The 54,436-nt window shown below is 67.2% G+C and carries 58 protein-coding genes and 1 tRNA gene (2 of these 59 cut by a window edge); 25 read left to right on the plus strand and 34 right to left on the minus strand.

Annotated elements, in window-relative coordinates; genetic code table 11:
* Both M2390_RS08145 and M2390_RS08150 read left to right on the plus strand, forming a co-directional pair.
* Window positions 1-526, plus strand: partial view of a TetR/AcrR family transcriptional regulator gene (locus M2390_RS08145; protein WP_259177950.1) — the 3' portion only. 38 nt of this gene lie to the left of the window's left edge; 526 of the gene's 564 nt are visible here — the last part of the coding sequence; the start codon falls outside the window, past its left edge; it ends in the stop codon at window positions 524-526.
* A gap of 56 nt (window positions 527-582) precedes the next feature.
* Window positions 583-1,269 carry an RNase H family protein gene (locus tag M2390_RS08150; protein WP_396822770.1) on the plus strand — a complete coding sequence of 229 codons (687 nt, stop codon included), beginning with the start codon at window positions 583-585 and terminating at the stop codon, window positions 1,267-1,269.
* Between the two features lie 68 nt (window positions 1,270-1,337).
* Here the strand turns inward: M2390_RS08150 and M2390_RS08155 are convergent, their stop codons facing one another.
* The 3 genes from M2390_RS08155 to galT are packed head-to-tail and all read right to left on the minus strand — an operon-like array spanning window position 1,338 to window position 4,515.
* The gene (locus M2390_RS08155) at window positions 1,338-2,153 is read right to left on the minus strand and encodes a dienelactone hydrolase family protein (RefSeq protein ID WP_259177951.1); all 816 of its coding nucleotides are present in this window, start codon (window positions 2,151-2,153) and stop codon (window positions 1,338-1,340) included.
* A gap of 56 nt (window positions 2,154-2,209) precedes the next feature.
* Complete coding sequence (galK, locus tag M2390_RS08160) at window positions 2,210-3,379, minus strand: galactokinase (protein ID WP_259177952.1); 1,170 nt, start codon at window positions 3,377-3,379, stop codon at window positions 2,210-2,212.
* Window positions 3,376-4,515 (minus strand): galactose-1-phosphate uridylyltransferase, encoded by a 1,140-nt coding sequence (galT, locus tag M2390_RS08165; protein WP_259177953.1) that lies wholly within the window; start codon window positions 4,513-4,515, stop codon window positions 3,376-3,378. Before galT ends, galK begins: the two co-directional genes overlap by 4 nt.
* A 121-nt stretch (window positions 4,516-4,636) precedes the next feature.
* Between galT and M2390_RS08170 the strand changes: the two genes are divergently transcribed.
* The 3 genes from M2390_RS08170 (at window position 4,637) to M2390_RS08180 (ending at window position 8,932) form a co-directional block, all read left to right on the plus strand.
* Window positions 4,637-5,455, plus strand: a complete 819-nt coding sequence (locus tag M2390_RS08170) for a DeoR/GlpR family DNA-binding transcription regulator (RefSeq protein WP_310503971.1) — start codon at window positions 4,637-4,639, stop codon at window positions 5,453-5,455.
* Window positions 5,452-6,411 (plus strand): UDP-glucose 4-epimerase GalE, encoded by a 960-nt coding sequence (gene galE / locus M2390_RS08175; RefSeq protein ID WP_259177954.1) that lies wholly within the window; start codon window positions 5,452-5,454, stop codon window positions 6,409-6,411. Before M2390_RS08170 ends, galE begins: the two co-directional genes overlap by 4 nt.
* Window positions 6,412-6,616: 205 nt before the next feature.
* Window positions 6,617-8,932, plus strand: a complete 2,316-nt coding sequence (locus M2390_RS08180; RefSeq protein WP_259177955.1) for a DUF11 domain-containing protein — start codon at window positions 6,617-6,619, stop codon at window positions 8,930-8,932.
* 143 nt (window positions 8,933-9,075) lie between these two features.
* Here the strand turns inward: M2390_RS08180 and M2390_RS08185 are convergent, their stop codons facing one another.
* Both M2390_RS08185 and M2390_RS08190 read right to left on the minus strand, forming a co-directional pair.
* Complete coding sequence (locus M2390_RS08185) at window positions 9,076-9,846, minus strand: HNH endonuclease family protein (RefSeq protein ID WP_259177956.1); 771 nt, start codon at window positions 9,844-9,846, stop codon at window positions 9,076-9,078.
* A 91-nt stretch (window positions 9,847-9,937) separates the two neighbouring features.
* Window positions 9,938-11,338, minus strand: a complete 1,401-nt coding sequence (locus M2390_RS08190) for a PLP-dependent aminotransferase family protein (RefSeq protein ID WP_259177957.1) — start codon at window positions 11,336-11,338, stop codon at window positions 9,938-9,940.
* A gap of 74 nt (window positions 11,339-11,412) precedes the next feature.
* On the opposite strand from M2390_RS08190, the gene M2390_RS08195 reads away from it, so the two are divergent.
* The gene (locus tag M2390_RS08195; protein ID WP_259177958.1) at window positions 11,413-12,027 is read left to right on the plus strand and encodes an SDR family oxidoreductase; all 615 of its coding nucleotides are present in this window, start codon (window positions 11,413-11,415) and stop codon (window positions 12,025-12,027) included.
* Window positions 12,028-12,090: 63 nt separating this feature from the next.
* The gene (locus tag M2390_RS08200; RefSeq protein ID WP_259177959.1) at window positions 12,091-12,582 is read left to right on the plus strand and encodes a carboxymuconolactone decarboxylase family protein; all 492 of its coding nucleotides are present in this window, start codon (window positions 12,091-12,093) and stop codon (window positions 12,580-12,582) included.
* Window positions 12,583-12,682: 100 nt separating this feature from the next.
* On the opposite strand, the gene M2390_RS08205 is transcribed toward M2390_RS08200, so the two are convergent.
* The 3 genes from M2390_RS08205 to M2390_RS08215 all read right to left on the minus strand — a co-directional run bounded on the left by M2390_RS08205 (window position 12,683) and on the right by M2390_RS08215 (window position 18,426).
* Entirely contained in the window at window positions 12,683-13,915 is a 1,233-nt protein-coding gene (locus M2390_RS08205; RefSeq protein ID WP_259177960.1) for a DUF1524 domain-containing protein, read from the minus strand.
* Between the two features lie 254 nt (window positions 13,916-14,169).
* Window positions 14,170-15,699, minus strand: coding sequence for a deoxyguanosinetriphosphate triphosphohydrolase family protein (locus tag M2390_RS08210; RefSeq protein ID WP_259177961.1), 1,530 nt, complete (start codon window positions 15,697-15,699; stop codon window positions 14,170-14,172).
* A gap of 234 nt (window positions 15,700-15,933) precedes the next feature.
* Entirely contained in the window at window positions 15,934-18,426 is a 2,493-nt protein-coding gene (locus M2390_RS08215) for a LuxR C-terminal-related transcriptional regulator (RefSeq protein WP_259178072.1), read from the minus strand.
* A 295-nt stretch (window positions 18,427-18,721) separates the two neighbouring features.
* Between M2390_RS08215 and M2390_RS08220 the strand changes: the two genes are divergently transcribed.
* Window positions 18,722-19,576 carry a 3-hydroxyacyl-CoA dehydrogenase gene (locus tag M2390_RS08220; protein WP_259177962.1) on the plus strand — a complete coding sequence of 285 codons (855 nt, stop codon included), beginning with the start codon at window positions 18,722-18,724 and terminating at the stop codon, window positions 19,574-19,576.
* On the opposite strand, the gene M2390_RS08225 is transcribed toward M2390_RS08220, so the two are convergent.
* Entirely contained in the window at window positions 19,573-19,941 is a 369-nt protein-coding gene (locus tag M2390_RS08225; RefSeq protein ID WP_259177963.1) for a hypothetical protein, read from the minus strand. The genes M2390_RS08220 and M2390_RS08225 overlap by 4 nt on opposite strands.
* 85 nt (window positions 19,942-20,026) lie before the next feature.
* Here M2390_RS08225 and M2390_RS08230 point away from each other — a divergent pair, with 85 nt between their 5' ends.
* Window positions 20,027-20,542, plus strand: a complete 516-nt coding sequence (locus tag M2390_RS08230) for a hypothetical protein (RefSeq protein ID WP_259177964.1) — start codon at window positions 20,027-20,029, stop codon at window positions 20,540-20,542.
* Between the two features lie 65 nt (window positions 20,543-20,607).
* Here M2390_RS08230 and M2390_RS08235 read toward each other — a convergent pair whose 3' ends face one another.
* The 5 genes from M2390_RS08235 to M2390_RS08255 all read right to left on the minus strand — a co-directional run bounded on the left by M2390_RS08235 (window position 20,608) and on the right by M2390_RS08255 (window position 24,012).
* Window positions 20,608-20,847 (minus strand): thioesterase family protein, encoded by a 240-nt coding sequence (locus tag M2390_RS08235; RefSeq protein ID WP_259177965.1) that lies wholly within the window; start codon window positions 20,845-20,847, stop codon window positions 20,608-20,610.
* Window positions 20,844-21,542, minus strand: coding sequence for a TetR/AcrR family transcriptional regulator (locus M2390_RS08240; RefSeq protein ID WP_259177966.1), 699 nt, complete (start codon window positions 21,540-21,542; stop codon window positions 20,844-20,846). The genes M2390_RS08235 and M2390_RS08240 overlap by 4 nt, the downstream gene beginning before the upstream one ends.
* Before the next feature lie 42 nt (window positions 21,543-21,584).
* Window positions 21,585-22,250, minus strand: a complete 666-nt coding sequence (locus M2390_RS08245) for an HAD-IA family hydrolase (protein WP_259177967.1) — start codon at window positions 22,248-22,250, stop codon at window positions 21,585-21,587.
* Window positions 22,251-22,253: 3 nt separating this feature from the next.
* Window positions 22,254-23,108, minus strand: coding sequence for an SMP-30/gluconolactonase/LRE family protein (locus tag M2390_RS08250; protein WP_259177968.1), 855 nt, complete (start codon window positions 23,106-23,108; stop codon window positions 22,254-22,256).
* A 115-nt stretch (window positions 23,109-23,223) separates the two neighbouring features.
* Window positions 23,224-24,012 (minus strand): NAD(P)H-dependent oxidoreductase, encoded by a 789-nt coding sequence (locus M2390_RS08255; protein WP_259177969.1) that lies wholly within the window; start codon window positions 24,010-24,012, stop codon window positions 23,224-23,226.
* 78 nt (window positions 24,013-24,090) lie between these two features.
* On the opposite strand from M2390_RS08255, the gene M2390_RS08260 reads away from it, so the two are divergent.
* Entirely contained in the window at window positions 24,091-24,444 is a 354-nt protein-coding gene (locus M2390_RS08260) for a helix-turn-helix domain-containing protein (RefSeq protein WP_259177970.1), read from the plus strand.
* A 45-nt stretch (window positions 24,445-24,489) separates the two neighbouring features.
* On the opposite strand, the gene M2390_RS08265 is transcribed toward M2390_RS08260, so the two are convergent.
* The 6 genes from M2390_RS08265 to M2390_RS08290 all read right to left on the minus strand — a co-directional run bounded on the left by M2390_RS08265 (window position 24,490) and on the right by M2390_RS08290 (window position 31,484).
* Window positions 24,490-25,395, minus strand: a complete 906-nt coding sequence (locus M2390_RS08265; protein ID WP_259177971.1) for a carbohydrate kinase — start codon at window positions 25,393-25,395, stop codon at window positions 24,490-24,492.
* A gap of 46 nt (window positions 25,396-25,441) precedes the next feature.
* A complete protein-coding gene (locus M2390_RS08270) occupies window positions 25,442-26,923 on the minus strand; it encodes a mannitol dehydrogenase family protein (RefSeq protein WP_259177972.1) in 1,482 nt (493 codons plus the stop codon).
* Window positions 26,924-27,175: 252 nt separating this feature from the next.
* Complete coding sequence (locus M2390_RS08275; RefSeq protein ID WP_030149127.1) at window positions 27,176-27,961, minus strand: DeoR/GlpR family DNA-binding transcription regulator; 786 nt, start codon at window positions 27,959-27,961, stop codon at window positions 27,176-27,178.
* A 117-nt stretch (window positions 27,962-28,078) separates the two neighbouring features.
* Window positions 28,079-30,253, minus strand: a complete 2,175-nt coding sequence (locus tag M2390_RS08280) for an FtsX-like permease family protein (protein ID WP_259177973.1) — start codon at window positions 30,251-30,253, stop codon at window positions 28,079-28,081.
* Window positions 30,250-30,957, minus strand: a complete 708-nt coding sequence (locus M2390_RS08285; protein ID WP_259177974.1) for an ABC transporter ATP-binding protein — start codon at window positions 30,955-30,957, stop codon at window positions 30,250-30,252. The genes M2390_RS08280 and M2390_RS08285 overlap by 4 nt, the downstream gene beginning before the upstream one ends.
* Window positions 30,954-31,484 carry a PadR family transcriptional regulator gene (locus tag M2390_RS08290; protein ID WP_121689597.1) on the minus strand — a complete coding sequence of 177 codons (531 nt, stop codon included), beginning with the start codon at window positions 31,482-31,484 and terminating at the stop codon, window positions 30,954-30,956. Before M2390_RS08290 ends, M2390_RS08285 begins: the two co-directional genes overlap by 4 nt.
* Before the next feature lie 72 nt (window positions 31,485-31,556).
* Here M2390_RS08290 and M2390_RS08295 point away from each other — a divergent pair, with 72 nt between their 5' ends.
* On the plus strand, window positions 31,557-32,012 hold the full coding sequence (locus M2390_RS08295; protein WP_259177975.1) for a GNAT family N-acetyltransferase: 456 nt from the start codon (window positions 31,557-31,559) through the stop codon (window positions 32,010-32,012).
* 61 nt (window positions 32,013-32,073) lie between these two features.
* Complete coding sequence (locus tag M2390_RS08300; RefSeq protein WP_259177976.1) at window positions 32,074-32,796, plus strand: Type 1 glutamine amidotransferase-like domain-containing protein; 723 nt, start codon at window positions 32,074-32,076, stop codon at window positions 32,794-32,796.
* Window positions 32,797-33,044: 248 nt separating this feature from the next.
* On the opposite strand, the gene M2390_RS08305 is transcribed toward M2390_RS08300, so the two are convergent.
* The 4 genes from M2390_RS08305 to M2390_RS08320 all read right to left on the minus strand — a co-directional run bounded on the left by M2390_RS08305 (window position 33,045) and on the right by M2390_RS08320 (window position 36,416).
* Window positions 33,045-33,416, minus strand: a complete 372-nt coding sequence (locus tag M2390_RS08305; protein ID WP_259177977.1) for a hypothetical protein — start codon at window positions 33,414-33,416, stop codon at window positions 33,045-33,047.
* A gap of 79 nt (window positions 33,417-33,495) precedes the next feature.
* On the minus strand, window positions 33,496-35,082 hold the full coding sequence (locus M2390_RS08310; RefSeq protein WP_259177978.1) for an AlkA N-terminal domain-containing protein: 1,587 nt from the start codon (window positions 35,080-35,082) through the stop codon (window positions 33,496-33,498).
* Between the two features lie 9 nt (window positions 35,083-35,091).
* Window positions 35,092-35,874: an isocitrate lyase/phosphoenolpyruvate mutase family protein gene (locus M2390_RS08315; RefSeq protein ID WP_259177979.1), complete on the minus strand. Its 783-nt coding sequence runs from the start codon at window positions 35,872-35,874 to the stop codon at window positions 35,092-35,094.
* Window positions 35,875-35,933: 59 nt separating this feature from the next.
* Window positions 35,934-36,416 carry a GNAT family N-acetyltransferase gene (locus M2390_RS08320; RefSeq protein WP_259177980.1) on the minus strand — a complete coding sequence of 161 codons (483 nt, stop codon included), beginning with the start codon at window positions 36,414-36,416 and terminating at the stop codon, window positions 35,934-35,936.
* A 51-nt stretch (window positions 36,417-36,467) separates the two neighbouring features.
* On the opposite strand from M2390_RS08320, the gene M2390_RS08325 reads away from it, so the two are divergent.
* A complete protein-coding gene (locus M2390_RS08325; RefSeq protein ID WP_259177981.1) occupies window positions 36,468-37,139 on the plus strand; it encodes a TetR/AcrR family transcriptional regulator in 672 nt (223 codons plus the stop codon).
* Here M2390_RS08325 and M2390_RS08330 read toward each other — a convergent pair.
* Window positions 37,085-37,723, minus strand: coding sequence for an HD domain-containing protein (locus M2390_RS08330; protein WP_259177982.1), 639 nt, complete (start codon window positions 37,721-37,723; stop codon window positions 37,085-37,087). The genes M2390_RS08325 and M2390_RS08330 overlap by 55 nt on opposite strands.
* Window positions 37,724-37,848: 125 nt before the next feature.
* Between M2390_RS08330 and M2390_RS08335 the strand changes: the two genes are divergently transcribed.
* On the plus strand, window positions 37,849-38,811 hold the full coding sequence (locus tag M2390_RS08335; protein WP_259177983.1) for a GlxA family transcriptional regulator: 963 nt from the start codon (window positions 37,849-37,851) through the stop codon (window positions 38,809-38,811).
* 48 nt (window positions 38,812-38,859) lie between these two features.
* Here M2390_RS08335 and M2390_RS08340 read toward each other — a convergent pair whose 3' ends face one another.
* Window positions 38,860-39,726 carry a helix-turn-helix domain-containing protein gene (locus tag M2390_RS08340; RefSeq protein WP_259177984.1) on the minus strand — a complete coding sequence of 289 codons (867 nt, stop codon included), beginning with the start codon at window positions 39,724-39,726 and terminating at the stop codon, window positions 38,860-38,862.
* Between the two features lie 185 nt (window positions 39,727-39,911).
* On the opposite strand from M2390_RS08340, the gene M2390_RS08345 reads away from it, so the two are divergent.
* Together M2390_RS08345 and M2390_RS08350 are read left to right on the plus strand one after the other, a co-directional pair.
* Complete coding sequence (locus M2390_RS08345) at window positions 39,912-41,138, plus strand: MFS transporter (protein WP_259177985.1); 1,227 nt, start codon at window positions 39,912-39,914, stop codon at window positions 41,136-41,138.
* Window positions 41,135-41,677 (plus strand): YbhB/YbcL family Raf kinase inhibitor-like protein, encoded by a 543-nt coding sequence (locus tag M2390_RS08350; RefSeq protein ID WP_259177986.1) that lies wholly within the window; start codon window positions 41,135-41,137, stop codon window positions 41,675-41,677. The genes M2390_RS08345 and M2390_RS08350 overlap by 4 nt, the downstream gene beginning before the upstream one ends.
* Before the next feature lie 120 nt (window positions 41,678-41,797).
* On the opposite strand, the gene M2390_RS08355 is transcribed toward M2390_RS08350, so the two are convergent.
* On the minus strand, window positions 41,798-42,085 hold the full coding sequence (locus M2390_RS08355) for a helix-turn-helix domain-containing protein (RefSeq protein WP_259177987.1): 288 nt from the start codon (window positions 42,083-42,085) through the stop codon (window positions 41,798-41,800).
* Between the two features lie 63 nt (window positions 42,086-42,148).
* Here M2390_RS08355 and map point away from each other — a divergent pair, with 63 nt between their 5' ends.
* The 6 genes from map to M2390_RS08385 all read left to right on the plus strand — a co-directional run bounded on the left by map (window position 42,149) and on the right by M2390_RS08385 (window position 47,828).
* The gene (map, locus tag M2390_RS08360; RefSeq protein WP_259177988.1) at window positions 42,149-42,925 is read left to right on the plus strand and encodes a type I methionyl aminopeptidase; all 777 of its coding nucleotides are present in this window, start codon (window positions 42,149-42,151) and stop codon (window positions 42,923-42,925) included.
* A gap of 409 nt (window positions 42,926-43,334) precedes the next feature.
* Window positions 43,335-43,838: an RNA polymerase sigma factor gene (locus M2390_RS08365; protein WP_259177989.1), complete on the plus strand. Its 504-nt coding sequence runs from the start codon at window positions 43,335-43,337 to the stop codon at window positions 43,836-43,838.
* Entirely contained in the window at window positions 43,831-44,895 is a 1,065-nt protein-coding gene (locus M2390_RS08370; protein WP_259177990.1) for a hypothetical protein, read from the plus strand. Before M2390_RS08365 ends, M2390_RS08370 begins: the two co-directional genes overlap by 8 nt.
* A gap of 61 nt (window positions 44,896-44,956) precedes the next feature.
* Window positions 44,957-45,448: a peptidase inhibitor family I36 protein gene (locus M2390_RS08375; protein WP_259177991.1), complete on the plus strand. Its 492-nt coding sequence runs from the start codon at window positions 44,957-44,959 to the stop codon at window positions 45,446-45,448.
* Between the two features lie 199 nt (window positions 45,449-45,647).
* Window positions 45,648-46,580, plus strand: coding sequence for a class A beta-lactamase (bla, locus tag M2390_RS08380; RefSeq protein WP_259177992.1), 933 nt, complete (start codon window positions 45,648-45,650; stop codon window positions 46,578-46,580).
* Between the two features lie 183 nt (window positions 46,581-46,763).
* The gene (locus tag M2390_RS08385) at window positions 46,764-47,828 is read left to right on the plus strand and encodes an LPXTG cell wall anchor domain-containing protein (protein ID WP_259177993.1); all 1,065 of its coding nucleotides are present in this window, start codon (window positions 46,764-46,766) and stop codon (window positions 47,826-47,828) included.
* A gap of 24 nt (window positions 47,829-47,852) precedes the next feature.
* Here M2390_RS08385 and M2390_RS08390 read toward each other — a convergent pair whose 3' ends face one another.
* On the minus strand, window positions 47,853-48,374 hold the full coding sequence (locus tag M2390_RS08390) for a hypothetical protein (protein WP_259177994.1): 522 nt from the start codon (window positions 48,372-48,374) through the stop codon (window positions 47,853-47,855).
* Window positions 48,375-48,490: 116 nt separating this feature from the next.
* On the opposite strand from M2390_RS08390, the gene M2390_RS08395 reads away from it, so the two are divergent.
* Window positions 48,491-49,393 carry an AraC family transcriptional regulator gene (locus tag M2390_RS08395; protein ID WP_259177995.1) on the plus strand — a complete coding sequence of 301 codons (903 nt, stop codon included), beginning with the start codon at window positions 48,491-48,493 and terminating at the stop codon, window positions 49,391-49,393.
* A 156-nt stretch (window positions 49,394-49,549) separates the two neighbouring features.
* On the opposite strand, the gene M2390_RS08400 is transcribed toward M2390_RS08395, so the two are convergent.
* Window positions 49,550-50,761 carry an MFS transporter gene (locus M2390_RS08400; protein ID WP_259177996.1) on the minus strand — a complete coding sequence of 404 codons (1,212 nt, stop codon included), beginning with the start codon at window positions 50,759-50,761 and terminating at the stop codon, window positions 49,550-49,552.
* A gap of 87 nt (window positions 50,762-50,848) precedes the next feature.
* On the minus strand, window positions 50,849-51,484 hold the full coding sequence (locus M2390_RS08405) for a mismatch-specific DNA-glycosylase (protein WP_259177997.1): 636 nt from the start codon (window positions 51,482-51,484) through the stop codon (window positions 50,849-50,851).
* Window positions 51,485-51,569: 85 nt separating this feature from the next.
* Here M2390_RS08405 and M2390_RS16190 point away from each other — a divergent pair, with 85 nt between their 5' ends.
* Together M2390_RS16190 and M2390_RS08415 are read left to right on the plus strand one after the other, a co-directional pair.
* Window positions 51,570-51,992, plus strand: a complete 423-nt coding sequence (locus M2390_RS16190) for a MarR family winged helix-turn-helix transcriptional regulator (RefSeq protein ID WP_396822783.1) — start codon at window positions 51,570-51,572, stop codon at window positions 51,990-51,992.
* A gap of 58 nt (window positions 51,993-52,050) precedes the next feature.
* Complete coding sequence (locus M2390_RS08415) at window positions 52,051-53,244, plus strand: IMP dehydrogenase (protein ID WP_259177999.1); 1,194 nt, start codon at window positions 52,051-52,053, stop codon at window positions 53,242-53,244.
* Between the two features lie 43 nt (window positions 53,245-53,287).
* Here M2390_RS08415 and M2390_RS08420 read toward each other — a convergent pair whose 3' ends face one another.
* From M2390_RS08420 to M2390_RS08435, 4 genes are all read right to left on the minus strand, one after another.
* Window positions 53,288-53,554: a hypothetical protein gene (locus M2390_RS08420; RefSeq protein WP_259178000.1), complete on the minus strand. Its 267-nt coding sequence runs from the start codon at window positions 53,552-53,554 to the stop codon at window positions 53,288-53,290.
* 135 nt (window positions 53,555-53,689) lie between these two features.
* A tRNA-Arg gene (locus tag M2390_RS08425) sits at window positions 53,690-53,762 on the minus strand.
* Between the two features lie 123 nt (window positions 53,763-53,885).
* Window positions 53,886-54,359 (minus strand): hypothetical protein, encoded by a 474-nt coding sequence (locus M2390_RS08430; RefSeq protein ID WP_259178001.1) that lies wholly within the window; start codon window positions 54,357-54,359, stop codon window positions 53,886-53,888.
* On the minus strand, window positions 54,356-54,436 hold the final stretch of the coding sequence (locus M2390_RS08435) for a hypothetical protein (RefSeq protein WP_259178002.1). 363 nt of this gene lie beyond the right edge of the window; 81 of the gene's 444 nt are visible here — the last part of the coding sequence; its start codon lies beyond the right edge, outside the window — the gene reads right to left on this strand; it ends in the stop codon at window positions 54,356-54,358. Before M2390_RS08435 ends, M2390_RS08430 begins: the two co-directional genes overlap by 4 nt.

Below are 54,436 nucleotides of genomic sequence, written 5' to 3' on the forward strand. Positions count from 1 at the left end.
GGACACAGCGCTACGTGTTTTCGCAAAAACCGGCTACTACGGCACCTCACTCCGCGATATTGCGGCCGAGTGCAACCTGACCCATCCGGCCCTCCTGTACCACTTCGGCAATAAGGCCGATCTCCTGGCCGCCGTGCTCGAACGCCGGGACACGCTGGATCTTGAACGGATGCAGTTTGCCGACATCACCGCGGACAATGCGGACCAGATGCTCGTTGATCTCGTTCTGCATAACGTCAGCGTTCCCGGCCTGGCACAGCTGCACACTCAGCTCGCCGCCGAGGCAACCGATCCCGAACATCCGGCACATGCCTGGGTGGTCAACCGCTACCGGGCCCTACACGAACGGTCCAAGCAGGCATTCATCGGGCGCGGGATGTCCGAGGAACAGGTGGATGCGGAGGTCACCCTGATGATCGCGATGATCGACGGGCTCCAGGTGCAGTGGCTGCTGGATCCCGAGCGGGTGGACATGGCCGCGCTGATTACCCACTACCTGGCCCGGCTCGCCGACCGCGCACACTAAACCTGCGAAACTGGAAGCCGACGGATGCCAACATCCATCAGCAGGGAGCACTTCGCATGACCATCACCGCCGCAGCCGACGGATCCGCACTGGGTAACCCCGGACCAGCCGGATGGGCCTGGTTTGTGAACGAGAACTGCTGGGCCGCCGGCGGGTGGCCGCATGCCACCAACAATCAGGGTGAGCTTCAGGCGGTGCTGGAACTCTTCCGCGCCACCGCGCACCTGGATGAGGACCTGCTGATTCTCTGCGACAGCCAGTACGTCATCAACTCGGTGACCAAGTGGATGCCGGGCTGGAAGCGCAAGGGCTGGCGCAAGGCCGACGGTAAGCCGGTGCTGAACGTGGAGATTCTCCAGCAGATCGACGAGGCGTTGCAGGGGCGACGCTACCGTTTCGAGTGGGTCAAGGGTCACGCCAACCACCCGCTGAACGAGGCCGCCGATGAGCGTGCCCGGGCGGTGTCCACCGCGTATCAAAACCGGACGGCGATCCCCAGCGGTCCGGGCTGGACCGGGGCCGGCAGCGCCGACGGTGCCACCGAAGCACCGCGCAAGGCCGAGGCTCCCCGGGTACCCGCCTTCACCGAGGAGCCCGCCCAGCCGGGGCTGTTTGACTGGGCGGAGGAACCGGCCACGGTTTCGCTCACCCTGAACCTGGATGCCGACACCCACGCGCGCCTTCTGTCGCGCGCCCGCGCCGAGCGCCTGAGCCCCGAGGCGCTGATTCGTTCGCTGCTCTAACCGTTCCCCGCGGGAAACGCGGGGTGCTCGCACGGGAAGGTGAGTCTGGGCCCTGCCGCGCGTCTGGGCTAGGCCGCAGGGATCCCGAGGCGCTCGCGCAGGAACGCCACCGTGCGCGCCCGCGCCTCGGCGGCGGGATGCCCGGGCCGCTCGCGAACCTCGCCGGTCAGGACCGAGTGGGCACCGCGGGAAAAGCCGCCGGGGTTTCCGGGCGAGGAATCCAGTTCGATGACCTCAAAGGCATCGCCCAGGGCCGCCGCAATCGTGGCGAAACGTTCGCGTGGGACCGTCTGGTCCTCGCTGAAGCGAAGTCCCAGGGCACACACGGACCCGGCCGCGGCCCGGGCGGCCACCCGGTCCAGCTCATCCGGGGACATCACCGGGTCGAGTTTTCTGGCGCGACCCAGCGGGAACGGTGCCGCGGGCTGGCTGACTACCGAGGCCAGCACGCTCTCCGAGGCCGCGGCGGCGAGCGCGAACCCGCCAGTGAAGCACATCCCGATCACCCCGACGCCCGGACCCGGCGTGCGCGCGGCCAGATCCGCGGCGAGGGCCCGCACGTAGTCGGCCACGGGCCGGTGCGCGCCGGTGGCAAACGCCCGAAACTCGGTCGAGACGCACACCTTGGCCACCGACTGCGCCAGGTAGCCGGGAGAAGCCGGACGGCCGGGATCCCCAAACAGTGAGGGGATGACCACGGTGAATCCGTTCTCCACCAGGTGGTCGGCAAACCCCATCACCTCGGGGGTCATGCCCGGGATCTCGGGCAGCAGGACGATTCCCGGCCCCGATCCCCGCTCGAAGACCTCATGGGTAATCTCGCCCGCGACGAAGGGGGCGCGGGTCCAGCCGGTCAGCCCGGCGATGGGGGCATGCTCGCTCATGAGGTCAGTGTATCCAGATCATCCACGAACACGCCCCGAATCCCGAGCGTCGTCCTCTAGCCCTCGCGGCCCGCACCGGGCCCCGGAACCACCGCGTAAATGTGCGGCGATGCCCATCCCGAACGTTCGAAGGCCGCGCTCACCGCGGTACTCACGGTCTCGGCCAGCGCGGTGGGTACCAGGGCGATGGCCGAGCCTCCGAATCCGCCCCCTGTCATCCGCGCGCCCAGTGCGCCGTGTGCCAGCGCGGTGTCCACGGCCTCGTCCAGCTCGGGGCTGGAGATCTCATAGTCGTCCCGCATCGAGACGTGGCTTGCGGTGAGCAGCGGGCCGATGTCCTCGAGTCTGCCCGCATCCAGCAGGGCCACCACGTCCTGAACCCGGGCGTTCTCGGTGACAACGTGCCGGACCCGACGCCGGGTTTCGGGATCAAGCAGGTGCGCGCGCTCGGCGAAGTCCTGGGCCGAGACCTCACGCAGCGAGGAAACCTCAAGCACCCGCTCGCCGAGGCGGCAGGAGGCCACCCGATCGCGATATCCCCCGCTCTCATGGGCGTGGGTCCCGCGGGTATCGATGACCAGCAGGACCAGGTCCCGGGCGGCCAGATCCAGGGGGACCTGTCGGGTGCTGCGGTCCAGGCAGTCAAGGAACAGTCCCGAACCCTCCGTGGCCAGCAGCGAGGCCGACTGGTCCAGGATCCCGGTGGGTGCGCCCACAAAATCGTTCTCGGCCTCGTGGCAGATCTGCACCAGTTCCGGGCGATCCAGCCCGGCACCGGCCAGATCGTTCACCGCAACGGCGATCGCGCACTCCACCGCCGCGGAGGAGGAGAGTCCGGCCCCGACCGGCACATCCGAGTGCAGCAGCACGTCGAGCCCGGGCACGGTAATTCCCCGCCGGGCGAACGCCCAGACGACCCCGGCCAGATAGCGCGCCCAGCCTCCGTCCCCGCTAAAGCCCGAGTCCTCCGCGGCCAGCTCATCCAGCCGCACGCGTACCGGGGCGGCACCCGCGAAGGTGCTCTCCAGCACGGCCTCGCCACTGTGGGTCACGCGCACCGCCACCCGGGCTCGGGCGGTGATCGCAAAGGGTAGGGCGAATCCGGCGTTGTAATCGGTGTGCTCACCGATTAGGTTTACCCGGCCCGGGGCACTCCAGATGCCGTCGGCATCGGCACCGAAGCGGTTCTGGAACTCGGCGTCCAGGGTGGTCGCGGCGGCACTCATGCGCGGGCTCCTTCGACATACGGGGTGGTGGCGCGCAGGCGGGCGGCGGTCTCCTCGGGAATCACATCACCGATGAACGCACCCATTGCGGCCTCCGATCCGGCCAGATACTTGAGCTTATCGGTGGCACGGCGCGGGGAGGTGATCTGCAGGTGCAGGCGCGCCTCGGCGCGGTCGGGATGGGTGGCCGGAGCCTGGAACCAGGCCGAAATATAGGGGGTGCGATCGCCGTACAGGGCGTCGATACCGCGCACCAGTCGCAGGTACATGTCGGCGAGCTCATCGCGTTCGCTGACGGTGAGCTCATCGAGGGTGCCCACATGACGGTTGGGATAGAGGTGAACCTCGATCGGCATCCGGGCCGAGAACGGCACAAACGCGGTGAAGTATTCACCCCGCTCAAGGACCCGCTCCCCGGAGGAAAGCTCAAAGTCCAGGATGTCCGCAAACAGGTTTCCGCCGGTACGTGCCCGATGTTCGGCCGCCTGGGCAAGCAGGATCCGGGTGGTCGGGGTCACAAACGGGTACGCATAGATCTGCCCGTGCGGGTGGTGCAGGGTCACGCCGATTTCGGCCCCGCGATTCTCGAACGCGAAGACCTGCTCGATCCCCTCCATCGCCCGGAGGTCGGCGGTGCGCTGAGCCCAGGCGGCCACGATGGTGCGCATCCGCTCGATGGACATATCACTCAGGGAGGCCTCGTGATTGGACCCAAACACGATCACCTCGCAGCGCCCGGTGGCCGGACGAACCGCCCCGAGTCCCGGGGTCAGGTCCACCGGTGCGGGTTCGGGCCCGAAGGAGGGGAACCGGTTTTCAAACACCGCGACGTCGTAGTCGGCGGCGGGAATCTCGGTGGCGTGGCCGGGACGGGTGGGACAGATCGGGCACAGGTCGGTCGGGGGCAGGTAGATCCGGGTCTGCCGATGGGCGGCGAAAGCAACCCAGTCTCCGCGCAGCGGGTCGTAGCGCATGGCCGAGCCCACGCTCTCGGTGTCCCCCGCGGGCGAGCCGGGACGCGGCGGAAGGTCCCGGGTGTCGGCGGGCGGGTCACTCAGCGTGTGTCCGGCATCGGCGAAGTAGATCAGCTCGCGCTCATCGGCGAGGGTTGTGCGGAGCAGGGCGACATCGGTCATGCGAAACACACCTTTCAGAATCGAACAAAACCGATCATATACACACATTCACACTTGGCTCAAGGGGATAATTCGGGCATAATGAACACGTTCGCACACATTCGCACGTTTGATGAGGCCCATGACCGAGATGCTTCCGCCCCAGCGGCACACGCTGATCCTTGAGCGCCTGCGCCGAGATGGCCAGGTTCGCGTCACCACCCTCGCGAGCGATCTGGCGGTCTCGGAAATGACCGTCCGGCGCGACCTGGGGATCCTCGCCGAACGCGGAGACCTGGTCAAAACGCACGGCGGCGCGACCCTCCCCGGCGGCACCACCAGCAGCGAACCCGGCTTTGCCCATAATCTCGGTGTGGCCGCCACCGAGAAGGAACAGATCGCGCGCCTGGCGGCCGAACGGGTACACCCGGGGATGTCGATCGCACTCAATGCTGGCACCACCACGCACACACTCGCCCGGCGCATCGCCCACGTTCCGGGCCTCACGGTGGTCACCAACTCCCCGCGCATCGCCGCGGTATTCGATGAGGGCGGCACCGGCCAGACGGTGATCCTCACCGGTGGTATCCGCACCCCCTCCGACGCCCTGGTTGGCCCCTACGCCGTCCACACGCTGCGCGCGCTGCGCGTGGACGTCTGCTTCCTCGGTGTCCACGGGGTTAGCCCCGAGGGAGGGCTCACCACCCCCAACCTGCTTGAGGCCGAAACCAACCGCGCGTTCATCGATGCCGGTGCCAGCGTGGTGGTGATCGCCGACCATCACAAGTGGGGAGTCACCGGGCTCTGCCAGATTGCCGAGCTGGGGGCCGCGGACGTGTTCCTCAGCGACGCGGGCCTGGCCGATGCCGCACGCGTTCGGCTGGCCGAATCCATTGACAGCGTAATCCGGGCGGGCGAGCACCCCGATGCCGCCGCCACTCAGACAGGAGAAAACGAATGACCTGGTTAGTCACCGGCGGCGCCGGCTACATCGGTGCCCACGTGGTGCGGGCCCTCCGCTCGGCGGGCCTCACCCCCGTCATCTACGACAACCTGGTGACCGGGCTGCCCGAGTTCATCCCCGCCGGGGTCGCCTTCGAGCGCGGCGACATCCTGGATCGCGATGCCCTGCGCGCCGCGATGGTCACCCATCGGGTCACCGGGGTGATCCATGTGGCCGGCTATAAGTTTGCCGGGGTCTCGGTTGAGCGTCCGCTTCACACCTACGCCCAGAACGTCACCGGGACCGCGACGGTCCTGGAGGTCATGGCCGAACTGGGGATCTCCCGGATCGTGTTCTCCTCCAGCGCCGCGGTCTACGGCACCCCTCACACGGATCTGGTCACCGAGGCCACCGCCACCGCCCCCGAGTCACCGTACGGGGAGTCCAAGTTGATCGGCGAGTGGCTGCTGCGCGATCAGGGCGTGGCCGCGGACCTGCGCCATGTGAGCCTGCGCTACTTCAACGTGGTGGGATCCGGGGAGCCCGGGCTCTGGGACGCCAGCCCGCACAACCTGTTCCCGCTGGTGATCGCCGCCCTGCGAGCGGGCAAGACGCCGCGCATCAACGGCATCGACTACAACACCCCCGACGGCACCTGCGTGCGCGACTACGTGCACGTAGCCGACCTGGCCCACTCCCATGTGGCCGCCGCGCGAGCCCTGGATGCGGGCACACCGCTGGCCCCGGTCTACAACCTGGGCAGCGGCGACGGTGCCTCGGTCCGGCAGATCATGGACGAAATGGCCCGGGTCACCGGTATTGCCTTTGACCCGATCATTGGACCGCGACGGGCGGGAGATCCCGACCGCATCGTGGCCGACGGATCGGCCGCCGCCCGAGATCTGGAGTGGGAGATGCGCCACTCACTCGCCGACATGGTGTCCAGCGCCTGGCAGGCCGGGACACCTAGCTAACAGGTGCACTGAATCCGTGTGTGGGGCCCACACACGGATTTTTTGCGCCCATCGGACATCGCCTCACCGGTTGCGCGACAGCTTCCCCCAAACCCGATCCAACCCGACCAGGCTGGATCGGTTAGTACACATAAAGGGGATGATCGTGGAACATACATCGGAAAGGCGGGCCGACAAACACCCGCAACGCACAGCATCGCACCGGGTGCGACGCACACTCGCTGCCGCCGCTACACTCGCACTCGGTGCGGGCGTCCTGGTCCTGGGGGCCAGCCCCGCACAGGCAGAACAAAACGAACAGTACGCGTATGCCGCGACACCCGGTTCGACAACCAACAGGCCGCACGAGTGGTACGTCTACGTCAAGGCCGGTGAGCAGCTGCGGGTACAGGCCGGCATGCACAAGCCCGACTCCACCGAGAGCTGGGACCGTGATGGTCAGCGCGCGTTCTACACGATCACCGATCCCTCGGGAAACCTTGTGGATACCAACGACAACGGCTACCCGGAAAACACCCCGGCCGCCGGTGGGCGCGAGGCCGGCATTTCGATGCTGGACCCCGATGACAAGCAGCCCGCGATCATCACCGCCACCGCCGCCACCGAGGGCGTCTACCGGGTGGCCATTCGAAACTTCTGGAAGGACGCTCGAGTGGGCTCCTTCCCCTGGAAAATCGCGGTCTCCCAGAACGGTGTGGAACACAGCGGACGAGTGTGGACCAGCCGCTACCAGCTGATCGAAAACTGGCCTCCCGGCCCGCCGATCCTCAACCACCCGGCCCGTCACGGTCTGGACCTCGACTACTGGTTCGTCTCGGACCTGGGCTATAAGTACAAGCTCGCCCTGAACGGATACGTCGGCTGGACCTCCTCGATCGAGGCAAGCCTGCTGGGTAACACCGACGATCAGTGCGTCTCGCTCTACCGCTCGGTGGTGGACACCGAAGCCAGCAAGACCACCTGTGATGACCTGTACAAGCTGTTCTTCGAGGCCCCCGCAGCGGATCTGCCCGCAACCGCGAAGATCGCCACGGCCAACGCCAGCAACGCGGCACCCACCGGAACCAGCAAAACCATTCCGCTGGCACCCACCCCGGTTGAGCCGAAGCTGACCATCGACGGCTTCACCTCCGCCGGAAACGCCGCAGCTCCCAAGGCGGGCACGTTCACCTACACCCTCAAGGACTTCGCCGGAAACTACACCATCAAGGTGGATACCGACGGCGATGGCAACTACGACGGTCCCGCGGACATTCTGGTCAACCGTTCGGCCCTGAGTGGGCAGAGCGACTTCACCTTCGATTTCGACGGCCTGGACAAGAGCGGCGCGGTGATCCCCGAGGGCACCACCATCGCCGCCAAGATCGTGGTCTCCCAGTACCCCGAACTCCACTTCGTGTTTGGTGATGTGGAGCAGCTCCAGGGCGGCATGACCCTGACCCGTCTGAACGGTGCCACCGGACCCCTCGAGGACCGGATGTACTGGAACGACGTGGACAAGGACGGCAACGCCCTGGGTGCACAGACCTGTAGCGCCACCGCTCCCAAGCTGGGCGATCCGGCCAACCCGGCCGTCAACTACGACCCCAACGATCCGCTGGTGGGTGCCCCGCTCAGCCAGGGTGGACAGCGCTTCTGGGACACCCCGAGCCAGACCTGCCGCAACAACAACACCGCGGATCTGGGCTCCTACGGCAACAATAAGCTGCTGGACACCTGGACCCACGCGAACGTGCAGATCGAATCCATCGCCAAGGTTGTTGGACACTCGCTGCAGATCAACAAGAGCGCCGATGTGGCCAGCGCAACCCAGGGTGACACCGTCACCTACACGCTGACGATGACCAACAACGGCGATGCGCCGGCCAGTGCCGCCACCGGAAACCCGGCCGCCCTGGTGGATGACCTGACCCAGGTTCTCGCCCAGGCAACCATCGACCCGGCCTCGCTCGCCGCGAGCATCAGCGGGACGGCCACCACCGCCCCGACGCTCTCGGGTACCGAGCTGCGCTGGTCCGGCGATCTCGCCCCGGGGGCCACCGTGACGGTGACCTACACGGCCACCATCACCGGCACCACCGCCGCCACCGTGAACAACTTCGCCACCGCGCTGCGTGAGGCAAACGGTCCCGCCCTGAGCGGAGCCGACTGCACCGCGCAGGGCGCGGCGGTGAGCTTCAACTGTGCCGAGGCACAGGTCTCGGTGGACGCCGTGACGCCCACGCCGACCCCGACTCCGTCGGTCACCCCGGACCCCACCACGACTCCGGACCCGACGGTGACCCCGGACCCGACCGTGACTCCGGATCCCACCGGCACGCCGGACCCGACCGCGACCGCGACCGCCGTTCCGACCGTGATTCCGGCGCCCACCGCCACCGCGAGTGCGGACCCGGCCGATCCGACCGACCCGCTGGCTAGCACGGGTGCCGAGGCTGCACTCCCGATCGGGATTGCCGCCCTGGTTCTGGCCCTCACCGGATTCGTGCTCGCCCGTCGCGCACGCCGCACCGAGGCCTAAACCCCGGAGCCTAACCCCCGGAGCCTGGTTCACGAAGCCGGGCACACCGAGCCGGAGCCTCAAGACCTAGGTCTTGAGGCCCCGCGTCTCACGCACCGCGCCCCCTCACTTTCGGTGAGGGGGCGCGGTGCGTTGCGCTGAGACTAGCCGACCAGGGGCGAGCGTGCGGCCTGCTGATCCGGGCAGGACGCCAGAATCTCGCCGATACGATCGTGCTCCGCCTGGGTCATCCACAGCCCGTAGGCTGCCTTAACCGAAACCTGTCGGGCAACATACCCGCACCAGGAGGCTCGGCTCGGCGGCAGCCAGGTGGCCGCGTCGCCATCACCCTTCTTGGTGTTGGTGGGGCCGTCCACGGCAAGCAGGTTGATCGGATCGTTGGCCAGCTCCCGACGACGCTCATCGGTGAGGCCCTGCGCTCCGGTTTGCCAGGCGTTTTTCAGCGCAACCACGTGATCGATCTGGACCGCCTGCGAGGTCTTTTCCCCGCGCTCAAAGGCGATCCGGTTGCCGGTATAGGGATCGTCCAGGATGCCGGTCAACACTCGGCAGCCGCCACGGGTGGTCACCTCGGTGAGGTCGCGGGCGAGAATATCGTTACGGGTGTCACACCCGTTTTTCTCCACGTCAAACCAGGCGGTTCCGAACCGGGCGACCCGGTCATATCCGGTTCCGGGGGCGCGGCCGCGGACCGGGATGGTGGCCAAAACATCGCGGGCGTTACCCGCCGACTCGAAGCCGGCCGGGAATGCGTCGGCTGACCCGACCCCCGACGCCACGGTACCGGGGGTGGGATACGGCTGCGCCTCGGTCTCCCCGAGCGAGAGCGCCCCCACAATCAGGGCCGCGATCAGTGCCGGAATCGACAGCAGTGCGGCGGTTTTGGGACTGGGGCGACGACGACGCGGAGACACAAAAATCCTCTGGTGATGGGGTGGATGAGGCCGGAATGCGACCCACCCCCATCAGACCATGAGCCACCGACCCCGGGACTCGCACACTCCGCTAGGGGATGATTCGGCAGAGCTCCGCCAGCGCCGATTCCCAGACCGCGTCGGAAACCGCCGAGAAGTTCACCACCAGTCCCTCCCGTGCCCGCGTATCGTCCCCGGCCGAAACCTGTCGAAACTCGGAGAGCCCGCTGACCATCACACCCCGCTCGCGCGCCACGTGCAGGACCCGCCGCTCGGTCCCCGCAGGCAGTTCAAGGACCGCCTGAAGACCCGCGGCCACCCCGCTGACCCGGACGTCCGCGCCGCTCCGGGTCAGCGCATCCACCAGCTGATCACGACGACGACGGTAGCTCTGCCGCCGCATTCGAACGTGACGATCACAGGCACCCGAGGTGATGAACTCGGCCAGGGTCAGCTGCTCCAATGCGCTCACGGTTTCCATCGGCCCCCGGGCACTCAGCACGGCGGGCATCAGCCGTTCGGGCACCACCATCCAGGCAATCCGCAGCGCCGGGGCCAGCGATTTGCTTGCGGTCCCGAAGTACACCACCCGTTCGGGATCCAGCCCCTGAAGCGCACCCACCGGACGGCGGTCATAGCGGAATTCTCCGTCGTAGTCGTCCTCGAGGATCACGGCGTCCGCCCCACGCGCCCAGGCGATCGCCGCACTGCGCCGCTCCGGGGAGAGCACCACCCCGGAGGGAAACTGATGGGCGGGCGTGAGCAGCACCGCCGCCGGAGGATTCGGACCCGCCAGATCCTCGATTCGGGCACCCGCGTCATCCACCGCCAGCGAGGTCGGTGCCAGACCCGCATCCGCCAGCACCCGCCGATACAGCCCCAGCCCGTATGCCTCGGCGGCAACCGTGTGCGCCCCGCGGGTGTGGAGGGCGCGCGCCATCAGTCCCAGACCGTCGGCGAAGCCCGCGGTGATGACGATCCGTTCCGGGTCGGCACGCACCCCACGTACTCGACCCAGGTAGTCGGCGAGCGCGCGACGAAGTTCCGGTCGGCCCTGCGGATCACCGTAGCCAAACGCCGAATGGGGGGCCACGGCCAGCGCGCGGCGTGCGGCCGAGAGCCATGCCGACCGGGGAAACTCGGCAAAGTTCGCGGCTCCGGGCACCAGCGTGGCCGCGGGAATCGAGCGGGGTTCGGGATGGATCGGTGCCGGCGTCGACGCGGGGGCATCGGGGCGGGCTGCGACGCGGGTTCCCGATCCCTGCCGGGCGATCAGCCAGCCCTCGGCGATCAGCTCCGCATAGCACTCGGTCACGCTACTGCGGGCGATGCCCAGATCCAGGGCCAACGCGCGCGAGGCGGGCAGCCGGGTCCCCGGGCTCAATCGGCCGGTCGCGATCGCTTCCCGCAGCGCCGACGCCAGACCCGCCCGAATTCCCGTTCCGGCAACGTCCAGATGAAGATCCACCCCGGCGCGGCCCGGCAGAGTCATCTCAAAATTGGTCTGGTTTTCTCCCATACAAGTGGATCTTACGCCCAAACCAACCCGGTCGTACGCTCAAAACTATGAACACCACCATTTCCGCCGATGCCCCCGCGTCCCGCATTTTTCTTGCCGGTGCCACCGGGGTGATTGGAACCCGATTGATTCCGCTCCTGGTTGAGGCCGGCTTCACCGTCGGGGCACTGACGCGCAGCGCAGAAAAGGCCGCGCACGTCACCGCGCTGGGTGCCGAACCCCTCCGCGGCGATGTCTACGATCGCGCCGACCTGAGCGATACGGTCCTCCGCTTCGGACCCGATATTGTCCTCAACCAACTCACCGATCTCCCCGACACCGTCGGGGAGATCGCCGCCCGGCCCGGACTCAATGCCCGCATCCGTACCGAGGGTAATCGCAACCTGTTGGCCGCCGCCCAGCGGGCCGGGGCCACACGCTTTCTGGCCCAGTCGGTTGCCTGGCCGCTGACACCCGGAACCGACGCGGACGCGATCGCCGAGCTGGAGGAATCGGTGCTCGCCGTGAACGGTGTGGTGCTGCGCTATGGGCAGTTTTATGGTCCCGGGACGTTTTACCCGGACACCCTACCCACCGGCCCACGTATCCAGATTGACGAGGCGGCTCGACGGACCGTTGCGGCCCTGGGCGCCCCCTCGGGAGTCCTCACCATTCTCGACTAGCCCCGGACCGCGGCGAGACCAACGAATCCCCCATCCATCCATCCATCCAGAACAGGACACACCATGAGCACAACCACAACCCTGCTGAACGAACACACCCCGCGCACCGACTGGAGCGCCCATGCCCCCGAGATTTTCAGGGCGCTGGTTCGCCTGGACTCGGTTGCCGGAGGCAATCTGGAACCCGCGCTGGTGAACCTGGTGAAGATCCGAGCCTCACAGCTCAACCACTGCGCATTCTGCCTCGATATGCACTCCAAGGACGCCCTGGCGGCCGGTGACAGCGTCGAACGCCTCATCCAGCTCACCGCCTGGGAGGAATCGCGCCACTTCTACACCGCCCGCGAGGTGGCCGCGATCGAGCTGACCGAGGCGGTCACGGTGATCACCAACGGATTTGTCCCCGATGCCGTCTACGCTCGCGCGGCGGCGGTCTTTGACGAGACCGAGCTGGTGCATCTCATCGGTGTCATCGTGGCCATCAACGCCTTCAACCGATTCGGGGTGGCTACCCGGATGGTCCCGGGCCACTACGTCCCCGGCGCCGCACACTAGGCGGTACCAGCTGTGCCGCCCGGGCTATCGGGCGGCACAGGCTACCGGGCGGCACAGGCGCGGGTGTGGGCGGCGTCACGGAGCGCCGCGGGACGGTGTGCTACCGCGAGATCCAGCGCAGGCGGCCGTCCTTCGCGGTGCCACAGACCATCGGGGTTCCCTTGGCCGTGTGTCCGGTCGCCCCGCCCGAAGAACAGAACGAACCCGGGTGCACGGTTCCCCCGCCGGCCGGAGGCGCGGGTGCGGGCGGCGGCGCGGGTGCGGGTGCGGGCGGAGCAGCGGGCTTCGCCGGGGCGGGAGCCGGAGCAGGCTTCGCCGGGGCAGGTGCAGGCTTGGCCGGGGCAGGCGCGGGAGCGGGTACCGGTGCCGGCGCGGGAGCAGGCTCGGGTTCCGGTGCAGCCGGCGGTTCCGGGGTCGGGGTCGGACGCGGCTCGGCACGGGTCACCGGCGAGTGCACGGTCACCTGGGCCGGGCAGGTTGCCAGGACCTCGGCAATACGCGCATGCTCCTCGGGGGTCACCCACAGCCCGTACACGGCCTTCACCGACAGCTGCCGGGCCACATAGGCGCAGCGGTAGTCCTGGTCGGAGGGGAGCCAGCCGGTTGCATCCGCATCCAGCTTTTTCTTCTGGGTCGAGGCGGACACGGTGACCACGTTCAGCGGGTCGGTCGCCAACAGCTTGCGTCGTTCGGGGCTCAGGTCCTGCGCGCCGGTTTCCCAGGCGTTCTTGAGCGAGACCACGTGATCCTGACGGATCGAGGTGGCGGGCACCTCGCCCTTGCGCGCCTTGATCACGCGGCCGGTATACGGATCGGTCAGGTCCCCCGTAACCTTCTGCGGGGCGGACGCCTCGATCCCGAACTGGCTCTCCCCGTCAAACGGGGTTTCGGTTGTGGCCGGCTGCACATCCAGGGCGTCGAGCGTGTCACTCGCGGTCTCGGCCTCCTCGAACTTTCCGGGGAACGCCGGCCCAGTCGCAGAGGGGCTGGGCGAGGGGCTGACACTCGGTCGCGGCGACGCACTGGCAGCAAATGCCGCCGGGCGATCATCGGGCTGGGTTGCGCGGGTGGGCGAGACTACCGCACCCACGATCAGGGCAACCATACTCAGCGCCACCACCATGCCGCCCACCGCGCGCGAGCGGGGCAGACGGGCCCAGCTGGTCCGACCGGTGACCACCACATAGATCCCGGTGGCCACCCCGGCCAGTCCCAGCATGCTGAGCATCAGGCCAAAGCCGCCGCTGCCGAGCATCGAGAAGGCGAAAATGGCTACCAGGGCACCAATAATCCAGGTGCTGGGGCCAACCTTGGGTTTGGTTTTCAGGGTCATTCGGGGGAGGATCCTCTCACGCGCGTTCACCGCGTATGCCACGCGTGAGTGCCCACGCGGAAGGTCTTCCGCGGGAGCTCACGCCCACCTTCACGCGATTCGGGCGCGCGAAAATTCAGCTCCGAGAGTATTGCCGGAAGCGATCGTGGACCAATCGGATCGGCCAACACGCCGCCCCGGTTTGAAACTGGGGACAAGCGGTCGACCAAATGGGGGACATTTGGTCACCGACCGGACCCGAGCATCGAGTTGGGTTAGCGTCCCAGCTGAGCGGTCACCGACTGCGCCTGGGCATCGGTGAGTGAGGCGACATAGTCGATCACCGCGCGCCCCCGACCTCGCCGGGCCAGGCTGGCATCGTCGCTGACCCCCTGCAGTCGCCAGGGATCGTCCCGACGCAGCTCATGATAGCTTTGCGTCGCCTCCTCCACCTGCTCCAGCAGGCGGCGCGGGGCACGGGCCGCATCGTCGGGATCACGCAGCCACTCATCCAGCCCACGCACCAGCGCCTCCACCAGCCGCGCCTGCCCGCGCTGGGTGGTCGCGAGGTCGGGGTTTTCCAGCACAAAGCGGGTGTGCACAAACTTCAGCACCATCACATCGTGCCAGGCCTGGGTGGCCAGGCGAACGTGGCTACTGCGCACGTGAGGGTGCTCCTCCACCACGATCGAGGCCTGGAAGCGATCGAGCCAGCGACGGATGAACGCCGAGAGCTCGCGCTCACTCCCGATCCCGCCGTCAAAGGGCACGGCCAGCAGGCCGTCCACGAGTTCCTCGGCCACCCGATCCACCGCGTTCCCGAAGGCCTCATCGTCGGCGATCCAGCCGTCGCGGCTGAGCAGGTGACGGCGCAGAGCCTCCAACCGGTATCCGGGCACACGCGGACGCGCGGCCAGTTCGGCGGCGTCCAGGGCCGCCATCTCCGCCCGATCCCGCAGCCAGCTGCGCAGCTCCGCCGAGACGGTTGCGTGCTGCAGCACCCCGGCCCGGTAGAAGTCATCGAGGTCGTGCAGCGAGTAGGCGATGTCATCGGCGATGTCCATGATCGAACACTCCACCGTCTGCTGCCACGGCGCGATCGCCGGATACGCGGCGCGCACGGCCTCCACCTCGCGGGCGTGCAGCGAGTACACCGAGAACTTATGCGCCCCGGTGACACTCGGCTGACCCACCCCACGCGGACGCTCATGCGGTGGCAGATCGGTGTACGCATCGCGCCACTCAAGGCGGGTCCAGGGATACTTCAGCACCGCCGCACGCACCGCGGTGGTGAGGTTGAGCCCGGGCTGGGCGGCGCCGTGGGTGTCGAGCTCGGCAAGGATGCGCAGGGTCTGCGCGTTGCCCTCGAAGCCCTCGGTGAGCCCCAGGTGATCGCGGGCCACCCGGTCCAGCACCTGCTCACCGAGGTGACCGAAGGGTGGGTGTCCCAGATCGTGTGCGCTGGCGGCCGCCTGCACCACCACCGGATCGCAGCCGCCCAGGCGGTCGATGATGGCCCGGGTCGGGGCGTCGGCATAGAGCAGCCCCACGGCGATCTCCCGCGCCACAGCGGTGACCTTAATCGAATGGGTCAGCCGGTTGTGGATGACCGGGCCGCTGGTGGCCTGGGGCATCACCTGGGTGACCGCGGAGAGCCGGGAAAAGTACGGCGAGAATCGAATCCGCTCCAGATCCACCCGGAAATCATGGGAGGCACGAGCACCGGGGGCCGCGGGTTCCGGGGTTGCCCGAGTGTGCCGGGCGTCACGCGAAACGGGAACGGGTGCGGGCTCGGTATCTCTCATCGCGGGTCTCCTCGGCTGTGTGCGCTGTCTGGCCATCCTAGCCAGCGCACCCGGGTACACGCCCGAGGTCCCGGCGTCCGCTGATGAAAAATCCCCGCCTCAAGCGCTGTGGGCATCGAGGCGGGGACGGTCCGTCCTTAGGGGGGAGGAGGATTCGTGGATCAGCGTATCCCCGGATTTCTGTGGGTGATGCCCGGAGCCGCGCTTTTCACCCTCGGGTTCACCCGGGATCGGTTACGGAGTGGGATCGCCGATGAGCCCCAACCGCGCCGCACGCATAATCGCATCCCCTCGGGTGCTGACACCCAGCTTGCGATACACGGATCGGGACTGGGTCTTCACGGTGTTGGGCGACACGGTCAGGGCCCGTGCAATCTCGGGGGCGGTCAGCCCGTGAGCGAGGTGACGCAGGACCAGCCGCTCCCGCGTGGTGAGGTGCACGTGTTCGGGGGCGGACTCCCAGACGTTGGGCAGGCTGCCCAGCCGCACGGTCAGGGCGTCCGCGAGGGCCACCCGCCCCTCGGATCGGGCCCGCGCCTCGAGCCGGACCAGCCGCTCGTAGGGAACCGCAAGCAGGGCGAGTGTGACCCCGGTTTCGGCGAGGATCGCCAGGGCAGCCTCCAGCGCGTCCAGGCTGAGCCGCGGATCGTCATCATCCACGGTGGCCGCCGCCAGCAGCAGCTTGGAGAGCACCTGCCAGCGCGGGCTGAGGGCATCGAGGGACAGCTCGCTGACCCGCACCGCGCAGTCACGCACCTGTCCGGCGGCCAGCTCGCGTCGAGCGCGATACAGCACGGTTTCGGGGTCCGAGGAGATCAGCTGCGCGGCCAGGCGATCGGCACGAGCCAGGTCCCCACCAAAGAGTTCCAGATCCGCGCGCAAGATGGTCAGCCGGCTGCGCACCAGCGGATGAATCGGCGGGCGCCGCTCATCGTTGAGCCGCGATTCCAAGCGGGTAATCGCTCCCACCCGCATGCCCCGCATCAGATCGGCCAGGGTCAGGATGCTGAGGGCGGCGGGCCAGTGCTCGCTGGTTTCCAGCTCCTCCCGATACGTCTCCAGGAAGGCCACGGCTCGGTCCGGGTCGCCCTGTTCAAGCGCCAGGGTGGCACGGGCGGTGGCCTCCAGGGTGGTGAGGTAGAGCCGGTTTTGGGCGACCAGCGGGCCGATCTGGTCGAGTCGGGCCAGCGCCTCACGAGTCTTGCTGAAGTCGCCACGCGCGGCCGAGATTCCGGCGATCAGCGCGAGCACATGCACCCGATCCTCGGGGATCGAGGAGTCGGTGGCGGCCAGCGCGGCCCCCAGAATTTCCAGGGCGTGCACGCTGTTTCCGGCATAGTGCAGGGTGATCGCCAGGTGTGCTCCCAGCACGGGCAGCACCGGCCCCAGGGTTTCCCGAGCATCCATGGGCAGCGCGATAATCGCGTCCTCGGCGAGTTTGGCGGCCGCGACCGCGGGACCAAACCGGCCGATCACCCGGTTGGCCACCGACTGCATCGAGAGCAGCAGTGCGCGCTCATGCACCGGCGCGGTCACCAGGCGGTCACGCACCGCGGCGAGGGCCAACCCGAAGTATTCGGTGCCTCGCAGGCGGGTCAAGCCGCTGGAGTTGTACACCAGGGCGAGGGTCATGCAGAGCATCGGGAAGTGTCGAATCTCGCCCAGCGGGATGCGGCGCAGACTCCGGGCCACCACCGACCCGTGCCGGCTCATCAGCGGTCCAAAATTGCGCCACACCACCTCGGTGGCCAGCTCCAGATCGCCGATCGCGACCGCCCGAGCCAGCGCCTCGGCCGGATACCCGTTGCGCATCTTCCAGCGGATGATGCGTCGCGCGGCCCCCGCATGCTGGGTGGGGTACGCCTCGCGCAGCTCGGTGACCATCCGCGCGCGCAACCGGGGTCCCAGGATCAGCGGATAGCGTCCGGCGGCATCGGCATCACGGGCATCGGGCCCAAACACCCCCACGTTCAACAGGCCGGAAATCCGCGCGGTGGCGTCGGAATCGCCCTCGGTCACCGCGGAAATCAGGTCGGCGGGAATCTCATCGGGCAGCCCAAGGGCGAGGAAACGGGTGTAGCTGGCGTCGGTCGCCAGTTCGGCGCGCACACGATCCAGATACCAGTCAAAGACGGTGTCACCACCGTTGAGCAGCCCGCCGGATGGGGTGACCAGCGGATGCGCGGGATTGCCGTGCGCCACCGCGTGCAGTGTGCCGAAGGTTCCGTCCAGACGGGAACCGCTCGCGGCGGCCGCGCGTTCGGGTTCCGCATAGCCCAGCAGACGAAAATAGCCGGCGGTCTCGTCCTCACCGAGCAGAAGGTCCTGGCGGGTGAGTAGCTCACGCTCGATCCCGGCGCCGTCGGCACGGGCCAGCAGCGCCCCGAGATCGCGACCAAACACGATAAAGCGAATATTGGCGCAGGCCCGAACCACGCGCACGATGTCCTCGAGGATTTCCGGATCGGTGATGCGATGGGCGTCCCGGATGACGATGGTCTGCTCCCCCAGCGGTCCGAGCCAGCGAATCAGGCCCTCGCGGGAAAACGCCCCGGCCGGTTCCACAGATTCTCGGGCTGTAAGCAGCAGGTGCAGCACCCCCCAGAACCGGGCGCGGGATTCGGTTCGGCTCGCCCCCACCCACACCCCCGAGCGATCGGGACGGGCGGCCGACCACTGAGAAACCAGCGTGGTTTTACCGGCACCGGGCGGGGCTTCAATCAGCACCAACCCGGAAATATCCAGGCGCGGAATCAGCGTTGCTCGAGTAAGTGCGAGCCGTGGGAGGCGCGCAGACAGGCGAATCAGTTTCGGCTCCTTGTGATCTTTCCCGTTATACGCCGGTCTGGATCTGGCCGGTTCGCCCCCGCCGTCACTATACATTTTTGCGCTCGGCGAACATACACCCGCAAACGGGGCACCCGTATCGGGCACCCCCTAGCCGAGTTTTCATAACAGGTGCATGATGGAGGTACGGGCCCATCATCCCGGGCCCATCAAGGTATCTTCAGAAGAGGTCAGTATGCGTAACATCACCGTCCTTGGGACCGGTGTTCTCGGCTCTCAGATTGTCTTTCAGACCGCGATTCACGGGTTCCCCGTGGTGGCCTATGACATCAACGATGCGGCAATCGAGGCGGCCCGTACCCGCTTCGCCGAACTCGCCAAGGTGTATGCCCGGGAACTCCCCGGGGCGACCGAGGAGAGCGCCGCTCGGGGCCTGGCAAATATTTCCTATTCGACCGATCTGGCCGAGGCCGTCGCGAATGCGGACCTGGTGATCGAGGCCGTGCCCGAAAACATCAACATCAAGACCGACACCTACACCCGTCTCGCGGCCGCCGCACCCGAGCACACGATCTTCGCAACCAACTCCTCGACGCTGCTGCCGAGCGACATCGCCCCGTCCACCGGACGCCCCGATCGCTTCCTCGCCCTGCACTTCGCCAACCGCGTCTGGATTCACAACACGGCCGAGATCATGGGCAGCCCGCAGACCGACCCGGCGGTGTTTGCCCAGGTGGTGGAGTTTGCCAAGGAGATCGGCATGGTGCCGATCGAGATTTACAAGGAGAAGGCCGGCTACCTGCTCAACTCGCTGTTGGTCCCGCTGCTGGACGCCGCCGCGGACCTGGTGACCGGCGGATACGCCACCCCGGAAAGTGTGGACCAGACCTGGCGCGTGGGCACCGGTTCACCGATGGGTCCATTCCAGATCCTCGACGTGGTGGGGCTGAACACCGCCTACAACATCGCACTGGCCGCGGGTGCGCCGCGGGCCGAGTTTGCCGCGTATCTCAAGGAGAACTTCATCGATAAGGGCAAGCTGGGCCGCGGCACCGGTGAGGGCTTCTACACCTATCCGGCCGAGGGCTAAACGCGTGGGACGCCGCGCCGCCCGGTGAGGCGTGCGCGGCGCTCCAGCTCGGCACCGATGCCGGCCTCGATGCCCGCGTCACGGAAGGCGGGCAGCGCATAGATCAGCGTGGGCTCGGCGGTATCCCCGTCGATCCAGCGCACGCCGCCGCAGCCGAGCACGGCGTCTCCGCGCCGGGCGATAATCAGGTCGCCGCCCGCGCCCTGCAGCCCGGCGATCTCGGCGGCACCCAGTGCCACCCGGACCCGCTCGGGATCGGGAACCACACCGTCTCGGCGCTCCGCGTCCTCGCGCAGGAACGAGGTCAGAATCGACAGGGCGAGCGGATCGCGCGGATCAATCGAGGCATAGGTGATGTCGGACATGCTCCGAGCGTAGCGGGTTCGTCCCTCGGGTTCGACCGGCGTGGGACGATAGGGGCAGAACGTCCGCGAGTCTCGAAGGATCTCCATGAGTGATCGTGTCCCCCCGCTGCCCGAGATCATTACCCGGGCGCTCGACAGCCTGCGCGCGGCGGGGCTTCCTCCCGAGCTGCGCGCAGAGTTCGTGCCGGCACACACCCGGCTGATGATTCCGCGGCGAGCGGCGGTCATCCCGCGCGGCGAGGTGTGGCGGCTGGGCAGCCTGCTGCTCGGCCCGGACGGCGACCTCTACGAGACCGGCGAGGTGGTGCGGGCGAGTGAACCCGGCTGGCCGGGGCACCAATCGGTGCTGGCCGAGCAGCGCCGGGAGTACCGCAGCGCCGCGCAGCGGGCAAAGATTGCGCCGGGTACCGTGATCAATCTGGGGTGGACACCGATCGATCAGGACCCCGAAGCGCTGGCGGCCTCCCCCGGGGCGCTGTTTCTGCGCGACGGCGAGCCGCTGGTGCGCTGGGTTCCCGGCAACGATGCGGCGGCAATTGGCCTCGGCGCGTACCTCGACGAGCGCATCGAGCTGCTCGCACACGCGCACCCCCGGGACTAGCCCGCGGTCCTGCGGCTAGTCGGTCCTGCGGCTGCGGGGTTCCCCGAGTGTGCCGCGCGGTGGCACTATGCGGTCCGACGGCTGCGGGGTTCTGGTGGCGGCGGAACCTGCTTGGCGGCGATTACCGTCGCGAATGCCACCACCTCCATGCCGCGCTTGGTCGCGATGGCCACCGCGCTCTCATCCGCGCGCAGGAACCAGCCCAGGGCGTCGGTAGCGCTGCCATCGGGCAGGCGATAGCGGACCACGATCCGGTCGCCCTCCTTCACCGTGCGCAGGAACTCGATGGCCTCGCCGCCGATCATGCGGCACCTCCCATCCGGCCCAGCCATTCGCGCAGCAAGGCCGTTTCGGCGGCGGTGAAGGCGGCGGCGTCCACGCGCTCGTCGGTCCCGTGTTCCAGGGCGCTGGCGAGGGTGGTGGCGGCACCGGCCACCGCCGAGGTGCCCGGGGCCGCGGCGTCGGTGAAGATCCCGGCGAGGGTCACATCCCGAACGGTATCGGAGATCGAGGCGTCCGGGTGCAGCTCGGGGCGGGTGACCAGGGCGAGGGCGATACCGGTGTTGGCGGCCATGATCGTGCGGGTCGCCCGGTCGGCGTCGATGCGCAACCGGCCGGCGGCACCGGCGCGCACCACGAGGTCACCGAGCAGGTCGTAGGCCTCGGCGAGCGCACCGCCCGGGGCATCGGCCCCGCCCTGGAAGGTCAGTCGGTAGAGGGCCGGGTGGGCCAGGGCAAACGCGGTGTGGCGATCCCAACCCTCGCGCACGTCGGCCACCGGGTCCTCCCCCGGTACCGCCGCCCGCTTCCCACCGAGGTAGGACTCGAATGCGGCGTCGATGGTGGCGCGAATCAAGCCGTCCTTATCCCCAAACAGGCGATATAGGGTCGGCTGTTGTACCCCCGCGGCCTCGGCCACGGCGCGCGTGGAGACCTCGCCGGTGGATGAGTCGGCGAGCAGGCGCGCGGTCACCTCGATGATGCGTTCACGATGATCCATGAATCAACGCTAACACGATTCACGGATCAATGAAATACGCGGTTAACTCTCGGGCAGCAGGATGCGGAAACCGGTGCGGTCCCCCTCCACCCGCACCCCGCGCAGGTCCGGCAGCACCGCGTGAGCGAGCGGGGCCAGCAGGGTGCGTTCGGAGGCGATCGAAGAGGTGGCCAGGGTCACGCAGCCCGCCCCCACGGCCGCACGCACTCCGGCCTCGGCATCCTCCACCGCAAAGCAGGTGGCCGGGTCCAGGCCCAGCCGGGCGGCCCCGGTCGCAAAGGGTTCGGGATCGGGCTTGCCACGCGTCACGTCGCGGGCGGTCACCATCGTGTCCGGGACCGAGATGCCCGCGGCGTTCAGCCGAGCGAGGGCCACCGGATAGGTGGCCGAGGTCACCACGGTCCAGGGGATATCGCCCAGCCGAGCAATGAAGTCGTGCACCCCGGGCCGCGGGGTGATCGGCGCATCCGGCCGAGTTTCCCACCATTCCAGCCGGTCGAAGGCGTAGTCAAAGCGCTCGGGCGGGGCAAACTCGGCAATGATGTCGCGGGCCGGGCGTCCGTGACGGCGCTCGAGCGGCGGCGTCTCCACCCCGAGGTCCCGGGCCCAGCTAGACCAGGCGAACTCGATGAACTCGGTGGAATCCACCAGGGTGCCATCCATATCGAAGAGGACCCCGAGCAGCGGGGTTTCGTTCAGCGCGCCCATGCCCTAACCCGCAAACGGGGTGACGGGACGACCAGGGATCGCGACGGTCGCCGCAAACACCGATCCGGCCAGCGGCTCCTCATGCGGCTCCAGGAACTCCCGCGAGGTGGTGATGTAGAGGGTACGCAGGTCCTCGCCGCCCAGGGTGCAGGAGGTGACCTTGCTCACCGGCAGGTCAATCGTGTCGGTCAGCACCCCGTGGCGGTCATACCGGCGCACGCCCGAGCCGCCGTAGAGGGCGAGCCAGACGCCGTCCTCGGCATCCACGCACAGCCCATCCGGACCGCCGATGCCCTCGGGCAGGGTCACGAAGGGGCGACGGTTGGTGGGGGTGCCGTCCGCGTAGTCGAACACGTCGATGCGGCGGGTGGGGGTGTCCACGTAGTACATCAGGGAACCATCCGCGGTGAATCCCATGCCGTTGGAAATGGTTACGCCGTCAAAGAGCGGGGTGATTTCGCGGTTCGCGCCGAAGCCAAATACCTCGGCGGTTCCGGGAACCTGGTCGTAACCCATCGTGCCCACAAAGAGGTTGCCCTCGGGGGTCGTGCTGCCCTCGTTGAAGCGGTGCGAGGCACCCTGCCACACCGGGTCCGAGACCCACTCCTGGCCGCTCTCGTTCCAGAGCGCAAACTCGCGCTCGGTCACCACCAGGAAGCCGCCGTTTTTGCGGGGACGGATCATCGCGGCCACCGAGGATCCGGTGTCCAGGCGGTCCACCCGGCCGGTGCGCGCATCGAGGCTGAGGATGTCTCCGGCGAGCATGTCCACCCAGCGCAGTCCACCCCAGGCGGGTGACCACACGGCACCCTCCCCGTGATAGGCGATCGGATCGGTAACCTGCTCGGCCTGCGTCATCGAAGAACCATCCCTGCTGTCGGGGCGCGGCCGGAGGTCGCACACGCCTGGAACCGAGTCTAGCCGGGAGGCCCGACCACGCTCCAGGGGGAGGCGGCGTGCCCGGGCGTCCTCGTTACTCGCTCTCGGTGCGGTGGATTCCCAGATCCACGCGGCCGGGGACGAACTCGTCGCGCAGCACACGCGCGGGTCGGTACTGGCCGCTCTTGCGGGTGCGGTAGGGCACCGGTGCCTCCTCGTGCACGCCGGCCAGGCGCTCGGTCAGACGGGTGATCTCCCGAGCCGAGCTCTCGGCGGTGGTGTCATCGGCCTGGTCGATCAGGTGGATCGACAGGGTCGACATTCCGGTGTAGAACAGGGTGCCGTGGGTCAGCCCGAACAGCAGCGTGTCGATGTCCCCGGAGATGCCGCGCGGACCCAGGGCCGTGGCGTGCTCCCCCGCGGTAACCACGATCAGCGCGCGCTTACCCACCATCAGGCCGTCGCCGTAGCGCAGGCTGCCGCCGGTTTCGGGATCCTCGATGTCGAACGCGAAGCCCGAGGTAAACACCCGGTCCATCCACCCCTTGAGCATCGCCGGAACCGCGTACCACCACAGCGGGAACTGAATCACGATCAGGTCGGCGGCCAGGAGCTTGTTCTGCTCGGCGAGGACGTCGGCGGGAACCTCGCCGTCGGCGCGGGCCGAAACCCAGCGTGTCATGAAGGGGTCGTCGTCGTGGGCGTGGCTGCCGAAATCGGCGCTGGTGAGCAGCGGGTCAAAACCCATCGCATAGAGATCGCTGGTTTCCACGGTGTGGGTTTTCTCCAGCTCGGCCCGGCCGGCGTCAAAAAGGTCGCGGTTGAAGGACTTCGCCTCGGGGTGGGCGTAAATCCAGAGGGCTTGTGGCTGAGTTTTTGTCATGAGACGATTCCAACAGGTGCATTCAATTTTGGGAAGTATGCACTTTTCTGTCAGCTACTAACCGTTGGGATAGTGTCAATGCGTACAAGCACCGCCGAAGCCATGGAAATCTGTTCGGTCGAGGTCACCGTGAGCCTGCTCGGCGGCTGCTGGAAGCTCACCATCATTCAAAAGCTGCTCGAGGGCACGCTGCGCTTTGGCGAGCTGCGCCGCGAGGTCGGCTACGTCACCGATCGGGTCCTCACCCGCCAGCTGCGCGAGCTTGAGGCGGACGGGATCATCCACCGCGAGGTGTACCCGCAGGTGCCGCCGAAGGTTGAGTACTCGCTGACCCCGCTGGGCGAATCGCTGCGCGAGATGGTCGCGATGATGGATGCCTGGGGTCAGCACTGGGCGAAGGAGCAGGGCGTGGGGGCCGCGGTTCCCGCCTAACCACAAACGGCCGGTGCATGCACCGGCCGTTTGTTCACACGCGTTCTAGCCGCGCAGCTCCGCCGTGCGCGGCGGGTTAGCACCGGCGCGGGAGACGGTGATCGCCGCGGCGGTCAGCGCATCCTGGGCGATCAGATCCAAGGTCTCGGAATCGAGCGAGCCGGCGCGCACCGATGCTCCAGCGTCCAGGCGCAGGATCGCCGCGAGCATCGCGGCCATAAACGAGTCGCCGGCACCGATGGTGTCGGCCACGCTGACCCGCGGAGCCTTCGCCTCGGTGTGCACCCCGCCGGTGAACAGCAGGCAGCCCTCGCCGCCGCGGGTCATCGCGGTCAGGCCGGCGCCGAAGGAGGCGAGGTGTGCGAGCACCTGCTCCTGAGTCAGCTCGGGGTAGAGCCAGGCGGCGTCCTCATCGCTGAGCTTGATGACGTCCGCCAGCGCGGCGATCCGCTCGGTGCGCGCCCGGACGTCTTCGCGGTCGGGCACGATCATCGGGCGCACGTTGGGGTCGAAGCTGATCAGCGCGTGGGAGCGGGCGGCGGCGAGCATCGACTCCACCACGTCCGCGCCGGGGGCGAGGAACGCGGCGATCGAGCCGGTGTGCACCAGGGTCACATCCGCCGGTACCTCGATCGAGGCCAGCTCGCCGGTGATTTCAAACGTGTAGGTCGCCGCTCCGGTCTCATCCAGGTTGGCCTGGGCGGTCGCGGTGGGGGCGTCGGTCACGGACTCGGCGCTCAGCTCGACATCGCTCTCGGCGAGGTGGGCGGTGATCGCGGCACCCCGCTCATCCTTGCCAAAGCGGGTGTGCAGGGTCGTGGGAACGTCGAGCCGGGACAGGCCGATCGCCACGTTCAGCGGGCTCCCGCCGGGGTGTTCGGCGGTGCCGTTCGGTCCCGAAACGATGTCGGTCAGGGCCTCGCCGATCACAAATGCGCGGGTGTTACTCATGCGGTTTCTCCTTTGACAACCAGTGTCTTCAGGCTAGTGGATCGGCTCACTCGGCCGAACCGTTCAGCGCGTCCAGGGTCGCCGCGGCACCGTCCCGGCGCAGGGCTTCCAGGGTCGCCAGATACGGGGTGACAAAGGCGTCATGGGTCGCGATGTCGCCGAAGACCGGGACGTACTCGATGATCGCGCGCGGCTCGGCTTCCAGCTTGGACGCCAGGGCGGTGAGATTGTGCTCAATCTCGGTCTGCGCGGGCTGGGCGTGGCCGTCGCGCTCGAGCTGGAAGACCCAGCTGGCCACCAGGGCGGCACCGAAGGTGACGTCGCGTCCGGCGGCGATGTTATCCACGATGGTGGGCAGCACAAAGGTCGGGATCCGCGAGCCGGCATCGGTCGCCAGTCGGTTCAGGGTATCCGCAATGGCCGGGTTGGTGAAGCGCTCAAACAGCGTGTTCACATAGTCGTCGAGGTCGATCCCGGGCACCGGGTCCAGGGTCGGCCGCGACTCGGCCAGGAAGCGGTGCAGGAACGCGACAATGCGCGGATCCGTGGTGGCCTCGTGGGCGAAGGTGTGCCCCAGCAGCAGGCCAAAGTATGCCATGCCCTGGTGGCTAGCGTTGAGCAGGCGCAGCTTCATCTTCTCGTAGGGAGCGACGTCGGAAACCAGCTGCACTCCGACCTTTTCCAGTGCCGGACGACCTGCGGTGAAGTGGTCCTCCAGGACCCACTGCACAAACGGCTCGGCCACAACCGGCCAGGCGTCCTCGACGCCGAAGGTGTCGCGCACCAGGGCACGGTCGGCGTCGGTGGTGACCGGGGTGATCCGGTCCACCATCGAGCTGGGGAAGGCTACGTTCTCGGCAATCCAGGAGGCCAGCTCGGGATCCTGACGGCGCGCGGCCTCAAGGATCACGCCGCGGGCGACCTCGCCGTTGCCGGGCAGGTTGTCGCAGCTCATCACGGTGAACGGAACGGTGCCGGCGGCGCGGCGACGAGCGAGCCCGGTGACGATCAGATCGAACACACCGAGCGGGTTCTCGGTACCCTCCTCGGGCAGACGGTAGCCGCCCTCGGTCACGGTGAGCGAGACGATGCGGGTGGTCTCGGCGGTCAGCTCGGACAGCACGGCTTCACGGTCATCGGGGGCGAAGCGGTAGTCGTGGATCGAGCCGATGACACGGGCATCCAGCTCCCCGGTGCCGGACTTCAGCACCAGCGTGTAGAGCGAGTCCTGGGCGGCCAGCACGTCGCGCATGCGGGCGTCCCCGGGCATCACACCCACACCACAGATGCCCCACTCGTTGCCCTCGCCGAGGGCCAGCAGACGATCCAGGAACATGGCCTGGTGGGCGCGGTGGAAGTTACCCAGGCCGAAGTGCACAATGCCGGTGCGGATGCCCGCACGGTCGTAGCGGGGCAGTTCCACCGGGGCCGATCCGGACGCGGTCACCGCGGGGGTTTCGGCGGGCTTGGCATCGGCGGCTGCGTGTACCAGCGTGGCAATGGGCACGGGAATCGGCTGGGTGGTCATCGGTCTGCTCCTTTGGGGACTCACGGGGCGTGTTCACCCGTTCCCCCAGACTTTCACGCGACACGGGATGCGATCCACCGATTGAATGGTGGGTTTGTGACCGATGTGTGTGCGCCCAGATCCGTGTATTTCGGGGCTCTGTGGGATGTGACCGGTCCCAACCTGACCGGTTGCACCCGAGCGGTGACCGTTGTGCGCGGTGGCCGACGGAGACGACCGCCGCCCGCCCGCAACCGGGATCACCCGGCGGGGTTAGACCCGGACGATCCGCGCCCCACGCTCGGCATATTCGCGGGCGATCGAAGCCGAGAGCGCCTGTCCGGTGATCATCGTTTCGAAGTCGGTGACGTTGGCGAAGCGCACAAAACTGGTGCGTCCGAACTTGTTGTGGTCACCCACGAACAGCCGTCGCGCGCTCACCCTGACCGCGGTTTCCTTCACCGCGGCCACCGCCGGGTCCGGGGTGGTCAGCAGGCCGTCCACCGAGACGCCGTTGGCACCGAGGATCGCCAGGTCGGGGACAAAGCCCTCGAGCGCCCGGGTCGCCCAAAAGTCCACGGCGCCGAGGGTTGCCGGGCGGATCCGCCCGCCGAGCATGATGACCTCGATTCGCGGCCGATTGGCCAGGCGCAGCACCGCGGGAATCGAGGCGGTGATCACCGTGAGTGGGCGATCATCGGGCAGGGATTCGGCCACCAGTGCGGGCAGGAACCCCTCGTCCAGGAACAGCGTGCGCGCCTGCGCCAGGCGACCGGCGGCGGCCTGGGCGATGCGTACCTTCTCGGCGGTGTGGTTGGTCTCGCGGAACGCGATCGGGGTTTCCACCGCGCCGCTCTCCACCATCCGAATCACGCCGTAGCGCCGCTCCACCCGGCGCTCACGCTCAAGCTCGCGCAGGTCGCGGCGAATGGTTTCCGGGGACACCTCGAAGGTTTCGGGCAGCTCGGCGACGGCGAGACTGCCGCGCTCGCGCAGCAGCGTCACGATGGCGTCGCGACGCTCACGCGCGCCCTGCTGGTTGCGTGCCACATCCGGCATCGGGCCCTCTTCTCTCCCGCGAATTCGCCGCGCGGAATCCCGCACGGTGCATTCAGCCTACCCGGGTAACGGCGCTCGGGGCCGTGGCGATCCTCCCGATTCCACGGCCCCCGCGGCCTATTCCTCGCGCATCCGTGCCCCGCTGGTGGCTCCTCGTACACTGAGCATCGCCAGGCCCAGCGCCGCCACGGCAAAGCTCACCAGAAGGGCCAGCGTGATCAGATACTCTGCACCGGGCCACCCCACCTGCCGGTTACCCCCGCTGAAGACTCGGATCACCACCCAGCCTGCAAGGAGCCCGAGCGCCAGAGCCAGGAGACTCATGGCTGCCAGCGGAATCACGTTTTCGGTGACGATGATGCGTCGAAGCGTGCCCGCCCGCACCCCGATCAGTCGCAGTCTGGTGAACACCGCACGCCGATCCGAGACTCCAATAATGGCGGCGACGGCCAGCGCCAGCATCGAGATTCCCCCGGCCACCAGCGCCCCAATTGAGGCGAGGGTGGAAAAGCGAGCGAAATAGCCCAGGCTGTCGGTGTACATCTCCTCGGCGAAAACCGTGGGCACCGTGTCGTAGGCCAGGCCCTGGGCCCAGATCGTGCTGCGAGCACGCTCGATGGTGCCGGGTGTTCCATCGGTGAGGGCCACGGTTGAGACGATCGACAGCTCACTCCCGGGGTCCACCCGCTGCCCCGTCGGCTCGGGCGCGAAACCCGAAGCGAACGTCGGGCTGATCGCAACGAATGGTTCCACCATAGCCGGTGTGATCCCCATGGCTTGGGCGTCCTCAGCACTCACCACTATCAGTCCGACGTCCCCCTCCTGCTGGTACACGTTTACCGCATATTCCACTCCGGATATATTCCCCAGAGCGGCCCGGCGGCGCTCCGCCAGATCAGCGCTGCCCGTGGCGTTTTGCACCGTCACCATCCGGGTGAACCCGGGTTCCTGGGTTCCGAATAGTTCGGCTTGGACGGACATATCCACCCTCGCGGTCATTGAGATCTGAAACATCGACACCAGAAACAGTGCGATCACCAGGCCGCTCACCGCGCGGAATGTGGCCCGCGGGAGTCGGATTGCGCGGCCCAGCGCAATCACCCACGCTGCCGATTTTGCTTTGCGCGCCAGCACGCGCCCCAGCTGCCGGGTGAGATACGGTCCGGCGATCACCAGGCCCACACAGACCAGGCTCACGATCAGCAGCGCCGCCACCCAGTAGGTCATTCCGCGCAGAACGTCCGGCAAGACGATCAGCGCCGGGATTCCGATCACCCCGAGCCCCAGTGGAACGATTCGCCAGACACTCGGCACGGTTTCGGGTACTGAGGCGCTACCCGGAAGCGCTCCGCGATCGGCACGCCGGGCGCGGATCGCGGCTACCAGGGGGACACAGGCGGCAAGCAACGCCAGCACAACAATCTGCTGTCCGGCCGGCACTCGCAGGTCCGCGGCGAAAAAGGTTCCGTCGAGCACCGAGACTGTCGCGAACAGGGGCGCGGTAGCCCACGCTGCGGCCGCCCCCAACAGGACCCCGAGGATCGCCGCGGGGATCATCTCCAGCGCCGCAAGATGCGCGATCACACCGCGACTCGCACCCAACAAGCGCAACTGGGCCGTGCGCTCGCGGCGCGCCACCTGCCCCAGATCGGCCACGATCGCGATCAGCAGCAGCACCGGGGCTGCCACCGCAAGTGCACCCAATACCGCAACAAATCCATAAACCGGCATCCCACCAAAGCCCCCACTCTCGGGACTGCTCTCGGGCAGCACCAGGGCGTTGTAGTTGCTGAGCATCTCCGGTTCGGTGTGGGCAACCATCGCGACGAGGCTATCGGGGGTTGGCAGCACGGCATCGGGAAGGATGCCCGCCTGCGTGCCAAAACGTATCCCCAGCTCGGCCGGCGCGTTCTCGGCAATCAGCCGGACGAGGGCGGGCGAGGCCAGAAACTCCCCGGGCTTGGGCAGGGTCACCGCCGTGTTGAATAACGCCGGCTGCGCATCCGAGGAGGACACATCAATGCGGTTGATCGCCTCCCCACGGAACTTATCGATGCTCCCCTGCACCAGGGTTTGCCCGGAACCCGGCACAATCACCGCCGAGGTGGTTTCGGAATATGGTTCGAGGCGAGAGTATGAATCCCAGCGTTCGGTGCGCGATTCCAGGGCGCGGTATCCGCCCCACAGCAGCAGGAGGAGCATGACGCCGATCCCGATGCCCGCGGCGATCCCCAGAATGCGTGCGCGGACCCGCCGGTCACGGGTGAGGACCAGCGCCAGGCTGAGCCTCATCGCTGCGCGCCCGGATAGGCGAGAGCGCCGGCGCTAATTTTTCCGTCCCGCACGATAATCTCGCGGTCGGCGTAGGCGGCGGTGCGGGCATCGTGGGTGACCAGGACGATCGCGGTGCCGTCGGCGCGGGCCAGGTCGGTCAGAGCGATCATCGTGTGTTCGGCGGCGAGCGAGTCGAGTGCACCGGTGGGCTCATCGGCAAAGAGGACCCGCGGCCGGGCCACCAGGGCTCGGGCGATCGCCACACGCTGAGCCTGCCCGCCCGACAGCTCGGCCGGATAGCGGGTGGCGCACTCGGCAATGTCGAGGCGTTCCAGCTCGAAGCGGGCGCGGGCAATGGCCTCGCGCCGCTTAACCCCCGCCAGCAGCAACGGGATGGTCACGTTGTCCAGCGCGCCGAGGTCGGGCAACAGCTGCCCGGACTGGAAGACGAAGCCGCACTCGCGTAGGCGCAGGTCATCGCGCTCGGTCTGATCCAGCTCTCCCAGCATCCGGTTGCCGATCCGCACGGTGCCCGCGTCGGGCACCAGGACACCGGCGAGGGCGTGTAGCAGGGTCGACTTTCCCGACCCCGAGGGGCCCATGACCGCGAGAATCTCCCCCGGATAGACGTCCAGGCTGATCCCCCGCAGCGCATGGGTCTGGCCAAAGCTGAGGTGCAGATCGCGTGCCCGAATCACAACATCGGTACCAAAGTCGCTCATGCGCCGCGCACCCCCGCCCGCAGCTCGGTGAGGCGGGCACCGGTGAGTTCGATCCAGCGTAGGTCCGCCTCGATGTGAAACAGCGCGTGGTCGATGGTGAGCACGCTCGCTAGGTCGGCACCGCGCTTTGCCGCGGTGAGCTCACGCATGCGGGCCTGGTGGCACGCGCGCTGGGCATCCAGGAGCGTTCCGGCGTCCTCATCCAGCAGCAGGGCGATCACCGTCTTGGCAAACAGATTGCTCTGCAGGGCGGCCTCGGGGATGTCGGGGGTAAACATCCACTCCCGCACCCGGATCCGGCCGGCGTCGGTCACCGCATAGCTCTTGCGCTCGGGGCCGCCCGAGTGGCCCTCGGCGGCGAGTTCGAGGATGAGCCCATCCCGAATCAGTCGGGCAAGCGTGGAGTACACCTGACCGAAGGCCATCGGCTTACTGCCACCAAAGAAACGGTCGTACTCACCCTTGAGGTCATACCCGTGGCTCGGGGCGGCTTCCAGTAGGCCGAGCAGGGTCTGTGCGTTGTCCATAACGTCACTATACATTGAGTGTATAGCCCGCAATGCCGAGGATGTGCCCCCAGTCTGCGGTACGATCGGGGCGTGAAAAACGACCACATCACGCTGCGACCCACGCTCGGTTCTCCCGAGTATCCCGCCCTGATGAGCGTGTGGCACAGTGCGGTCACCGCGACCCACGACTTCCTAACCTCCGAGGATGTTGAGTTCTATCGGGAGCGCATCGAAAGCGTGTACCTCGATGCCGTCACCCTCACCGTGGCCACCATCGATGGTGTGCCCGTGGGTTTTTCGGGACTGGCGGAGGGCTCGCTGGAGATGCTGTTTGTCCACGATAACGCTCGCGGCAGCGGCGTGGGTTCGGCGCTTCTCGCGGCCGCCGTGGCCGCCCATCCCAACCTGGCCATCGACGTGAACGAACAGAATCCGCAGGCACTGGGGTTCTATCAATCGCGCGGCTTTACGGTGGTCGGCCGCTCGGAGTTGGACGGCGACGGACGCCCATTCCCGCTGCTGCACCTGCGCCGCGAGGACGCCTAACTAACGGTTTTCCCAGGTCTCGATCCGGGCAAATGTCGGCGCGGACGAGTACCGTAGGTGGGTGACTCATCTTCTCCTGCTTTCCCGCGGCCTCGGTGCCGTCTCCGCATTCCTGGCGGCAACGGTGCCCCATAAGACCCCACTGATCGGCTACATTCCCGACGCCACCCGCGACTTCACCGACGCGCCGTTTGTGCGTGCCGAGCGCGAGGCCCTGGCCTCACTGGGCAACCCGATCATCGAGATCCCGCTCTCCGCCCACACCTCCGAGTCCCTTGCCGCGGCCCTGGATGAGGTGGACGCGATCTATGTGGCCGGCGGCGATACGTTTGCCCTTCTGGATGCCGTACGCACGGCCGGTGCAGCAGACCTGCTGAAGCAGCGGGTGGAGGCGGGCCTGCCGTATATCGGATCGAGCGCCGGCTCGGTTCTGGCCGGTCCGGACATCAGGCCGATCGGCCCGCTGGATGACCCCAAGGGTCTGCACGCCGGCACCGACACCACCGGCCTCGGCCTGACCGACGCGGTGGTTCTCCCCCACGCCGACGGACTGCTGCCGCCGTACCCCCTGGTGCTAATTCAGCGCACCCTGGCGCGCTATGCCGACCGCTTTCGCATCGTGCCGGTCCGGGATGACCAGGCGCTGCTGCACGGACCCGCGGGCGAGCGCCTGATCGAGTCCTCGCCACTGCTGGACGTGGCCGAATTACTGAGTGCGACCGAGTCGTCGGGATCAACCGAGCAGTCGGGCACAACCGAACGGTCGACCGAATCCGATAGCTAGCAGGGAGATTCCTGAACGCTTCCGGGGAACCCTGGCCTTCGCCGAACCGGCGGCGTAACGTAATTCTCGGATCCCCCGCCCGTGGGTTGGTGGCCCCGCAGCGTTATTCCCCCTGGTAAACCGTCCGCTGCGGCCCACCAACCCCGGGCATTTTCTTTGCCTGGTCACCGGGCGATTGCCGCGTCAGGTTTCGTCCGCACAAACCCGGTACCCGCGGGTTCCGTCGAAGCCGCCACGGCCAGGCGTGATCAGTCCTCGAAGATGTCGCCGAACCCGAGGAACCGCCAGCCCGCAGGATCGGGCCGGTAGATGCCCACAAACTCGTTGTTCATCCCGCGCGACCACCACACCAGTCCCACGCGACCCTGGTAGTAAATCACCTGGGAGAGGTCGGCATCGAGCTCGTCTCGGTTTTCGATCAGGGCGTCCAGCCCGTCCAGGAATTCGCGCACCTCGGGCAGCACAAACCGGGTGAGTTCCTCGAGTCCGGGGGCATAGGCCTGAATCGTCAGCTCGTGATCCTCCCCGGGAAAGAGCACACAGTTGTACTCGGTGAGCTCCCCGTCCCCCTCCCCGGTATTAATAAACGGGCGGCGGCGCAGTTCTCCGGTCCAATCCATGAGCCCAGCCTATGTCGCGGCTCGGCTGTCGCGCACCACCGTGGGAGAGCACCTCGGTATGACCCGGTACGGCTGCGCCCTATCTCGCGGCTACCCGCCACAGGTGCATCACCGCGTAGGAACGCCACGGTGCCCAGGCGCGCGCGGTCTCGGCCAGATCCCGATGTGCGGCGGCAGCGCTCTGGGCCGGATCGCCCAGCCCCAGGGCGCGAGCCCCGGCAAGCAGGGCCACATCGCGATCGAGCCAGGCATCAGGATCACCCAGCACCCGCATCGCAATATAGCCGGCGGTCCACGGCCCAATTCCGGGACGGTCGGTCAGTGCCTTCCTCAGCGCCTTGCCCTCCGCCCCCACGTGTACCACCAGGTCGCCCTCGGCCAGGGCGGCGGCAGTCGCACGCACCGTCTGGACCTGACGTCCGGGGAGCCTGAGGATACGCTCGGGGTCCGGGGCGACCCCCGGCTCGGGTGCGGGGATCCCCGCGGCCAGCGTTCGCATCGTGGGGAACAGGGCCGACAGCCCCGCGAAGCGTGACGTGTATCCCTGCCCCAGGGCGGCGACGATGCGCCCCAGATGCGTGCGGGCGGCGGCCACCGAAATCTGCTGACCGACCAGCGCCCGAATCACGGTCTCGTGGGCGTCCGCGGTGCCCGGCACACGCGCTCCGGGGACCGCCGCAACGAGCGGAGCCAGGTGTTGATCCCGAGATAGCGCGGCATCCACCGCCTCTGGATCGGCGTCCAGATCGAGAAGCCGACGCAGCCGCGAGAGCGCGGTAGCGAGGTCCGCCAGGTCGGAGAGTTCAAGCTCCGCGCGCAGCCTCCAGCCTCGCATTCCCGAATCGGCATGTACCTCGACGGCGGCGGGTCCACCAGGCAAACGCAGCGTACGCGCGTATCGCAGACTCTCTGAATCGGCTAGGTCCACGGCCTCCACCCCCGCGATTGCGCGAGCCGCCAGGAAGGCAAAAACTCCCGGAGCATCGTAGGGGGCGCGCGTCGGCAGCTCGAGACTAATGCGCACGGCCTCCCCCGCGGCCCGCTCGGGGTGAACCGGACGCGCACGCCCGCGCAGCGCGCCCGGTGTCTGGGCAAACACTTCAAGAATCGTGGTGTTAAACTGCCTGATCGATCCGAATCCCGAGGCGAAGGCAACCTGGGCGATATCCAGATCGGTGCCCACCAGCAGTGCTCGGGCCGTCTGGGCGCGACGCGCTCGGGCCAGGGCGAGCGGACCCGCGCCAAGCTGCTCGGTGAGGATGCGCGCCACATGCCGCGAAGTGAATCCGAGGGTGGCGGCCAGGCCGTCCACCCCCTCGCGATCCACCACGCCGTCGGCGATCAGCCGCATTGCCCGCCCGGCCAGGTCTCCGCGCAGATTCCACTCGGGGGTTCCCGGCACCGCTTCGGGGACACAGCGTTTGCACGCCCGAAAACCAGCGATCTGGGCGGCCGCTGCCGAACCGTAGAAGGTCACATGTCGCTCGGCGGGAGTGCGGGCGGGGCACGATGGACGGCAGTAGATCCCGGTCGAGGACACGGCCGTATAGAACTGTCCATCAAACCGGGTATCCCGAGCATCGATGGCCCGATAGCGCGCGGCAAAACCCGGGTCGCCCGGCCGGCACGCGGCCCCGGCAGACGCCCCCGCAGGATTCTCGCTCATACTCGCACCCTACCCCCGCGCGACCAGGCGGTTCAGCTCGGCATAGTCCATCTGCCTGGCCGGCCACCGCGCGGCAGTGAGGAATCGCTCGGCATCTCGGCGCAGACCCGCATAGGCCGACTGGGCGAAAGCCGATCCTGAACTGAGTCTTGCAACCCCGAGGGTGCCCAGCTCCTCGACACCGGGGGTGGCCTCGCCAATCATCACGTTGAGCGGACCGGAAATCCCCCGCGCCAGCTCCCCAATGGTTTCGGCATCAACCACACCGGGCACAAACACCCCGTCGGCACCGGCGGCGAGATACAACGTGGCGCGCCGAATCGTCTCGGCGATGCGCGCGGGAAGATCCCCTTCGCCCGAGAGAAACACGTCCGTGCGCGCATTGATGAAGAGGGCTACTGATGCTTCCCGGGCGACGCGGATACGCGCGACCGTTTCCTCGGGGGTGCGCGGGCCGTCCTCGATGTTGATACCCGCGGCACCGGTGGCACACACCAGCCGGACGGTCTCGGTGACCCCCTCCGGGGATTCGGCGTACCCGCCCTCGATATCCGCGGTGACCGGAACCGCCACCGCGGCGACGATCGATTCCAGGGTGGCGAGCATTCGATCGCGGTTGAGCACGCCCCCGTCGGCGGCACCCTGTGCCCAGGCGATACCCGCACTCGTGGTGGCAATCGCCTGCGCGCCAGCTACCTCGAGGATGCGTGCCCCGGCCACATCCCAGGCGTTAGGGAGCAGGAGCGGGACGGCGGCGTGGTGCAGGGCTCTGAAGGTTTCAATCCGGTTCATAGTTCGAGTCAAACACCTCGAAGAACTCGAAGCTGGCCGAAATCGGACCCGACCGTCGACTAGGGTCGCGGGGCTAGGTCACGACCAAAACACACGGATTCGAATGCGCCCGCGTAGTCTCCAAAACCGGGGATCTGAGCGTAGCCCTCACGGGTGTAGAAGCGAATCGCGTCGGGCTGACGTTCACCTGTTTCCAGCACCATACGGTGTGCACCGAGCGCTCGGGCCGCATCCTCAAGGCGGTGCAGCATCGCGGTGGAGATACCGGTACCTCGGGCTGCGGGGGCCACATACATGCGCTTAATCTCCATGTACCCAGGACCAAACACGGTCTCGGGAACGCTTCGCAGACCGCCACACGCAATGGCTGCGCCCGCCTCATCGTGCGCCACGAGAAACACCGGAATCTCATCGGCGGTAGGGGCATGACCGGGCTCATGATCGTCGCTGCCGTAGCGCGCGTCCAGTTCCGCGCGCTGTGCCAGGCGGAGGTTTGCCCCGTCGACGTCCTCCCAGGGGACGTCCTCGATCAGCCAGTTCATGCACAATCCTTTCGTAACAAGTGTTACCGTAACACATGTTACGCTGTCCACATGCCCCGACCGCACGATCCTCACGCCCAGCGCCAACTCCTCTCCGAGGCGGTGTGGGCCACCCTGGCCGAAGACGGACCCGGCGGCCTCACCCTGCGTGCGGTTGCCAAACGCGCGGGCTGCACCACCGGGCTCGTACTGCACACGTTCACCGATAAGCGGGCACTCCTGCTGGATGCTCGAGACCGCCTGCACGAGCGCACCCGCCTCCGCGCCGAACGGCTCGAGGCCGAGGCCACCGACCCGGTGGATGCGCTGCGCTCGGTTGCACTGGGAACCCTCGCCGCCGATGAGGATGGCCTGGCCAACGCCCGCGTCTGGGTAGGATTTCTGGCCTCAGCCTTTGGTGATGAGGTGCTGGCCGAACGCCACGCGCTACACAGCGGGTCTTTCAGACTTCGCCTCACCCGGCTCATCCTGGCAGCCATCCCCTCGCTCTCCACGTCCGAGGCCGAGGCTCGCGCGGCCCTGCTCGCCGCAACCACCGAAGGAGTGTGCGTCCTGGCCGCCGGAAACCCGGCGACCTGGACGGCGGAACTCCAGTTTGTAGCGGTGCTGCGCGCACTGGATGCGGCGCTAGAGCCGCCGGCTTGTCGGCCATTCACTACCCGGCCCGGCTACTCCGCCCAGGGGTTCCCACGGATCACCTCGACAAAGTCGCCCCGCACATAGCCCGGCATGAAGTGCGCCAGCACATCGGCGTTCACATTGCCAAAGGTCGAGTCGGGTCGGTGAACATTGCCCGCGGTAAACGCCGCCAGGATCCGGATCTTGAAGTCCGGACGCGGGTGCGCCTCGACGACCGCGGACCGCTGTTCCGCGCTCAGCTCGTGGTACCAGATCCCCAACACGTCCGTCTCCACCCCGGCGGTGACCAGGGCGACCTCGGGCTCCATAAACTCAGGCACGCCGGGGGTAGTGTGTAGCGCGATGCCGGTCCACACCTTCTGCGCATCCGCAGCGCTCACGCCGCGGGCGGTGAGGAATGCCCGGGCGGCGTTGGCGGAGTCCACCTCAAAGCGCAGCTGCGAGGTGTGGAAGGTGTCGGTCAGCCCGAGGTCGTGGAACATGGCACCGGCGTAGAGCAGTTCGGGATCCACGCTCAGCCCGCGGTGCTGCCCCATCAGGGAACCGAACAGGAACACGCGGCGGGAGTGATGGAAGAGCAGCTCGCTCTCATGCTCACGCACATACTCCGTGATATCGCGGACAAGGGCGGTGTCGGGGATCGTGATTCCGGCGATCGTTTCGGTCATGGTGTTCTCCTTGAATGTGCAGCCCGCCGAACCGCTCGGGAGCCTGCATCCAGGCTCCCCCGGTCGCGGCCGATCTCACAGTGTCCAAATTGACAGATATCCCTCTAATACAGACATACTGGAGGATGCCCAGCCACTCGATCGCCTTCCTGCTGTTTCCCGGTGTCAAACAGCTGGATATCGTCGGCCCGGCCGAGGTTTTTGCCGAGGCGAACCGGCTGGGCGCCCACTACGAGCTGCTATATGTTTCGGCGGACGGCGCCCCGGTTCCCACCTCGATCGGCGCCCCCTTCCCCGTGACCACCCGTGCTCGGGATCTCACCCGCGCAGACACGCTGATCATCCCCGGCGGCGACGCCCTCCCTACGGCCGCGATTCCCCCGGAAACCCTGGAGGCCACCGCAAGACTGGTCGATATCTCGGCCCGCGTCGCCTCTGTTTGCACCGGGGCCTTCCTGCTGGCGGCCACCGGTGCGTTGAGCGGACGCCGCGCCACAACCCACTGGGCCCATGCGAGCCTTCTCGCCCGGCTGTATCCGGGCATCACCGTCACCGCGGACTCCATTTTTGTTCGCGACGGTCGCTTCCACACCTCCGCCGGGGTCTCCTCGGGTATCGACCTGGCGCTGTCGCTGATCGAGACCGATCTTGGCCCCGAGCTGGCCCGCGAGGTCGCCCGCCAGCTGGTGGTGTACCTGAGGCGGCCCGGTGGACAATCGCAGTTCTCGACCCTGAACGAGGTGTCCCGCGGGAGTCATGATGCGGTGCAGCGGGTCATCGAAATCATCATCGAGGCCCCGGCCGCCGCCCACTCAATCACCGAGCTCGCCGCCGCGGCGGGGCTCAGCACCCGCCACCTCTCACGCCTGTTCCAGTCCGAGCTCGGCATGACCCCGGCCCGCTTTGTCGAGGGGGTGCGACTGGACACGGCCAAGGCTCTGCTCCTACGCGGCGAGTCGGTCAGCGTCACCAGCCGCCGAGCCGGATTCCAGAGTGCGGATACCATGCGTCGCCTCTTTGTCACCCGCCTCGGCATGCCGCCCAGCGTGTTTCAGCAGCGCTTTCGCACCAGTGATCGGGCCGACTAAGGCTCCCGGTCCGCAGCGCGGCCAATCGCAGACTTCGGGATCCCTCCGTCAGTAGGTATTCTCCGCCGGAACACTCCAGTTGGCCAGGAGCTGCATGGCCTGTGCCGTGGGTGAATCCGGTTCGACCGTATAGACCAGCATCAGCAGGTCGGAGGCCCCGGTCACCTCGAAGGACTCGTACCCAAACTCCACATCTCCCACCAGTGCGTGGTGGTAGCGCTTGCTCCCGGATCGGTAGCGCAGCACGTCGTGGGAGGCCCAGAGGTCCGCGAACTCGACGCTCCGAGTCGAGAGCTCCCCCACCAGCGCCTGGAGTCCCGGGTCTTCGGGGGCACGGCCCACGGCCTGTCGCAGAAGGGCCACGTTATTGCGCTTCATCCGGTCCAGATCGCGATAGAACTCGGGCGCGCGGGGATTCAGGAACACAAAGCGCGCGTAGTTGAAGGGCACACCGGGTTCGTCGCTCGGGTCCCCGTAGAGGGCTCGACCGATCGCATTGGCGGCCACGTGATCCCCGCGCAGATTCTGCACAAACGCGGGGACGGTGATCGCATCCAGCACCAGCTGGAGATTCAGCGACACCCGGGTGGTAACGGAACGACGGGCGGAGCGCGCGCCGGGCCCCACCGGCCTGGTTGCCTGCACCAGGTCAAACAGGTGTTCACGCTCGGCCTCGTCCAGGCGCAGCGCATCGGCGATCGCATCCAGCACCTCGGGGGACACCCCGGACGTATGCCCGCGCTCGATCCGCGCGTAGTAGTCGACGCTCACCCCGGCCAGGAACGCAACCTCCTCGCGCCGCAGGCCGGGAACCCGTCGCACCCCACCGAAGGTCGGTACGCCGGTCTCCTCGGGGGTGATTCGGGCACGCCGCGAGGCGAGAAACGTCTTAATCTCGGCTCGTCGATTGTCCATGAGGCCCATCCTAGGTTGCAAACCGCCGGGTGTGGGGTGCCCTGCTAGACCCTGGGTGGGCCAGACCACTGTTCGAGCGGGCGTTCCGCGCCCTGAGCAAACGGCGTTTTCTAGAAGTATGACCTTCGCGTCGAGCCGCGTGTTATCCGGCTCCGCGATCCCCGTGCCTCAACAGAAAGCTCACCATGTCACACCAGAGTCCCCCGGGCAGCACGACCGCCCAGCACACCACTCCCGGCAAAATGCCGGCCGTGGTCCCCATCCTGATGGTGGGTGCCTTCCTCATGTGCACCACCGAGAACATCGTGGCCGGTCTGCTCACGCAGATTGCCGGCGATCTTCAGGTAACCGAGGCTCGCGCCGGGTTGTTGATCACCATTTTCGCAATCGGCATGGTCATCGGGGCACCGGTCATGGCCGTGGCCACCCGAAAACTACATCCGCGCGTGACCCTGGTGGGCGCGCTGGTGATCTTCGCGCTGGGTCATGCATTCACCGCGCTGAGCAGCAGCTTCGAGATGAGCCTGGTTGCTCGATTCGTCTCGGCGGTGGCCACCGGCGCATTCTGGGCCGTCGCCGCGGTGGTTGCCACCTCGGCCGCCGGCCCGGCACTGGCCTCCCGCGCCCTCGGGCTGATGATGAGCGGTGTGGGTCTGGCCACCGTGGCCGGTGTCCCGCTGGGCGCCTTCGTGGGACAGCTGGTGGGATGGCGCGGCACCTTCTGGCTGCTCACCATCCTCACCGCGATCGCCGCGGTGATCATCTCCCGCATCACCCTCACCCACAACACCGGCGACCAAACCTCCATCGGTGCCGAGTTACGCGCGTTCGGTCAGGTTCGCATCTGGCTGGTCCTCGCGGCCACAGCGGTGGTCAGCGGCGGAGTCATGGCCGCGTTCAGTTACATTCAGCCGCTGCTGGTGAACCGCACCGGCCTGCCCGGTTGGAGCGTTCCGATCGTGCTGGTGGTTTATGGCGTCGGCTGTCTGCTGGGCACCAACCTGGCCGGACGCCTGGGCGACCGGCACGCGATCGCGACCTACCTCGGTGCCACGCTGATCGGGGCGATCGCCCTGGCCCTGCTGGTTCCGCTCTCGATCAACCCGGTCTGGAGCTTTGTCCTGTTCTTTGTGGTGGGTGCCGCGGGCATGTGTGTGCCGCCGCTGGCCACCGGGCTCTCGATCCGGCTCGCCCCCACCGCGCCCACCCTCGCCGCCGCCTCCGCGGTTGCCGCCTATAACGGTGGCGTCGCGCTGGGATCCTGGGTGGCCGGGCTGGCCCTGGAGTCCTCACTCGGTATCACCGGACCCTCAGCTATCGGGGCCATGATGGTCGGCGTGGGCCTGGTTCCCCTGATCGTTCTCGCCCTCCTCCGTCTCCCGTCCCCCACCACTCACAAGGAGCATTCATGACCACCCTCAACAACCCCTTTGCTCGGCTTCCCGAGGTCCCCTCCTTCACCCTGACCAGCAGCACCGTCGCCGACGGTGAGGCGTTTGGTCCCGCCCAGTACTCGGGTCTGTTCGGAGTTCCCGGCGGCGAGGATCGTTCCCCGCAGCTCTCCTGGAGCGGTGCCCCCGAGGGCACCCTGAGCTACGCGGTCACCGTTTTTGACCCGGACGCACCCACCGGTTCGGGCTTCTGGCACTGGGCGGTCACGGGTATTCCCGCCTCGGTCACCGAGCTGGCCGAGGGTGCCGGGGACGAGACCGGATCGGGCCTCCCGGATGGGTCGCTTCAGCTGCGCGGCGACAGCGGCGCGGCTCGCTTCCTCGGATCGGCCCCGCCCGCCGGCCACGGCGAACACCGCTACTTCATCACCGTGCACGCCCTCGATGTGGCCGACCTGGGCGTGGGCCCCGATGCGACTCCGGCCTTCCTCGGGTTCAATATCTTCGGCCACATCCTCGGCCGGGCAACGATCGTGGCCACCGCGATCAACAACGGCTAATCACGAAAGCGGGCGAGACCGGCATGGTCTCGCCCGCTTGTCGATCTGCTCGCCAGAAGACCGGGTGCCCACACAAAGACGAGGCACCCACGCAGCGGCCAGACGGCCGCGCGGGTGCCGCTAGGACGCCAGCGGCTGCACCCGGGCCGCGTCATCCACGCACTCGACCGGGCTCATCTCGGCCCAGACGGCATCGAGGGAGAGCCCCAGAACTCCGGCAATCACCGCGATGGTGGAAAACGCCGGGGTGGCCACGCGGCCGGATTCGATCTTGCGCAGCGTCTCGGGCGAGATCCCCGCATCCAAGGCAACCATGAGCATCGATCGCTCGCCGCGGGCGCGCCGCAGGAGGGCACCGAGGCGTTCCCCGCGCGCGACCTCTTCCGGGGTGAGGGGCAGTCTAACCATGAGCCAATCCTATACCGGTATAGTTTGACCGGTATAGTTATTGGATTCTGGCGAGAGGCCCCCATGATCGAAATCCTGACCCCCGACGAGCTCGACCGCGCCCGCAAGACCGGCGCTCTGGTGGGCACCATCCTGCACACCCTCAAAAACCGCACCCGCATCGGCACCAATCTGCTGGAGATTGATCGCTGGGCTCGCGCGATGATCCTCGACGCCGGGGCCGTGTCCTGCTACGTGGACTACGCCCCCTCATTTGGGCGCGGGCCATTTGGGCACTACATCTGCACCGCCGTCAATGATGCCGTCCTCCACGGCCTCCCCCACGACTACGTGCTCGCCGATGGCGACCTGCTCACCCTGGATCTGGCGGTCACCCTCGATGGCATCTCGGCGGACGCGGCGATCAGCTTTATCGTGGGTGAGGCCCGCCCGCCGGCGAGCGTCGCGCTGATCGAAACCACCGAGCGCGCGTTGGCCGCGGGGATCGCCGCCGCCGGCCCGGGTGCACGCACCGGGGATATTGCCCACGCGATCGGCACCGTCCTGAGCGGGGCTGGCTACCCGATCAACCTGGAGTTTGGCGGTCACGGCATCGGGTCCACCATGCATCAGGACCCCCACATCTCCAATGACGGACGCCCCGGCCGCGGCTTCACCCTCCGCCCGGGCCTGCTGCTCGCCCTGGAACCCTGGGTCATGGAGGACACCGACCGCCTGATCACCGACCCCGACGGCTGGACCCTGCGCAGCGCCACGGGCGCGCGCACCGCCCACAGTGAGCACACGGTAGCGATCACCGAGCACGGGGTCGAGATCCTCACCCTGCCGCCCAAAAACTAGCCGCCCGGCCGCCGCGGGAAAATTTTCCGAAAAAAGTTTGGGGGCCAATGTCACATATCCCCCACTTCCGGAAACAACCTAGATGAGGCACTTCGCCTCGCACTGCACGCGAGAACCGCCGTGCCTATCCGGGGGGAGGGCCGTCTGATGAATATGAGACGGTTTTTGGGCACGGCGGGCGCGATCTTCACGCTTGTCGGGATCTGCGTGGGGCGGCTTGATTCGCACCTCTTCCACGGCAGCGGCCCACCGCTTCGTTGCTGATCCACCCCGACCCTTCCACCCCAGAGACCATGCCCACACACCACGGAACGCTCGAATGCTACAGTTCGGTGTTCCCAGTTGTGGGGAATCGGGCGGCAATCCCGCCTCGATTATGTGGGCTTCTCAGTGGAGACGGGGTGGCGGTGTGAGCGAATTTTCGGAGTTTTTCCGCGCCAACCATTCGCTGGTGGTGGGTGTGGCCGAACGACGATTGAGCTCCCGCCAGGACGGCGAGGAAATCGCGACCGAGGCCTTCCGCATTGCCTGGGAACGACACTGCACCGGGGAACCCCTCAGCGTTCCGTGGCTCTACGGCGTCGTACGCAATCTGATCGGCAACGAGTACCGACGCCGCGAGCGCCAGGAGAATCTACACACCCATCTCGGGGAAAAACTCTCCGCCCGACCGCAGGGTGATGACGACACCCACGCCGATATCCGAGACGCCCTCGAACGACTCCCCCACATTCATCGCGACGTCCTGATGATGACCTACTGGGAGGATCTCACCACCCGTGAGATCGCCGACATTCTCAGCACCACACCCCTGGCGATCCGCACCCGCCTGGTACGGGCACGCAGACTGCTGCGCACCGCCCTCGCCGACCTTGACCACAACGCCACCACGGAGGTTTCGACTCATGAATGATCTCCTGGGCGACGTCCTGCGCGCGGCAGATCCGGGCACCGTACACCGCGACACCCCACTTTCCGAGCGCGCGCTGAGCGAGCTGGCCGCCTATGAGGCGGCGGAGGCGGCGGGCACCCGCACTCCCGCCGGGGCGCACCTCGTGCACGCCGAGTCTCGCCGCCCCCTCCTGGCGCGTCGACCCGGCCGGACCTCCGCGGCCCGAACCGAGGGACGCCCGTCGAACCGTCCCGGCACCCCTCGTCGGCGCATGGGCCTGGCCGCGGGCGCGATGGCGGCTTTCGCCGCGGTGGCGATTTTTGTCATTGCGCTGATCAATCCCGGCCCTGCCCTGGCCTCGACCCCACCCCTGCTTGAGCTCACCCCGGTATCGGGCACGGCCCCCACACTGCTGACGGAGATGGCCCAGATGCAACGCACCCAGCCTGCCGCAGGCTCAACCATCCGCGCCCAGATGTGGTCATTGAACACCTCGATCGCCGAGGACGGTTCAATCGAATCCTCGGTCACCGAACCCCAGCGCAGCGAGACGGTATTCGCCGCGGATGGCTCGGTTCACCTGGTCCTCACCGCGGCACCCCCCTTCCCCGGACAGGCGTCCGCCGGGTTGCCCAAGCCGGGCACCGTGCTGGTGGATGAAAACTTCCCCTCGGGGCAGTGGGAGTTCCCGGCGGAATCGGGCCCCCCGACAAACGTCGATGAGGTGGGTGCCTATCTGGCCGCCCTCACCGAAGACCCGCATCTGAGCGACGGGCAAACGTTCCGCGAGATCGCCAGCATTCTCTCCAATTTCCCCATCACTCGCGCCCAGGAGTCGGCGCTGCTGGGATACCTGGCGACCCTGAAGAGCATTACGGTGGCGGGCCAGACCACCGACCGGCTGGACCGCACGGGCATCGTTTTCCAGGCTCGAGATCGCTCACCCGACTTCGAGGATCGGCTCATCGTGTCCCCCAAACACGGGCAGATTTTGGCGGCGGAAACCCTCTATGTTGGAAGCTCAAGGACCGATATTGCCTCCCCGTCGGTGATCGACTACGTCGCCTGGGAGCGCTAGCGGATCCCCCATCCCACACGCGCCACCCACCGCGTGCCCTCCCGAAACGGATACCCGTAACATGCGTTTTCTCCGCACAACCCTGGCTGCCGCAGCCCTGACGCTCCTCACCCTGGCCACCCCGAGTATCGCTTCCGCACAGGGCTCCTCCGCCGATGCGATGCAGGCGCGGGTGGACTCGATCATCTCGGTCCACGGAGGCGAGCAGACCGCCTGGAACGAGATCACCTGGGACAACGGGGACGTGATCGCGACGCTCAGTGCCGAGCCCGCGGCATCTGCCCGCTCACTGTCCGCACTGGCCGCGGGCAACTGCGCGAGCGGTCGTTACTGCGCGTATTCGCTGCTCAACTATGGCGGCGACCGACTCACCTACTCGGCCTGCCCGGCAACCAACACGAGTTTTAGCGCCATCGGCACCGTGCGTTCGATTTCGAATAACCGGGCCTCGAGCACCGTTCGCGCCTATGCGGGTACCACGTTGAAGAACACGATCTCTTCCGGATCCGGGGCATCCAGCACCACCGGCATCACGCGAATCACCTGCTCCTAGCGACCGGGTGGGTTCGGGGTGAGTCAAGAAAGAACCTCACCCCGAACCGGCTGCGCGGGCTTACCCTGTGCCCTTTTCGCACGGCCTACCGCCACTCCCTCCCCGAAGAGGAAGGCCGGTACTGAAATACTAGGTGGTTTTATGCTAATACACAAGTTGGCGTGAAGAATGGAAGGAAACCTCACCACTAGGAGTCACCATGACACACCTCAACCGACGCACCTTCTTAGGGTTGACCGCGGCCGGTGTCGCCGGCCTGCTGACCGCCTGCTCCACAAAACCCGCACACTCGGCACCCCCATCCACCTCCGAGGACACCGCCCACTCTCCCCGTGCTGCCCTCCGCTCCGACGCGGCGTTCGCCGCCCTCGAAGCCGAGTACGGTGCCCGACTCGGACTGTTCCTGATCGACACCGGCTCGCAGCGGACGGTTGAGTATCGCCCCGATGAACGCTTCGCCTTTGCCTCCACCATCAAGGCCCACCAGGCCGCGGCAATCCTCCAGACCCGCGATATCGCGGCACTCGAGGAGCATGTCACCTTTACTGCCGAGCAGATCGTCTCGTATTCACCGATTACCGAGCAACACATCGAGGACGGCATGCCGCTTCGAGACGTGGTGACCGCGGCACTCCAATACAGCGACAACACGGCCGCCAACCTGATGTTTGATCGCCTCGGTGGCCCCGCCGGCCTGCAGCAGCTCCTGCGCGAGGCCGGAGATCACACCATCAGCGTCAACCGGATCGAACCCGACCTCAACGAGGCAACCCCGGGCGACCCCCGCGACACCACCACCCCGCGCGCCCACGCCCACACACTCGCTCTGTTTGGGGTCTCCGATCACCTGCCGCCTAACAAGCGTGAGCTCCTCACCGACTGGATGAAGGCCAATACCACCGGCGGCGAGCTCATTCGTGCCGGCGTTCCCACAGACTGGGTGGTGGCCGATAAGACCGGCGGCGGCTACTACGGCACTCGCAACGACATCGCCATCCTCTGGCCACCCACCGGAGCACCGCTCGTACTCGCGGTGATGTCCAGCAAGGACGCGCAGGACGCCGAGTACAGCAATGCCCTGATCGCCCGCGCAACCACCCAGGCACTGGCAACACTCACGGCCGCGCACTGACACCCTCCCGTACTGGGGGCAGAATTCCCCGACCCTGCGCTAAACCTGCGCTAATCAATACGTTACGTAGCATATCCGCTGTTAGCGTCGGCCCTCGGGGCCCGCAACCGCGGGCTTCCCTCCGCTCAAGGTGTCGATGCGGTTCTCATGGTCGAGGCCCTGAGCCCGATCAAGGGAATGCGCATGACATCATCATTTTTGACTCGACCGACCGCCCCACACCCTCGTAGCCGGGTCGGCGTGGGAGCGGTGGGAGTGGCCGCACTGCTCGGGATTCTCCTCGGCACCGTCTCGCCCGCACACGCCGCGGAAACACCGATCCTCATCCCCGATTCCGCCCTGCGGGCCTGTCTCAACGCGGCACTGGGCCAGCCGGAAAATGCGGACATTCTGCCCGCCCAGGCCGCCGATTCCGATGCGCAGATCTCGGCGCACTGTCACGATGCCGGCATCGCTCGTCTGGACGGCATCGAGTACTTCACCGGACTGCACTTCCTGGATATCTCGGGCAATAGCATTCGAGACGCGGCTCCGCTGGGAGCACTCGGGCGCAACCTGACCCGCGCTGGTCTGACACTGAGCGATATCCACATTGAGCGCAACCACATCACCGATTTCTCGGCACTGGGCGATCTGGTGGTTCGCTACTACTTCTTTGCCGAGCCGCAGCAGGAAACCCTCCCCGCGATTCACCCTCTGACCCCGGTGAACAACCCGCTCCGCAATCAGGACGGGTCAATCATCGTGCCCACCTCGACCGATCCCGGATTTAGCTATGACGCCGCATCCAACACCTTCACCTTTGCCACATTCGGTCCCAAAACCCTGACCTGGACGGCTCCGCTGACCCCCGGCAGCCAGACATACAACTACACAACCTCGGGCACCCTGAACATCTCGGTGACCGATACCCGTGGGGGCGAAACTCCGACCGCGTCGCCGACCGCCACCACAACGCCCACCGCGACCCCCACGTCCTCGGCCCCTACCTCCTCGACTCCCACGGGTCCGGTGTCTGCGGAGCCGAGCGCGCCGGGAACCAGCGCTACTCCCGGATCTCCCACGTCCCCCGGCAGTGCAACGTCGAGCGCACTCCCCGTGGCACCCGGGGCCTCCAACCCGTCCCTGGCCCAGACCGGGCTGGGTCTCAGTGTTCCCGCGTTCGGAGCGGTAATCGCACTCCTGCTGGGCGCTGGCGCGCTGCTCGCACGACGACGCAGCCACGCCCCGGAAGCTGACCGGACCTAACCGGCCCGAACAAACGCAACCGTGTTAGCGGGTTCGGGACTCCTCGGGGTTCCGGACCCGCGCGGCCAGGCACTCGGCCTCGACCGCCTTGATCATCGCCTCCGGGTCATCCGTGCGGAGCACAAACACGCGCCCATCATGAGTCCGAATCTCGACTGCGGGTCCGGCGTCCAGGAGGAGATAGCGTCGACCGCCGGCGCTGCGGTAGCCGAGCCCGGCGATGTTTTTTCCGCTCACGTCCTCGGTGCGGCGCACCACATCGATCCGCTCCGCGCGAATCCGAAACATCCGAAAGGGAAGGAGGTAACCGGAAACGGACCCGTTTCCCACCCTGACCAGCGCCGTGTTTTGTACCAGCACGAGGCCTGCGGGCGCGAGCACCAGGGTTCCGACGATCAAGCCGACCATCAGCGAGGGTGCCGCATCGGTACCCCAGTGATCGGCAAGGGTGGTCGCGAGAAAATAGAAGAACACCACCGTGGCAAGCTCGGCAAACCAGCCGATACCTGCAAGCCAGCGCGGCCCCCGCTGCAATTCACCGTACATTTGCACCCCCCTGTGTCCCCCTCAGTCTGGCACAGATTGGTTTATCGGGAATCCCCGCTCCCGGTCAGCCCGTGAGTCAGGGAATAAGCGCCCCCTCCCTACCGGTTGAATCGTTCATGCCTGCCACCCGAGAAGCCGCACCCGTCGTCGGAGCCCTGGATCGCGCACTCGCCTCCCTCGAGTGGGTCCTGAGCGAGTCTCAGCGCACGCTCTACACGGCCGGGCAACGCGCCGCGCACCCGCCGGCCTCCGCCGGCTTTTCCCTGGTATCCGCGGGAGCGGTGTCGATGCGTGTGGGAGCGGAGTGGATTGATCTTGAGGCGGGCGACGTCCTGTTTTACCCGCGCGGTCGACTACACGAGGTGCGGGCACACGCGGGGGCGGACGCCAACGTGGTCAGCATCTCCTTTTCCCCCACCGAACCCAGCCAGCACACGCTGGACCGCTTCCCCGATGCCCTCCTGGTCACCCGCTTTCACGAGCATGAACCCAACCTGGCAGCACTGATCGATTCCATGGCTCGCTGCGTACAGACAGCCACCGAGGCCGCAGCGACAAAGCCCCGCCGCGACGGCGATCTGGTGGTGTGCGGCCTGATGACCAACATGATCGTCTCGTCGATTGTTCGCCAGTGGGTGGAGCTGGGCTGCGCACCGGAGCGCTGGCTGCACCGCGTCACCGATCCCTTTATCTCGCGGGCACTCGATGCGCTACACGCGGAGCCCGGCCGAGCCTGGAGCGTTCAGGATCTGGCCCGAGTGGCCGCAATGTCCAGGTCCTCCTTTGCCGAACGCTTCCACACGCTGGTCGGACAAACCCCGGCCTCATATCTGACCGGCGTGCGGATGGAGGCGGGTATGGACCTCCTCACCCGTCAGGGTCTCAGCATTGCCGATACCGCCCACCGCCTGGGATACGAATCCGAGGCCGGGTTCAGCCGCGCCTTTCGCCGGCACACCGGGTCGGCTCCCGCGCTGTGGCGCGAGGGCCGGCGCGCGCTCCCCCAGCCCGCGGCGTAGGCGCGACCAACCCGCGGCCGCGTCACCCCACTCGGCTGTGTCACCCCACTCGGCTGTGTCACCGCATTCGGCCGTGTCACTCGCCCGCGGCCGCGTCACCCGGACGGGGTGCCGCGGTCGTCAGACTCGCCCGTAGGAGCACGGGCCGGGAGCGAGCTAGCCGACCGGCGCGGTCTCGGGCTCGGCCACCGGTGTGGGCGCACTCTGCCGGACGAACCCGAAGATCAGCCCGCCGATCAGCGCGGAGGCCGCGGCCGCGGCCAGCGCCACGGTGACCCCCGCACCATCCACGATCAGACCGCCAATACCCGCGCCGATGGTAATCGCCAACTGGAATCCAGCCACGAGCAACCCACCGCCGGCCTCCATCCGCTCGGGGGCGAGGCGGCCCATCCAGGTGGAGACCACGAGCAGCCAGGCGCCAAATCCGAGACCCCAGATCGCCACCGCCAGGGCCACCACCCAGAACTCAGTGGGGAAGATGGTTACCACCGCGATGCCGCCGCCGATAAAGGCGGGCACCAGGAATCGCATGACGGTGAGATGACGATCCACGAGCAACCCGATGATGAAGTTCCCCAGCACCCCGCCCACGCCGAAGATCGCCAGCAGGAGGGCGATTTCCCCGGCCCCGGCATCCGGGATCCGCTCCAGGGCGAGGCGAATGTAGGTGAACGCGGCAAAGTGGCCGAGGGTGACCAGGACGTGGCCGAGCAGCCCCCACGGCATGCCGGGGACCCGGAGGGTATCACCGAGGGCACGGAAACCGGTCGCGGCCGCGGGTGCCACCGGCGGCAGGACCGCGCGCAGCAGGGCGGCCACCACGAGCGAGATGATCGCCGCGGCACCAAAGACCACGCGCCAGTCGAAGATCGAGCCGAGGTAGATGCCCAGCGGCACGCCGGCGACGGTGGCCACGGTGGTGCCGGTGTTCACGATCATCAGAGCCCGGCCCAGGTGACGCGGTTCGGAAAGGCGCGCGGCCACGGCGATGGACATGGCCCAGAACCCGCCGATCGCCGCCCCGAGAATCAGCCGGGCGACCAGCAGCAGGGCGAGGTTGGGTGCGATCGCGACCAGAAGGTTGGAGACCGCGGCGGCCGCGGCGAGGACCGCCAGCAGGTTGCGACGGTCCAGTCGCGGAAAAATGATGCCGATGGTGGGGGCGGTGAAGAAGCCGATGATCGCGGTCGCGGTCACCGCCTGTCCGGCCTGTCCCTCGGTGATGCCGAGCGAGGCGGCCATGGTGGGCAGGAGGCTCGGCGGAAGGAATTCGGCGGTTACCAGAATAAAGCTGGTGGCCATCATGATCACGATGGCGCTCCACGCGGTGCGCGCGGGATGCTGCGATGCTACGGGTACTGTCATATTTCGATTCTGGCGGCACGCGCAGGCGCGCACCCGACCGATCGTCCGCGGTGCGGAACCGATCGTCCAGCCCGAGCGAGGCGGACCCTAGGCGTTATCCCCGCAGCCGCCCTCGGCCCATACCTCACGCCACTTCTGGGCCAGCGTATCGATGGTCTCGTGGGCGTTGAGCCCGCTGGGTTGCGGCACCACCCAGAGTGGGATGCCTGCGGGCCAGCCGGGGATCAGCGCGGTGTCCTGGCGTCCCATCGCCGCCCGAGGTAACCCAAACGCGGTGCGAAACGAGGTGATACCGGCGATCGCCACGGCCCGCGGTGCCAGCTCGGGCAACCGCCGCACCAGGCGCTCTCCGCCGGCTCGCAGTTCCTCCCGGCTGAGCTCGTCGGCACGCACACTCGCTCGGCCCACCAGGTTGGTGATCCCGATCCCGCGCTCGTGCAGGTGGTGTTCATCGGCGGCGCTGAGCCCCCGCGAGGTGTCAATCCGGTAGCCGGTGAGTCCCGCCCGCTCAAGCGCCGGCCAAAACCGGTTCCCCGGATGCGCAAACGGCGCGTTCACCGCGGCGGTCCACAGCCCCGGGTTGACCCCGACAATCAGCAGGCGCAGGTCCGCATCCTCGGCAATGACATCGTCGATCGCATTCGGATTGTCGGTGGCAAAGCGCGGGAGATCCTCCCGAGTGGGTTTTTCCCCACGCAGCGGGGAGGGACGGCGAGTGCTCATCTGCCCAGGCTATCCCCCTAGCCGCCATCCCGCCGGTACACTAAATAGTTTGTGGATCGCAAATGATTTGCGATACGTTAATGATATGGAATGGTTGAATAACGGTCGCACACTCCCCCTTGTCAGCTATTTGGCGCGAGCTGGCTGGCGAGCCTTGGATGCATCGGCGCAACCCGGAGACATCACGCACAGGCAGCTCCTTGCGCTCACGCTCCTGAAGGAGCGCGGAGACCTGGCGCAGCAGGACATCACGCGCGTATTCGGCTTGGATGCCAGCAACGTCGTGGGGCTCCTTAACGAAATGGAAGAGCGCGGCCTCATCCTCCGACGCCGCGACGATGCGGACCGACGTCGTCACATCGTTGCACTCACAGACGAGGGTGCCCTCGTACTCGATAAAACCTTCACCCGGCTGGCCAGCATCGAGGACGAGCTGTTGCACTCCCTGTCTCCGCAGGATCGGGAAACACTTCACCTTCTCCTCCTCCGGGTCATCACCTCCCGATAACTCACGTCCTCCCGCCCGCACAATTCCCCGACCCGACCCCGTGAAAGAAGAGCGCATCATGCCCCAAGAGCCCGACACTTCCGCCGGTTACGATCCGTTCGGCCCGCTCGGCCTCACCTATGACGATGTGATGCTCATGCCTGGCCATACGGATGTGCTTCCCAGCGAGGTCGATACTCGATCCCGGCTGACCAAACGAGTGTCACTCGGCATCCCCCTGCTTTCAGCCGCAATGGATACCGTGACGGAAGCCACCATGGCCATCGAAATGGCCAGGCTCGGAGGCCTCGGGATCCTGCACCGAAATCTATCGATCTCCGATCAGGCGGCCATGGTCGCTCGGGTCAAACAGGCAGATACTACCCCCGTGGGACGGAGCGAGAATTTCCGAGGCACCCGAGACGAGGACGGACGCCTTCGCGTCGGGGCCGCCATCGGATTCTTCGGAGATGGTTGGGCGCGGGCCGGTGAGCTTCTCGACGCGGGGGTGGATGTCATCGTCGTCGATACCGCCAACGGACAAAGCCAAGGCGTCCTCGACATTATTCGAAAGATCAAACGGGATCCCGCGTTTGAGGGTGTCGATGTGATTGGCGGGCAAGCCGCGACGCGCGACGGAGCGCGAGCGCTGGTCGAAGCAGGGGTTGATGCCATCAAGGTTGGCGTTGGTCCCGGGTCCATCTGTACGACGCGTGTCGTCGCCGGCGTCGGGGTCCCGCAGATCACCGCCGTATACGAGGCGTCAATGGTCGCGCGGCAGGCCGGCGTCCCGGTCATCGCCGATGGTGGTTTACAGTACTCGGGTGATATCGCGAAGGCGCTCGCTGCGGGTGCCAGCACGGTGATGCTCGGTTCGCTCCTCGCGGGAACGGACGAGAGCCCGGGCGAGCACGTGTTGGCGGACGGCAGGGTGTACAAAACCTACCGCGGCATGGGATCCCTCGGCGCCCTGCAGACCCGGGGTGCGCGCACCTCTTACTCCAAGGACCGCTACTTCCAGGCTGATGTTGGAGCCGACGATAAGCTCATCCCCGAGGGGATCGAGGGACGAATCCCGCACAGTGGGGCGCTTCGTGAGGTCTTGCACCAGCTCGTCGGCGGACTTCGACAGTCAATGTTCTATGTCGGCGCACGCGATGTCGGCGAGCTCCAATCTCGTGCCAGATTCATACGAATCACTGCGGCGGGGCTCAAGGAGTCGCATCCTCACCATCTCGAAGGCATTACAGCGGCTCCCAACTATCACGCGTAGCGGGTAGGCGGCCTTGGCTCTTCGCCCGACACTTCACGTGAAATCAGGAGTCACGATTTCGAGAGCGCTGCCTCGAGTAAAGAAAACTGGCCAGCAACAGCAGACCGTACCCGGCCGACGCCCCGAGAAACACAGGAAGCATTGCTGCGGGCACCTCAGCCCACGCGCGACTCCCCAGAGCCGATTGAATGAGAAAACCAATCAGGGTTCCAAGAATCGTGATGCTCCACAAGAACCCCAGGAAAAAACCGAATTTTCGAGGATCTTTCCAGTCAACAGGCTTCGTAAACATCGTTTTTAGGTCAGTCATGATGTTTCCTCCGGCTCCCGCACCCACAACGATGTGATGCCCAGTTCCGAGGCTACCGGAATGATCCGCCCGGTGTTGAACGATCTGGTGTTAAACGAAAGAGCCTCATCTTTCGATGAGGCTCTTTCCATATTGTGCGCCCGGAGGGATTCGAACCCCCAACCTTCTGATCCGTAGTCAGATGCTCTATCCGTTGAGCTACGGGCGCATTTTTCAGTTGTGGCCTCGGGCTTGTTTCTCACCCTCGGGCCGTTAGATAGCTTAGCGCAGCTTTTTGGCTCGCGCCAATCGAGGCTTTTCTTCGACGTGTCGCGCGTGATTCCGCGGAATTTCAGACCGTGGTTGAAGACCGCTTCCGAGGCCGGAGCCGCCGCTCCCAGGCGACCACGGAGCCGGCCGCGACCAGTGCCGCCGGCAACCCCACCAGCGGAACCACCACGATCAGCACCGAACGCAGTCCGAAGTCCTGGCCCACCACCTGCAGGCTCGTGACCACATCCAACACCAGGACCATCACGGCAACCCCAAAGACCGCCCCCAGGGCCGAGAGAAGCGCCCGCGCGCGCAGGGTGTGACGTAGGCCGCGGTCCCCCAGCCACAGAGCGAGCGCCGATCCCATCACCGCGGGCACCGTAAACAGCAGTCCGCCCAGACCAAAACCGGCAAAGGTGGGCCAGAGCTGTGCGGGGCTGGCAACCCCCACGGTGACCAAGCCGTACAACCCACCCAGCACGAACCCCTCGGGCAGCGCGATCAGGGCCAGCGGCCAGTACCGCTTCCACACCGTCTCGCGCCCCGACATCATGCGAGAATCCGCAGCTTTCGATACCCGGCATCGGTGGCCAACACGGCGAGCGCCGCCACGACACCTGACGCCAACGA

Source organism: Mycetocola sp. BIGb0189, assembly GCF_024810155.1.
GTDB lineage: Bacteria > Actinomycetota > Actinomycetes > Actinomycetales > Microbacteriaceae > Mycetocola > Mycetocola lacteus.

Excerpts from the sequence above, each read along its gene's own strand:
- M2390_RS08335 (WP_259177983.1), top strand. The coding sequence starts at position 37,849 with ATGCCCAGCCACTCGATCGCCTTCCTGCTGTTTCCCGGTGTCAAACAG.
- M2390_RS08325 (WP_259177981.1), top strand. The coding sequence starts at position 36,468 with ATGCCCCGACCGCACGATCCTCACGCCCAGCGCCAACTCCTCTCCGAG.
- M2390_RS16190 (WP_396822783.1), top strand. The coding sequence starts at position 51,570 with ATGGAATGGTTGAATAACGGTCGCACACTCCCCCTTGTCAGCTATTTG.
- M2390_RS08275 (WP_030149127.1), bottom strand. The coding sequence starts at position 27,961 with ATGCCGGATGTGGCACGCAACCAGCAGGGCGCGCGTGAGCGTCGCGAC.
- galE (WP_259177954.1), top strand. The coding sequence starts at position 5,452 with ATGACCTGGTTAGTCACCGGCGGCGCCGGCTACATCGGTGCCCACGTG.
- M2390_RS08225 (WP_259177963.1), bottom strand. The coding sequence starts at position 19,941 with ATGTCCGACATCACCTATGCCTCGATTGATCCGCGCGATCCGCTCGCC.
- M2390_RS08355 (WP_259177987.1), bottom strand. The coding sequence starts at position 42,085 with ATGGTTAGACTGCCCCTCACCCCGGAAGAGGTCGCGCGCGGGGAACGC.
- M2390_RS08240 (WP_259177966.1), bottom strand. The coding sequence starts at position 21,542 with ATGGATCATCGTGAACGCATCATCGAGGTGACCGCGCGCCTGCTCGCC.
- M2390_RS08400 (WP_259177996.1), bottom strand. The coding sequence starts at position 50,761 with ATGACAGTACCCGTAGCATCGCAGCATCCCGCGCGCACCGCGTGGAGC.
- M2390_RS08260 (WP_259177970.1), top strand. The coding sequence starts at position 24,091 with ATGCGTACAAGCACCGCCGAAGCCATGGAAATCTGTTCGGTCGAGGTC.
- M2390_RS08265 (WP_259177971.1), bottom strand. The coding sequence starts at position 25,395 with ATGAGTAACACCCGCGCATTTGTGATCGGCGAGGCCCTGACCGACATC.
- M2390_RS08385 (WP_259177993.1), top strand. The coding sequence starts at position 46,764 with ATGACATCATCATTTTTGACTCGACCGACCGCCCCACACCCTCGTAGC.
- M2390_RS08220 (WP_259177962.1), top strand. The coding sequence starts at position 18,722 with ATGCGTAACATCACCGTCCTTGGGACCGGTGTTCTCGGCTCTCAGATT.
- M2390_RS08205 (WP_259177960.1), bottom strand. The coding sequence starts at position 13,915 with ATGACCCTGAAAACCAAACCCAAGGTTGGCCCCAGCACCTGGATTATT.
- M2390_RS08430 (WP_259178001.1), bottom strand. The coding sequence starts at position 54,359 with ATGATGTCGGGGCGCGAGACGGTGTGGAAGCGGTACTGGCCGCTGGCC.
- M2390_RS08210 (WP_259177961.1), bottom strand. The coding sequence starts at position 15,699 with ATGAGAGATACCGAGCCCGCACCCGTTCCCGTTTCGCGTGACGCCCGG.
- M2390_RS08255 (WP_259177969.1), bottom strand. The coding sequence starts at position 24,012 with ATGACAAAAACTCAGCCACAAGCCCTCTGGATTTACGCCCACCCCGAG.
- M2390_RS08190 (WP_259177957.1), bottom strand. The coding sequence starts at position 11,338 with ATGACTCTGCCGGGCCGCGCCGGGGTGGATCTTCATCTGGACGTTGCC.
- M2390_RS08320 (WP_259177980.1), bottom strand. The coding sequence starts at position 36,416 with ATGAACTGGCTGATCGAGGACGTCCCCTGGGAGGACGTCGACGGGGCA.
- M2390_RS08350 (WP_259177986.1), top strand. The coding sequence starts at position 41,135 with ATGACCACCCTCAACAACCCCTTTGCTCGGCTTCCCGAGGTCCCCTCC.
- M2390_RS08340 (WP_259177984.1), bottom strand. The coding sequence starts at position 39,726 with ATGGACAATCGACGAGCCGAGATTAAGACGTTTCTCGCCTCGCGGCGT.
- M2390_RS08345 (WP_259177985.1), top strand. The coding sequence starts at position 39,912 with ATGTCACACCAGAGTCCCCCGGGCAGCACGACCGCCCAGCACACCACT.
- galT (WP_259177953.1), bottom strand. The coding sequence starts at position 4,515 with ATGACCGATGTCGCCCTGCTCCGCACAACCCTCGCCGATGAGCGCGAG.
- M2390_RS08290 (WP_121689597.1), bottom strand. The coding sequence starts at position 31,484 with ATGGACAACGCACAGACCCTGCTCGGCCTACTGGAAGCCGCCCCGAGC.
- M2390_RS08310 (WP_259177978.1), bottom strand. The coding sequence starts at position 35,082 with ATGAGCGAGAATCCTGCGGGGGCGTCTGCCGGGGCCGCGTGCCGGCCG.
- M2390_RS08395 (WP_259177995.1), top strand. The coding sequence starts at position 48,491 with ATGCCTGCCACCCGAGAAGCCGCACCCGTCGTCGGAGCCCTGGATCGC.
- M2390_RS08235 (WP_259177965.1), bottom strand. The coding sequence starts at position 20,847 with ATGATCGGCGGCGAGGCCATCGAGTTCCTGCGCACGGTGAAGGAGGGC.
- M2390_RS08195 (WP_259177958.1), top strand. The coding sequence starts at position 11,413 with ATGAACACCACCATTTCCGCCGATGCCCCCGCGTCCCGCATTTTTCTT.
- M2390_RS08230 (WP_259177964.1), top strand. The coding sequence starts at position 20,027 with ATGAGTGATCGTGTCCCCCCGCTGCCCGAGATCATTACCCGGGCGCTC.
- M2390_RS08285 (WP_259177974.1), bottom strand. The coding sequence starts at position 30,957 with ATGAGCGACTTTGGTACCGATGTTGTGATTCGGGCACGCGATCTGCAC.
- M2390_RS08150 (WP_396822770.1), top strand. The coding sequence starts at position 583 with ATGACCATCACCGCCGCAGCCGACGGATCCGCACTGGGTAACCCCGGA.
- M2390_RS08315 (WP_259177979.1), bottom strand. The coding sequence starts at position 35,874 with ATGAACCGGATTGAAACCTTCAGAGCCCTGCACCACGCCGCCGTCCCG.
- map (WP_259177988.1), top strand. The coding sequence starts at position 42,149 with ATGATCGAAATCCTGACCCCCGACGAGCTCGACCGCGCCCGCAAGACC.
- bla (WP_259177992.1), top strand. The coding sequence starts at position 45,648 with ATGACACACCTCAACCGACGCACCTTCTTAGGGTTGACCGCGGCCGGT.
- M2390_RS08250 (WP_259177968.1), bottom strand. The coding sequence starts at position 23,108 with ATGACGCAGGCCGAGCAGGTTACCGATCCGATCGCCTATCACGGGGAG.
- M2390_RS08420 (WP_259178000.1), bottom strand. The coding sequence starts at position 53,554 with ATGACTGACCTAAAAACGATGTTTACGAAGCCTGTTGACTGGAAAGAT.
- M2390_RS08155 (WP_259177951.1), bottom strand. The coding sequence starts at position 2,153 with ATGAGCGAGCATGCCCCCATCGCCGGGCTGACCGGCTGGACCCGCGCC.
- M2390_RS08200 (WP_259177959.1), top strand. The coding sequence starts at position 12,091 with ATGAGCACAACCACAACCCTGCTGAACGAACACACCCCGCGCACCGAC.
- M2390_RS08405 (WP_259177997.1), bottom strand. The coding sequence starts at position 51,484 with ATGAGCACTCGCCGTCCCTCCCCGCTGCGTGGGGAAAAACCCACTCGG.
- M2390_RS08245 (WP_259177967.1), bottom strand. The coding sequence starts at position 22,250 with ATGGGCGCGCTGAACGAAACCCCGCTGCTCGGGGTCCTCTTCGATATG.
- M2390_RS08280 (WP_259177973.1), bottom strand. The coding sequence starts at position 30,253 with ATGAGGCTCAGCCTGGCGCTGGTCCTCACCCGTGACCGGCGGGTCCGC.
- M2390_RS08390 (WP_259177994.1), bottom strand. The coding sequence starts at position 48,374 with ATGTACGGTGAATTGCAGCGGGGGCCGCGCTGGCTTGCAGGTATCGGC.
- M2390_RS08170 (WP_310503971.1), top strand. The coding sequence starts at position 4,637 with ATGACCGAGATGCTTCCGCCCCAGCGGCACACGCTGATCCTTGAGCGC.
- M2390_RS08415 (WP_259177999.1), top strand. The coding sequence starts at position 52,051 with ATGCCCCAAGAGCCCGACACTTCCGCCGGTTACGATCCGTTCGGCCCG.
- M2390_RS08330 (WP_259177982.1), bottom strand. The coding sequence starts at position 37,723 with ATGACCGAAACGATCGCCGGAATCACGATCCCCGACACCGCCCTTGTC.
- M2390_RS08375 (WP_259177991.1), top strand. The coding sequence starts at position 44,957 with ATGCGTTTTCTCCGCACAACCCTGGCTGCCGCAGCCCTGACGCTCCTC.
- M2390_RS08305 (WP_259177977.1), bottom strand. The coding sequence starts at position 33,416 with ATGGATTGGACCGGAGAACTGCGCCGCCGCCCGTTTATTAATACCGGG.
- M2390_RS08370 (WP_259177990.1), top strand. The coding sequence starts at position 43,831 with ATGAATGATCTCCTGGGCGACGTCCTGCGCGCGGCAGATCCGGGCACC.
- galK (WP_259177952.1), bottom strand. The coding sequence starts at position 3,379 with ATGAGTGCCGCCGCGACCACCCTGGACGCCGAGTTCCAGAACCGCTTC.
- M2390_RS08270 (WP_259177972.1), bottom strand. The coding sequence starts at position 26,923 with ATGACCACCCAGCCGATTCCCGTGCCCATTGCCACGCTGGTACACGCA.